This window comes from Phaeobacter sp. CECT 5382 (assembly GCF_001457775.1).
Taxonomy (GTDB): Bacteria; Pseudomonadota; Alphaproteobacteria; order Rhodobacterales; family Rhodobacteraceae; genus Pseudophaeobacter.
The window spans coordinates 226,844-283,024 of the sequence record NZ_CYSG01000001.1 but is presented as its reverse complement, the minus strand read 5'-3'; the positions used below and the strand labels follow the sequence as shown (position 1 = coordinate 283,024).

At 57.7% G+C, this 56,181-nt stretch carries 56 protein-coding genes (2 of these 56 only partly in view); 27 read left to right on the top strand and 29 right to left on the bottom strand.

All coding sequences use genetic code 11. The annotated features are described in order from the left end of the window. From nuoF to PH5382_RS01265, 16 genes are all read left to right on the top strand, one after another. Positions 1-601 carry the 3' end of an NADH-quinone oxidoreductase subunit NuoF gene (gene nuoF / locus PH5382_RS01340; RefSeq protein ID WP_058332534.1) on the top strand. The gene continues 698 nt to the left of window position 1, outside the view, so only the last 601 of its 1,299 coding nucleotides appear in the window; its start codon lies off the left edge, out of view; the stop codon is at positions 599-601. A gap of 20 nt (positions 602-621) precedes the next feature. Then, entirely contained in the window at positions 622-957 is a 336-nt protein-coding gene (locus PH5382_RS01335; RefSeq protein WP_058332533.1) for a hypothetical protein, read from the top strand. Positions 958-1,079: 122 nt separating this feature from the next. Continuing rightward, positions 1,080-1,493: a DUF5333 domain-containing protein gene (locus tag PH5382_RS01330; protein ID WP_058332665.1), complete on the top strand. Its 414-nt coding sequence runs from the start codon at positions 1,080-1,082 to the stop codon at positions 1,491-1,493. Between the two features lie 3 nt (positions 1,494-1,496). Beyond that, the gene (nuoG, locus tag PH5382_RS01325; protein WP_058332532.1) at positions 1,497-3,515 is read left to right on the top strand and encodes an NADH-quinone oxidoreductase subunit NuoG; all 2,019 of its coding nucleotides are present in this window, start codon (positions 1,497-1,499) and stop codon (positions 3,513-3,515) included. After that, a complete protein-coding gene (locus tag PH5382_RS01320) occupies positions 3,512-3,898 on the top strand; it encodes a hypothetical protein (protein WP_058332531.1) in 387 nt (128 codons plus the stop codon). The genes nuoG and PH5382_RS01320 overlap by 4 nt, the downstream gene beginning before the upstream one ends. A gap of 6 nt (positions 3,899-3,904) precedes the next feature. Continuing rightward, positions 3,905-4,942: an NADH-quinone oxidoreductase subunit NuoH gene (nuoH, locus tag PH5382_RS01315; protein ID WP_058332530.1), complete on the top strand. Its 1,038-nt coding sequence runs from the start codon at positions 3,905-3,907 to the stop codon at positions 4,940-4,942. Positions 4,943-4,944: 2 nt separating this feature from the next. After that, positions 4,945-5,442 carry an NADH-quinone oxidoreductase subunit NuoI gene (gene nuoI / locus PH5382_RS01310; protein WP_058332529.1) on the top strand — a complete coding sequence of 166 codons (498 nt, stop codon included), beginning with the start codon at positions 4,945-4,947 and terminating at the stop codon, positions 5,440-5,442. Then, entirely contained in the window at positions 5,439-5,870 is a 432-nt protein-coding gene (locus tag PH5382_RS01305) for a carboxymuconolactone decarboxylase family protein (protein WP_058332528.1), read from the top strand. Before nuoI ends, PH5382_RS01305 begins: the two co-directional genes overlap by 4 nt. Further along, positions 5,867-6,469: an NADH-quinone oxidoreductase subunit J gene (locus tag PH5382_RS01300; protein ID WP_058332527.1), complete on the top strand. Its 603-nt coding sequence runs from the start codon at positions 5,867-5,869 to the stop codon at positions 6,467-6,469. Before PH5382_RS01305 ends, PH5382_RS01300 begins: the two co-directional genes overlap by 4 nt. Positions 6,470-6,471: 2 nt before the next feature. Then, a complete protein-coding gene (nuoK, locus tag PH5382_RS01295) occupies positions 6,472-6,777 on the top strand; it encodes an NADH-quinone oxidoreductase subunit NuoK (protein ID WP_009808916.1) in 306 nt (101 codons plus the stop codon). 6 nt (positions 6,778-6,783) lie between these two features. Further along, the gene (nuoL, locus tag PH5382_RS01290; protein ID WP_058332526.1) at positions 6,784-8,877 is read left to right on the top strand and encodes an NADH-quinone oxidoreductase subunit L; all 2,094 of its coding nucleotides are present in this window, start codon (positions 6,784-6,786) and stop codon (positions 8,875-8,877) included. Next, complete coding sequence (locus tag PH5382_RS01285; protein WP_058332525.1) at positions 8,877-10,424, top strand: NADH-quinone oxidoreductase subunit M; 1,548 nt, start codon at positions 8,877-8,879, stop codon at positions 10,422-10,424. The genes nuoL and PH5382_RS01285 overlap by 1 nt, the downstream gene beginning before the upstream one ends. A 14-nt stretch (positions 10,425-10,438) precedes the next feature. Further along, the gene (nuoN, locus tag PH5382_RS01280) at positions 10,439-11,878 is read left to right on the top strand and encodes an NADH-quinone oxidoreductase subunit NuoN (RefSeq protein WP_058332524.1); all 1,440 of its coding nucleotides are present in this window, start codon (positions 10,439-10,441) and stop codon (positions 11,876-11,878) included. A gap of 70 nt (positions 11,879-11,948) precedes the next feature. Beyond that, positions 11,949-12,698, top strand: a complete 750-nt coding sequence (locus PH5382_RS01275) for a biotin--[acetyl-CoA-carboxylase] ligase (protein WP_058332523.1) — start codon at positions 11,949-11,951, stop codon at positions 12,696-12,698. A 15-nt stretch (positions 12,699-12,713) separates the two neighbouring features. Beyond that, entirely contained in the window at positions 12,714-13,496 is a 783-nt protein-coding gene (locus PH5382_RS01270) for a type III pantothenate kinase (RefSeq protein WP_058332522.1), read from the top strand. After that, complete coding sequence (locus PH5382_RS01265; protein ID WP_058332521.1) at positions 13,493-15,163, top strand: ribonuclease J; 1,671 nt, start codon at positions 13,493-13,495, stop codon at positions 15,161-15,163. The genes PH5382_RS01270 and PH5382_RS01265 overlap by 4 nt, the downstream gene beginning before the upstream one ends. A gap of 137 nt (positions 15,164-15,300) precedes the next feature. Here the strand turns inward: PH5382_RS01265 and PH5382_RS19930 are convergent, their stop codons facing one another. The 6 genes from PH5382_RS19930 to PH5382_RS01240 all read right to left on the bottom strand — a co-directional run bounded on the left by PH5382_RS19930 (position 15,301) and on the right by PH5382_RS01240 (position 22,145). Beyond that, positions 15,301-15,474, bottom strand: a complete 174-nt coding sequence (locus PH5382_RS19930) for an RSP_7527 family protein (RefSeq protein ID WP_197409972.1) — start codon at positions 15,472-15,474, stop codon at positions 15,301-15,303. A gap of 245 nt (positions 15,475-15,719) precedes the next feature. Beyond that, a complete protein-coding gene (locus PH5382_RS01260) occupies positions 15,720-17,297 on the bottom strand; it encodes a DEAD/DEAH box helicase (protein WP_058332520.1) in 1,578 nt (525 codons plus the stop codon). 182 nt (positions 17,298-17,479) lie between these two features. After that, positions 17,480-18,427: a glycosyltransferase family 2 protein gene (locus PH5382_RS01255; RefSeq protein ID WP_058332519.1), complete on the bottom strand. Its 948-nt coding sequence runs from the start codon at positions 18,425-18,427 to the stop codon at positions 17,480-17,482. Next, positions 18,424-19,167, bottom strand: coding sequence for a hypothetical protein (locus PH5382_RS01250; protein ID WP_058332518.1), 744 nt, complete (start codon positions 19,165-19,167; stop codon positions 18,424-18,426). The genes PH5382_RS01255 and PH5382_RS01250 overlap by 4 nt, the downstream gene beginning before the upstream one ends. Positions 19,168-19,309: 142 nt before the next feature. Next, the gene (locus PH5382_RS01245; RefSeq protein WP_058332517.1) at positions 19,310-20,917 is read right to left on the bottom strand and encodes a peptide chain release factor 3; all 1,608 of its coding nucleotides are present in this window, start codon (positions 20,915-20,917) and stop codon (positions 19,310-19,312) included. Between the two features lie 217 nt (positions 20,918-21,134). Continuing rightward, the gene (locus PH5382_RS01240; protein WP_058332516.1) at positions 21,135-22,145 is read right to left on the bottom strand and encodes a Hint domain-containing protein; all 1,011 of its coding nucleotides are present in this window, start codon (positions 22,143-22,145) and stop codon (positions 21,135-21,137) included. A 253-nt stretch (positions 22,146-22,398) separates the two neighbouring features. Here PH5382_RS01240 and PH5382_RS01235 point away from each other — a divergent pair, with 253 nt between their 5' ends. From PH5382_RS01235 to PH5382_RS01220, 4 genes are all read left to right on the top strand, one after another. Further along, a complete protein-coding gene (locus PH5382_RS01235; RefSeq protein WP_058332515.1) occupies positions 22,399-23,178 on the top strand; it encodes an SDR family oxidoreductase in 780 nt (259 codons plus the stop codon). 23 nt (positions 23,179-23,201) lie between these two features. Continuing rightward, positions 23,202-24,323, top strand: a complete 1,122-nt coding sequence (locus PH5382_RS01230; protein WP_058332514.1) for a hypothetical protein — start codon at positions 23,202-23,204, stop codon at positions 24,321-24,323. Positions 24,324-24,554: 231 nt separating this feature from the next. Then, complete coding sequence (locus tag PH5382_RS01225; RefSeq protein WP_058332513.1) at positions 24,555-25,604, top strand: methyltransferase domain-containing protein; 1,050 nt, start codon at positions 24,555-24,557, stop codon at positions 25,602-25,604. 133 nt (positions 25,605-25,737) lie between these two features. Further along, the gene (locus PH5382_RS01220; protein ID WP_058332664.1) at positions 25,738-26,838 is read left to right on the top strand and encodes an ABC transporter ATP-binding protein; all 1,101 of its coding nucleotides are present in this window, start codon (positions 25,738-25,740) and stop codon (positions 26,836-26,838) included. Positions 26,839-26,887: 49 nt separating this feature from the next. Here the strand turns inward: PH5382_RS01220 and PH5382_RS01215 are convergent, their stop codons facing one another. Together PH5382_RS01215 and PH5382_RS01210 are read right to left on the bottom strand one after the other, a co-directional pair. After that, on the bottom strand, positions 26,888-27,568 hold the full coding sequence (locus PH5382_RS01215; RefSeq protein WP_058332512.1) for a helix-turn-helix transcriptional regulator: 681 nt from the start codon (positions 27,566-27,568) through the stop codon (positions 26,888-26,890). Between the two features lie 47 nt (positions 27,569-27,615). Further along, positions 27,616-27,960 (bottom strand): hypothetical protein, encoded by a 345-nt coding sequence (locus tag PH5382_RS01210; protein ID WP_058332511.1) that lies wholly within the window; start codon positions 27,958-27,960, stop codon positions 27,616-27,618. Positions 27,961-28,182: 222 nt separating this feature from the next. Between PH5382_RS01210 and PH5382_RS01205 the strand changes: the two genes are divergently transcribed. The 5 genes from PH5382_RS01205 to PH5382_RS01185 all read left to right on the top strand — a co-directional run bounded on the left by PH5382_RS01205 (position 28,183) and on the right by PH5382_RS01185 (position 32,067). After that, the gene (locus PH5382_RS01205; protein WP_058332510.1) at positions 28,183-28,419 is read left to right on the top strand and encodes a twin-arginine translocase TatA/TatE family subunit; all 237 of its coding nucleotides are present in this window, start codon (positions 28,183-28,185) and stop codon (positions 28,417-28,419) included. Positions 28,420-28,425: 6 nt separating this feature from the next. Next, positions 28,426-28,938: a Sec-independent protein translocase protein TatB gene (gene tatB / locus PH5382_RS01200; RefSeq protein WP_058332509.1), complete on the top strand. Its 513-nt coding sequence runs from the start codon at positions 28,426-28,428 to the stop codon at positions 28,936-28,938. Further along, entirely contained in the window at positions 28,935-29,810 is an 876-nt protein-coding gene (gene tatC / locus PH5382_RS01195; RefSeq protein ID WP_058332508.1) for a twin-arginine translocase subunit TatC, read from the top strand. The genes tatB and tatC overlap by 4 nt, the downstream gene beginning before the upstream one ends. A 143-nt stretch (positions 29,811-29,953) precedes the next feature. Further along, complete coding sequence (locus PH5382_RS01190) at positions 29,954-31,057, top strand: acyltransferase family protein (protein WP_156414813.1); 1,104 nt, start codon at positions 29,954-29,956, stop codon at positions 31,055-31,057. A 164-nt stretch (positions 31,058-31,221) separates the two neighbouring features. Continuing rightward, positions 31,222-32,067 carry an ATP-binding protein gene (locus PH5382_RS01185; RefSeq protein ID WP_058332506.1) on the top strand — a complete coding sequence of 282 codons (846 nt, stop codon included), beginning with the start codon at positions 31,222-31,224 and terminating at the stop codon, positions 32,065-32,067. A 172-nt stretch (positions 32,068-32,239) separates the two neighbouring features. Here the strand turns inward: PH5382_RS01185 and PH5382_RS01180 are convergent, their stop codons facing one another. The 21 genes from PH5382_RS01180 to PH5382_RS01075 form a co-directional block, all read right to left on the bottom strand. Then, positions 32,240-33,454 (bottom strand): peptidoglycan DD-metalloendopeptidase family protein, encoded by a 1,215-nt coding sequence (locus PH5382_RS01180; RefSeq protein WP_058332505.1) that lies wholly within the window; start codon positions 33,452-33,454, stop codon positions 32,240-32,242. Positions 33,455-33,608: 154 nt separating this feature from the next. After that, on the bottom strand, positions 33,609-34,256 hold the full coding sequence (locus PH5382_RS01175; protein ID WP_058332504.1) for a protein-L-isoaspartate(D-aspartate) O-methyltransferase: 648 nt from the start codon (positions 34,254-34,256) through the stop codon (positions 33,609-33,611). Then, positions 34,253-35,035, bottom strand: a complete 783-nt coding sequence (gene surE / locus PH5382_RS01170) for a 5'/3'-nucleotidase SurE (RefSeq protein ID WP_058332503.1) — start codon at positions 35,033-35,035, stop codon at positions 34,253-34,255. Before surE ends, PH5382_RS01175 begins: the two co-directional genes overlap by 4 nt. 286 nt (positions 35,036-35,321) lie before the next feature. Then, positions 35,322-35,972, bottom strand: coding sequence for an SDR family NAD(P)-dependent oxidoreductase (locus PH5382_RS01165; protein ID WP_058332502.1), 651 nt, complete (start codon positions 35,970-35,972; stop codon positions 35,322-35,324). A gap of 90 nt (positions 35,973-36,062) precedes the next feature. Continuing rightward, positions 36,063-36,347 carry a hypothetical protein gene (locus tag PH5382_RS01160; protein ID WP_058332501.1) on the bottom strand — a complete coding sequence of 95 codons (285 nt, stop codon included), beginning with the start codon at positions 36,345-36,347 and terminating at the stop codon, positions 36,063-36,065. Between the two features lie 341 nt (positions 36,348-36,688). Then, the gene (locus PH5382_RS01155) at positions 36,689-37,231 is read right to left on the bottom strand and encodes a DUF2199 domain-containing protein (RefSeq protein WP_058332500.1); all 543 of its coding nucleotides are present in this window, start codon (positions 37,229-37,231) and stop codon (positions 36,689-36,691) included. Between the two features lie 180 nt (positions 37,232-37,411). After that, positions 37,412-38,932 carry an amidophosphoribosyltransferase gene (gene purF / locus PH5382_RS01150; protein WP_058332499.1) on the bottom strand — a complete coding sequence of 507 codons (1,521 nt, stop codon included), beginning with the start codon at positions 38,930-38,932 and terminating at the stop codon, positions 37,412-37,414. Between the two features lie 335 nt (positions 38,933-39,267). Beyond that, the gene (locus PH5382_RS01145; protein WP_058332498.1) at positions 39,268-39,945 is read right to left on the bottom strand and encodes a Hint domain-containing protein; all 678 of its coding nucleotides are present in this window, start codon (positions 39,943-39,945) and stop codon (positions 39,268-39,270) included. A 408-nt stretch (positions 39,946-40,353) separates the two neighbouring features. Next, positions 40,354-40,908: a CvpA family protein gene (locus PH5382_RS01140; protein WP_058332497.1), complete on the bottom strand. Its 555-nt coding sequence runs from the start codon at positions 40,906-40,908 to the stop codon at positions 40,354-40,356. Positions 40,909-40,947: 39 nt separating this feature from the next. After that, on the bottom strand, positions 40,948-42,315 hold the full coding sequence (gene radA / locus PH5382_RS01135; RefSeq protein ID WP_058332496.1) for a DNA repair protein RadA: 1,368 nt from the start codon (positions 42,313-42,315) through the stop codon (positions 40,948-40,950). Positions 42,316-42,565: 250 nt separating this feature from the next. Further along, positions 42,566-43,015 (bottom strand): paraquat-inducible protein A, encoded by a 450-nt coding sequence (locus tag PH5382_RS01130; protein ID WP_058332495.1) that lies wholly within the window; start codon positions 43,013-43,015, stop codon positions 42,566-42,568. Between the two features lie 619 nt (positions 43,016-43,634). Further along, positions 43,635-44,381 (bottom strand): ABC transporter ATP-binding protein, encoded by a 747-nt coding sequence (locus tag PH5382_RS01120; RefSeq protein ID WP_058332493.1) that lies wholly within the window; start codon positions 44,379-44,381, stop codon positions 43,635-43,637. Then, positions 44,374-44,886 carry a hypothetical protein gene (locus PH5382_RS01115; RefSeq protein WP_058332492.1) on the bottom strand — a complete coding sequence of 171 codons (513 nt, stop codon included), beginning with the start codon at positions 44,884-44,886 and terminating at the stop codon, positions 44,374-44,376. The genes PH5382_RS01120 and PH5382_RS01115 overlap by 8 nt, the downstream gene beginning before the upstream one ends. Beyond that, a complete protein-coding gene (locus tag PH5382_RS01110; protein ID WP_058332491.1) occupies positions 44,883-45,665 on the bottom strand; it encodes an MlaE family ABC transporter permease in 783 nt (260 codons plus the stop codon). The genes PH5382_RS01115 and PH5382_RS01110 overlap by 4 nt, the downstream gene beginning before the upstream one ends. Next, a complete protein-coding gene (alr, locus tag PH5382_RS01105) occupies positions 45,662-46,699 on the bottom strand; it encodes an alanine racemase (RefSeq protein ID WP_058332490.1) in 1,038 nt (345 codons plus the stop codon). The genes PH5382_RS01110 and alr overlap by 4 nt, the downstream gene beginning before the upstream one ends. Positions 46,700-47,079: 380 nt before the next feature. Then, the gene (locus PH5382_RS01100; protein ID WP_156414812.1) at positions 47,080-47,565 is read right to left on the bottom strand and encodes an Hsp20/alpha crystallin family protein; all 486 of its coding nucleotides are present in this window, start codon (positions 47,563-47,565) and stop codon (positions 47,080-47,082) included. A gap of 216 nt (positions 47,566-47,781) precedes the next feature. Continuing rightward, entirely contained in the window at positions 47,782-49,251 is a 1,470-nt protein-coding gene (locus PH5382_RS01095; RefSeq protein WP_058332663.1) for a replicative DNA helicase, read from the bottom strand. Positions 49,252-49,596: 345 nt separating this feature from the next. Next, a complete protein-coding gene (locus PH5382_RS01090) occupies positions 49,597-50,277 on the bottom strand; it encodes an orotate phosphoribosyltransferase (RefSeq protein WP_058332488.1) in 681 nt (226 codons plus the stop codon). A gap of 116 nt (positions 50,278-50,393) precedes the next feature. Beyond that, entirely contained in the window at positions 50,394-51,446 is a 1,053-nt protein-coding gene (pyrC, locus tag PH5382_RS01085) for a dihydroorotase (RefSeq protein ID WP_058332487.1), read from the bottom strand. Positions 51,447-51,688: 242 nt separating this feature from the next. Next, complete coding sequence (locus PH5382_RS01080; protein ID WP_058332486.1) at positions 51,689-52,669, bottom strand: hypothetical protein; 981 nt, start codon at positions 52,667-52,669, stop codon at positions 51,689-51,691. A gap of 157 nt (positions 52,670-52,826) precedes the next feature. After that, positions 52,827-53,888 (bottom strand): glycosyltransferase family 2 protein, encoded by a 1,062-nt coding sequence (locus PH5382_RS01075; protein ID WP_058332662.1) that lies wholly within the window; start codon positions 53,886-53,888, stop codon positions 52,827-52,829. Positions 53,889-54,093: 205 nt separating this feature from the next. Between PH5382_RS01075 and PH5382_RS01070 the strand changes: the two genes are divergently transcribed. After that, positions 54,094-55,032: an AAA family ATPase gene (locus tag PH5382_RS01070; protein ID WP_058332485.1), complete on the top strand. Its 939-nt coding sequence runs from the start codon at positions 54,094-54,096 to the stop codon at positions 55,030-55,032. After that, on the top strand, positions 55,032-56,181 hold the 5' portion of the coding sequence (locus PH5382_RS01065) for a vWA domain-containing protein (protein WP_058332484.1). It continues 134 nt past the right edge of the window; only the first 1,150 of its 1,284 coding nucleotides appear in the window; the start codon lies at positions 55,032-55,034; its stop codon lies beyond the right edge, outside the window. The genes PH5382_RS01070 and PH5382_RS01065 overlap by 1 nt, the downstream gene beginning before the upstream one ends.

The window sequence follows — 56,181 nt, the reverse complement described above, 5'->3', positions numbered from 1 at the left end:
TCGACCAAATAATGCGGGTACCAAACTGTTTGCGATCTCCGGGCACGTCAACAACCCCTGCGTCGTCGAAGAGGCGATGAGCATTTCCTTTGAAGAGCTGATTGAAAAGCACTGCGGCGGTATTCGCGGCGGCTGGGACAATCTCTTGGCGGTGATCCCGGGCGGCTCGTCGGTGCCTTGCGTGCGCGGTGAAAACATGCGTGATGCGATCATGGATTTTGACTATCTGCGTGGTGAACTTGGCTCGGGCCTGGGCACGGCGGCGGTCATCGTCATGGACAAGCAGACCGATATCATCAAGGCGATCTGGCGCTTGGCGAAATTCTACAAGCACGAAAGCTGTGGTCAGTGTACCCCCTGCCGTGAAGGCACCGGCTGGATGATGCGGGTGATGGACCGTCTGGTCAAAGGCGAGGCTGATCTGGAAGAGATCGATATGCTGTGGGATGTGACCAAACAGGTCGAAGGCCACACAATCTGCGCCTTGGGCGATGCAGCAGCCTGGCCGATCCAAGGCCTGATCCGCAACTTCCGCGGCGAGATCGAAGACCGTATCAAATCGCAGAAAACCGGTCGCAGCAGCGCCATGGCGGCCAAATGAGCCTGTTTGGAGATCATAAAATGAAAACTCTGACCTTGGCCCTGGCTTGCGCCGGCGTTCTGGCGGGCTGCAGTGAAAGCCGCAAGAACCTGCCGGTTTTTGACGGAGTGGCATTTCGCACCTCTGCGGCGGCTGTCGACAAGAAAGTCTCGCGGGCAGTTTTTGAGGCGCAGGTTCGCAATGCCCCGGCTTCGCTTGAGGGCGCGCGCGAAGCGGGTCGTTTTGCCGGTACCCGGTATTGTATTGAAAACTACGGTACGTCCAAGATCGACTGGGCCATCGATATTGATGACCCGGCGACGCCGCTGCCGCTTGATGGCGACATCTTGGTGCTACAGGGGACCTGCAACCCGTGAGCGGAATTCTGGCATATCCCGGCCAATCGGCGCGGTCGCTATTGAATAGCGGTCAGCCTTTTGCAGGTCATGGTTTTTCCAAACAAGAGGAAAAACCAATGAAAGATCCAATGCGACCTTCAATGCGACCAGTATGGATTGCTTCTATTTTTGCTTTGGCTTCGGCGGTTGTCCCAGCCTCGGCGGAGGCCTCGAAACCTTCGTTGCGTGATGTGTCTGAAATCGAACAGCCGCTGTTTGCGGTGGCTATGGCCAAAGAAGTTGCGGATCACTGCGACAGTCTTGGCGCGCGGTTTCTCAAGGGGCTGGGTGAGCTGCGCCGTCTTCGGGCCCGCGCCAATGAGCTCGGCTATGCTGACGGCGAAATTCGCGACTACATCGAGTCGGATGTTGAAAAGGCCCGGATGCGGGCCAAGGGCGAAAAACTGCTCTCACAGAGCGGTGTTTCCTATCAAAATCCAGAAACATTCTGCGCGTTCGGTCGTGCGGAGATCAAGAAAAACAGCGCGATCGGCGCGTTACTGAGGGCGAAATAGACCATGTCTGACCTCCGCAAGATCAACATCGACGGAACCGAGGTAGAGGTTGATGGGGCAATGACCCTGATCCAGGCCTGCGAAGAGGCCGGGGTGGAAATTCCACGTTTTTGCTACCACGAGCGCCTGTCGATTGCCGGCAACTGCCGCATGTGCCTGGTTGAGGTCGTCGGCGGCCCGCCTAAGCCTGCCGCGTCTTGTGCAATGCAGGTGCGCGATCTGCGCCCGGGTCCTGAAGGTCAGGCGCCAGTGGTGAAAACCAACTCACCCATGGTCAAGAAGGCCCGTGAGGGTGTGATGGAATTCATGCTGATCAACCACCCGCTGGATTGCCCGATCTGCGATCAGGGCGGTGAATGCGATCTGCAGGATCAGGCCGTGGCCTATGGTGTTGATTTCTCGCGCTTTCGCGAACCCAAACGTGCGGTTGATGATCTGGATCTTGGCCCACTTGTGTCCACAGCCATGACCCGCTGTATCAGCTGTACACGCTGTGTACGTTTCACCTCGGAGGTGGCTGGCATCACCCAGATGGGTCAAACCGGACGTGGTGAAGATGCCGAAATCACCTCCTATCTGGGCGAAACGCTCGATTCGAACCTGCAGGGCAATATCATCGACCTGTGCCCAGTTGGCGCACTGACCTCTAAGCCCTACGCCTTTAGTGCGCGTCCCTGGGAGCTCACCAAAACCGAGACCATCGATGTGATGGACGCGCTCGGTGCCAATATCCGGGTGGATACCAAGGGTCGCGAAGTGATGCGGATCCTGCCGCGCAACAACGATGGCGTGAACGAGGAATGGATTTCCGATAAAACCCGTTTCGTCTGGGATGGTCTGCGCCGTCAGCGACTGGATCGCCCCTATGTGCGCGTCAATGGCAAGTTGAAGCCAGCCACTTGGCCTGAGGCGCTGAACGCCGCCGCAACTGCCATGAAGGGCAAGAAACTTGCCGGTCTCATCGGAGACCTGGTCCCGGTTGAGGCCGCATTTGCACTGAAACAACTGATCGAGGGGCAGGGCGGCAAAGTCGAATGCCGCACCGATAATGCCCGTCTGCCGCTTGGAAACCGGGCTGGCTATGTCGGCACGGCCGCGATTGAAGATATCGACAGCGCCAAGGCGATCATGCTGATCGGCACGGATCCCCGCAGTGAATCTCCGGTGCTGAACGCCCGTCTGCGTCGGGCTTGGATCAACGGGGCAATCATCGGTCTCATTGGCCAGCCAGTTGACCTAACCTACGACTACAAGCACCTCGGCACGGATCGCGCTGCGCTGGAAGCCCTGCACAATGGCGACCACTCCGGTGCCGAAGGCAAGGACACACTGGTTATCGTCGGTCAGGGCGCGTTGCGTGAGGCTGATGGCCTTGCGGTTCTGGCGCATGCGCAGAAGTTCGCAGCTGACACCGGCTCGAAACTGATGGTGCTGCACACGGCAGCATCGCGCGTTGGTGCCATGGATATTGGTGCCGCCACCGAAGGCGGCATGGCGGCGGCCATCGATGGGGCAGAGGTGATCTATAACCTCGGCGCTGATGAGGTCGAGATCGAGGCGGGAGCCTTTGTGATCTATCAGGGCAGCCATGGCGATCGTGGCGCACACCGCGCCGACGTGATCCTGCCCGGGGCGGCCTATACCGAAGAAAACGGTCTGTTCGTGAATACCGAAGGGCGTCCACAGCTGGCACTGCGTGCGGGTTTTGCGCCCGGCGAGGCCAAGGAAAACTGGGCCATCCTGCGGGCCCTCAGCGCCGAGCTGGATGCCAAACTGGGTTATGGCTCGCTGGCGCAGCTGCGTCAGGCCCTGGTGGCTGCGGCGCCGCATCTGGCGCAGATCGACCAGGTTGTCGCCAACGAAGGCGAGGCGCTGGAGCTGGGCCCGCTGGGCAAAGCGGCCTTCCTGCCTGCTGTGAAAGATTTCTATCTGACCAACCCGGTTGCACGGGCGTCCGAGCTGATGGCGGAGCTTTCGGCAAATGCCAAGGCCCGGTCAGGGCAGAAGGTGGCTGCCGAGTGACCCGCATGGCACTCATATCCTCGTTGATGCTGGCGGCCTGTGCGCAGGTTCCTGGCCAGTCGGCAGAAGGGTTCACCCCAACATACAATGGGGTGAAAACCAGTCTGCTGGAGGGGGATTTGGTGCAATTTCACGTGGCCATGTCAGGTGCCCGCACGGGTGCAGATGTGGATGACTATGCCGAATGTGCAGCGGCACAATATGCGCTGATCCGCGGTTACGGGTTCGCGCGTCATGTGCGCACAAAAATGAAACAAGAGGGTGGCAATCAGATGGCCGATGCTGTCTACACGATCTCGCCCTCCCTACCGCGCGGTCTGCGCACCATCGACGCCGAAGTCGTGGTCGCAAATTGCGAGGCAAACGGAATACCCACGGTGTGAGGACCTATGGCTGACTTCTTTAACACCCCAGGCGGCATTGCTGTACTGATATTGGCGCAAGTACTTGCAGTTGTTGCCTTTGTGATGATTTCCCTTCTGTTCCTCGTCTATGGGGACCGGAAGATCTGGGCGGCTGTGCAGATGCGCCGCGGCCCCAATGTAGTGGGCGTCTTTGGTCTACTTCAATCCGTTGCGGATGCGCTGAAATATGTGGTCAAAGAGGTGGTGATCCCGGCCGGTGCCGATCGCACCGTCTTCATCATGGCGCCACTGACCTCCTTTGTGCTCGCCATGGTGGCCTGGGCCGTGATCCCGTTCAACGATGGCTGGGTGCTGTCAAACATCAACGTGGCGATCCTCTACGTTTTTGCCGTTTCCTCGCTTGAGGTTTACGGCGTGATCATGGGAGGCTGGGCTTCAAACTCAAAGTATCCCTTCCTGGGCGCGCTGCGCTCTGCAGCACAGATGATCTCCTATGAGGTCTCGATTGGTCTGATCATCGTTGGGGTGATCATCTCGACTGGATCGATGAACTTTGGCGATATCGTGCGGGCACAGGATGGCAATTTGGGGCTGTTGAACTGGTACTGGATCCCGCATTTCCCGATGGTGTTCTTGTTCTTCATCTCTTGCCTGGCGGAAACCAACCGCCCACCGTTCGATTTGCCCGAAGCGGAGTCCGAACTGGTGGCAGGCTATCAGGTGGAATACTCGGCAACACCCTTCCTGCTGTTCATGGCCGGTGAATACATCTCGATCTTCCTGATGTGTGCGCTGACCTCGCTGCTGTTCTTTGGTGGCTGGCTGTCGCCAATCCCCGGTCTGCCTGATGGCGTGCTGTGGATGGTTGGTAAAATGGCCTTCTTCTTCTTCCTCTTTGCAATGGTAAAAGCCATCACCCCGCGCTACCGCTATGACCAGCTGATGCGCCTCGGCTGGAAGGTCTTTCTGCCCTTCTCGCTTTTCTGGGTGGTTTTTGTTGCCTTTGCTGCAAAATTTGACTGGTTCTGGGGCATTTTTGCTCGCTGGACCGTGGGAGGCTGATCATGACAAATCAGATCGATTACACCCGCGCCGCCAAATATTTCCTGCTGCAGGATTTCTGGGTCGGTTTCAAATTGGGGCTCAAATACTTTTTTGCCCCCAAGGCGACGATCAATTATCCGCATGAAAAGGGGCCACTGTCGCCACGCTTTCGCGGGGAGCACGCGCTGCGTCGCTATCCCAACGGCGAAGAGCGCTGCATTGCGTGTAAGCTGTGCGAGGCGGTCTGCCCGGCGCAGGCCATCACCATTGACGCGGAGCCACGCGTAGATGGTAGCCGCCGTACCACGCGCTATGACATCGACATGACCAAATGCATCTACTGTGGTTTCTGCCAGGAAGCGTGCCCGGTGGATGCCATCGTTGAGGGACCGAACTTTGAGTTCGCTACCGAAACCCGTGAAGAGCTGTTTTACGATAAGGACAAACTCTTGTCGAACGGTGACCGTTGGGAAGCAGAGATTGCCCGTAACCTCGAAATGGATGCGCCCTACCGATGAGCCAGCCAAAGAACCCCTTTGAGGCCATGATGGCCCAGGCCCAGGAACAGTACCGGGATATGGCGAAAGCTATGAACCCGAACCTGGCCGCGAGCCTGGACCCCATGACCATGAAAGGGTTCGAGGCCCTGTGGCCCACTATGCCGAAAGAGGTCATGGAAATGATGTTCGGCAAGACCATCAACAAGGATGGTCTGGATGCCAAGACCCGGCTTTTGCTGACGCTTGCCGGTCTGACGTGCCAGGGCGCACAGGCGGATACCGCCCTGCGTCAAACCGTACGCCACGCCGTCGAGGCGGGTGCAAAGAAACAAGAGATCGTTGAAACGATCGGACAGATGTCGGTCTTTGCCGGCATTCCGGCCATGAACCGGGCGCTTGAATTGGCGCAAGAGGTCATGGCCGACAAAAGGGACGATGAGACATGAGCGTTTTTGCCTTCTACCTCTTCGCCATCAGCGCCATCACCGGCGGGCTGTTCACTGTGATCAGCCGCCAGCCGGTGCATTCGGTTCTGTGGCTGATCCTGGCCTTTATCTCTTCGGCCGGGTTGTTTGTGCTGCTGGGGGCGGAATTCGTCGCCATGCTGCTGGTCATCGTCTATGTGGGGGCGGTCGCCGTGTTGTTCCTGTTCGTGGTGATGATGCTGGATGTGGATTTTGCCGAGCTCAAGGCTGAGATGGCGCAGTATATGCCGCTGGCCTTGCTGATCGGTCTGGTCATCCTGATGCAATTCGTAATGGCTTACGGGTCTTGGGAAAGTGCACATGGCGCGAGCGCTCAATTGGCGCAGCCGATCCCGACAGACAAACACAACACCGAGGCCCTGGGCCTTATCATCTATGACCAATATTTCCTTCTGTTCCAGCTTTCAGGTCTGATCCTGCTGGTTGCCATGATCGGCGCCATCACCTTGACCCTGCGCCATCGCAAAGATGTCAAACGCCAGGACGTGATGCTGCAAATGTCGCGCGACCCGGCCAAGGCCATGGAACTGAAAGACGTGAAACCGGGGCAGGGGCTATAAACATGATTGGTATTGAACATTACCTCACCGTTGCGGCGACCTTGTTCGTCATCGGCATCTTCGGGCTTTTCCTAAACCGCAAGAACGTGATCATCCTGCTGATGAGCATCGAATTGATGCTCTTGGCAGTGAATATCAACCTTGTGGCCTTCTCCAGCTTCCTTGGGGATCTGGTGGGGCAGGTCTTTACCCTGTTCGTGCTGACCGTGGCCGCCGCCGAGGCCGCCATTGGTCTGGCGATCCTGGTCTGTTTCTTCCGTAACCGCGGCACCATTGCCGTGGAAGACATCAATATGATGAAGGGCTAAAGCATCATGGAAACCATCCTCCTTTTTGCCCCTCTCGTGGGTGCGCTGATTTGCGGCTTTGGCCACAAGTTTATCGGCGAAAAAGCCGCCATGGTGACGGCGACGGGCCTGTTGTTCCTGTCGGCCCTGCTGTCCTGGATCACTTTCCTTGGTTTTGATGGTGTCACTCGTCAGATCGAGCTGATGACCTGGATCGAAAGCGGTAGCCTGAATACGTCCTGGGGCATTCGCTTGGATCGCCTGACGGCGCTGATGCTGATCGTTGTGACCTCGGTCTCCAGTCTCGTGCATCTCTATAGCTTTGGCTACATGGCCGATGATCCGCAGTGGAAAGAGGGCGAAAGCTACAAGCCGCGCTTCTTTGCCTATCTGTCGTTCTTTACCTTCGCCATGCTGATGCTGGTGACCTCGGACAATCTGGTGCAGATGTTCTTTGGCTGGGAAGGCGTGGGCGTTGCCTCATACCTTCTGATCGGCTTTTACTACCGCAAGCCAAGCGCCAATGCGGCGGCGATGAAGGCTTTCATCGTCAATCGAGTTGGGGATTTTGGTTTTGCGCTGGGGATCTTTGGTCTGTTCCTGCTGACAGACAGCATCAACTTTGACGAGATCTTTGCGGCCACCCCAGAGATTGCTGAAACGCAGTTGAGCTTCCTGTGGGGCGAATGGAACGCGGCCAACCTGCTGGCGGTTTTGCTGTTCATTGGCGCCATGGGGAAATCGGCGCAGTTGATTTTGCACACCTGGCTGCCAGATGCGATGGAAGGCCCGACACCTGTTTCGGCGCTGATTCACGCCGCCACCATGGTTACTGCCGGTGTTTTCCTGGTCTGCCGTATGTCGCCATTGATGGAAGTGGCGCCCGAGGCGACAATGTTCATCACTGTACTTGGTGCAGCCACTGCCTTCTTTGCTGCCACCGTGGGTCTGGTTCAGACCGACATCAAACGCGTCATCGCCTATTCAACCTGTTCGCAGCTGGGCTACATGTTTGTGGCCGCTGGCGTCGGAATGTATTCGGCGGCAATGTTCCACCTGTTCACGCATGCCTTCTTTAAGGCGATGCTGTTTCTGGGTGCCGGCTCGGTGATCCACGCGATGCACCACGAGCAGGACATGAATAACTACGGCGGCCTGCGCAAAAAGATCCCCTACACCTACTGGGCGATGATGATTGGCACGCTTGCGATCACCGGTGTTGGCATTCCGCTGACCCATATTGGTTTTGCAGGCTTCCTGTCCAAGGATGCCATTATCGAAAGTGCCTATGCAGGCGGGTCGATGTTCGGCTTCTGGGCGCTGGTGGTTGCTGCCTTCATGACCTCTTTCTATAGCTGGCGTCTGATGTTCCTGACTTTCTTTGGTAAGGCACGCGGCGACAAGCACACCCATGACCACGCTCATGAAAGCCCCTTGACCATGCTGATCCCGCTTGGCGTTCTGGCGCTGGGTGCGGTCTTTTCGGGCATGATCTGGTACGGCAGCTTCTTTGGCCACGCCGATCAAGTTGGCAAATTCTACGGCATTCCTGTTGCGGAAGCTTCGGCTGATGCCCATGGCGAAGCCACGGATGAGCACGGCGAAGAGGCTGGCCACGGTGACGCTGCCGCCAAAGCAGAGCATCACTATGTCTTTGCTGGCAAACCGGGCGAGGGGGCACTTTACTTTGCACCTGACAACCATGTGTTGGACGACGCCCATGCCGCGCCGAATTGGGTCAAGGTCTCTCCCTTTATTGCCATGTCCCTGGGACTTGTGTTGGCGATCTGGTTCTACATCGTGAACCCGAGCCTGCCCAAGCGCCTGGCCGACAACTTTCAGCCGCTCTATCTGTTCCTCAAGAACAAGTGGTACTTTGACGAGCTTTATGACGCGATCTTTGTCAAACCCGCTCTGGCACTTGGCCGCTTCCTGTGGAAGCGCGGCGATGGCAAGACCATCGATGGCTTCCTCAATGGTGTGGCCATGGGCATTGTTCCCTTCTTCACCCGTCTCGCAGGCCGGGCCCAGTCCGGTTTCATCTTTACCTATGCCTTTTGGATGGTGCTGGGCGTTGCAGCCCTGATCACCTGGATGTCGATCGGCGGAGGAGCCCACTGATGGACAACCTTCTTTCTATTGTCACTTTCATCCCTGCTGCGGCGGCTGCCATCATGGCGCTGCTCATGCGTGGCGAGGATGCGGCGGCGCAACGCAATGCGAAATGGCTGGCGCTTCTGGCCACCTCGATCACCTTTCTGGTGTCATTGGGGATTTATGCGCAGTTTGATCCCGCCAATACCGGCTTTCAGTTTCTGGAAGAGCGCGACTGGGTCTTTGGCCTGAAATACAAGATGGGCGTCGACGGCATCTCGGTGCTGTTTGTGATGCTGACCACATTCGTGATGCCGCTGACCATTCTGGCGAGTTGGGGTGTCACGACCCGCGTCAAAGAATACATGATCGCCTTCTTGCTGCTGGAGACCCTGATGTTGGGTGTCTTCATGGCGCTGGATCTGGTGCTGTTTTATATGTTCTTTGAGGCTGGCTTGATCCCGATGTTCCTGATCATCGGCATCTGGGGTGGCAAAGAGCGCATCTATGCCTCTTTCAAGTTTTTCCTCTACACGTTGCTTGGGTCGGTGTTGATGCTGGTGGCGATGGTGGCGATGTATGCCGATGCCGGCACCACTGATATCGAGACCCTGCTGAGCCATAGTTTCTCGGCCGCTAGCTTTGATGTGCTAGGCATTCATGTGGTAGGCGGTATGCAAACCCTGATGTTCCTGGCCTTCTTTGCGTCTTTTGCAGTGAAGATGCCGATGTGGCCGGTCCACACCTGGCTGCCCGATGCGCACGTGCAGGCGCCAACAGCTGGGTCTGTAGTACTTGCTGCGATCCTGCTCAAAATGGGCGGCTACGGCTTCTTGCGCTTCTCACTGCCGATGTTCCCAGTTGGGACGGAGGTGATGACAGATGTGATCCTTTGGATGTCTGCGATTGCCGTGGTCTATACCTCGCTGGTGGCGATGGTGCAGGAAGATATGAAAAAGCTCATCGCCTATTCTTCGGTCGCGCATATGGGTTTTGTCACCATGGGGATCTTTTCGGCCAACCAGCAGGGTATTGACGGTGCGATCTTTCAGATGCTGAGCCACGGCTTCATCTCGGCGGCGCTGTTCTTGTGTGTCGGGGTGATCTACGATCGGATGCACACCCGAGAGATCGACGCCTATGGCGGTCTGGTCATTCGGATGCCAGCCTTTGCACTGATCTTCATGTTCTTCACCATGGGCAACGTAGGCCTTCCAGGCACGTCCGGCTTTGTGGGTGAATTCCTCACCCTGATGGGGGCGTTCCAGAAAAATACCTGGGTTGCGGCAGTTGCTGCGTCCGGTGTGATCTTCTCGGCCTGTTATGCGCTTTGGCTGTATCGTCGGGTGGTCTTTGGCGATCTGATCAAGGGCAGCCTGAAGACAATTCAGGATATGGATACGCGGGAACGGTTCATCTTTGCGCCGCTGGTGGTGATGACCATTCTTCTTGGTGTTTATCCTTCGCTGATCACCGATATCATCAGTCCGTCGACTGAAGCGCTGATCGCCAATTTCAACCAGTCTCTGGCAGCCGCGGATACCTCTGCAGCCACCCAGATTGCGTCGCACTAAGGGGGCCTGGACAGATGATCCAAGCTGATCTCTCCGTAATTCTGCCAGAGATTATCCTGGCACTTTACGCCATGGCCGCCCTGCTGGGCGCAGTCTACACCGGCAAGGACAACCTGGCCTCCACGCTGGTCTGGTCCACGTCCGGGCTGATGGCTGCGCTAGCGCTCTGGATTGGTACCAGTGGAGAAGGCACGCATGAGGCCTTTGGCGGCATGTTCATCGATGATGGCTTTGCCCGTTTTGCCAAGGTTGCGATCCTGCTGTCGGCCTCTGCTGTTTTGATCATGGGGCAGGAGTACATGTCACGCCGTGGCATGCTGCGCTTTGAGTACCCGATTCTGGTCGCGCTCAGCGCGGTCGGCATGATGATGATGGTCTCTGCTGGCGATCTGATGTCGCTCTACATGGGGCTCGAGCTGCAGTCTCTGGCGCTCTATGTGGTCGCCTCGATGCGCCGCGACAGTGCAAAATCAACCGAGGCGGGGCTCAAGTATTTTGTACTGGGTGCGCTGTCCTCCGGTCTGCTGCTTTATGGCGCCTCACTGGTCTACGGCTTTGCCGGAACCACCAAGTTTTCCGGCATCATCGAAGTTGCACAGCACGGCGAGATTTCTGTCGGGATGCTGTTCGGCATCGTCTTGCTGATTTCTGGCCTCGGCTTCAAGGTTTCTGCCGTGCCTTTCCACATGTGGACACCCGATGTCTACGAGGGCGCGCCGACGCCGGTGACGGCTTTCTTTGCTTCAGCGCCCAAGGTTGCTGCCATGGGCCTGTTCGCACGGGTCATGCATGATGCCTTTGGTCACGCAGTCAGCGACTGGAGCCAAGTGGTTGCAGTGCTGTCGCTGCTGTCGATGTTTGTTGGTGCTGTGGCTGCGATCGGTCAGCGCGACATCAAACGCCTGATGGCCTATTCGTCGATTGCCCATATGGGCTATGCGCTCATGGGTCTTGCGGCCGGCACCCAAATGGGTGTCGAGGCGATGCTGGTCTATATGGCGATCTACGTTTCGATGAATATCGGCACCTTTGCCTTTATCTTGATGCTACAAAAAGACGGCCAGCCCGTGACCGACATCCAGGCTCTGAACCAGTATTCCCGTCGCGAGCCGGGCAAGGCGCTGGCGGTGCTGGTGCTGTTGTTCAGTCTGGCTGGTGTGCCGCCGATGCTGGGGTTCTTTGGTAAACTTTATGTCCTGCGTGCAGCCTATGAAGCTGGGTTGGCCTGGCTGGCCATTGCCGGTGTCGTAGCCTCTGTCATTGGTGCCTTTTATTACCTGCGCATCGTTTACTACATGTATTTCGGTGAAGAGAGCGAAGATCTTGATCGCTCCACCTCGCCGGTGCTCTGGGTTTTCCTGATGGGCTCTGCTGCGGTGATGGTGCTTGGGATCATCAACATGTTTGGTGTCGACGGCGCAGCGGCTGCTGCGGCAGCGACCCTGGTCAACTGACCTCTATGACATCTCTGGAAAAGGGCCTGATCCGATGGATCGGGCCTTTTTGCCTTGAAGGGAGAGCACAATGACAGATTGGCCTGAAGGCTACGGCAAGCGGATCCTCGAAGAAGTCGACAGCACCCTGGATGAGGCGGCGCGGATCGCACCGGACCTCGCGGGGCCGGAGTGGATACTGGCGCGACGCCAGACCAAGGGACGCGGGCGACGTGGGCGCGACTGGAAAGACCCACAGGGCAATTTTGCGGCCACACTGGTGCTGCGCCCGACGGAAGCACCAAATGAGGTGGCACTGCGCAGCTTTGTTGCCGCTCTCGCAGTCTATGATGCCTGCGAAGCGCTAACGGGGCGCACAGCAGGGTTGGCGCTGAAATGGCCGAATGATGTGCTGCTCAACGGCGGCAAACTGTCAGGAATTTTGCTCGAAAGCGCCGGACAGGGCAGCGGTGTCACCCATCTGGCGATTGGCATTGGCGTCAATCTGGTGGAAACCCCGATGAAGGAATGGCTCGACCCTGGTGCGGTCTGGCCGGTCTCATTGCTGTCCGAAACCGGGGTTCAGGTGACGCCAGAGGACTTCCTCACAGCACTGGCAGCCGCCTATGCCCGCTATGAACTGCAGTTCACCACCTATGGGTTTGGTCCCATCCGCACCGCCTGGCTGGCCCGTGCGGCCAAACTGGGGGAGGTTATAACGGCACGTACTGCCACTTCAGAGACCGAAGGAACCTTTGAGACGGTGGACGAGGAGGGCAACCTTGTCCTAAACAGCGCCAAAGGTCGGGTGAGTATCCCCGCGGCCGATATCTTTTTCTGACTGTGAGGGCAGGCGATGCTTCTGGCTGTTGATTGTGGCAATACCAATACCGTCTTCTCAATCTGGGATGGCGAACAGTTCGTGGGCACCTGGCGCACCGCCACCGATTGGCGGCGCACGGCGGATCAGTATTTTGTCTGGCTCAACACACTTATTGAATTGCAGGGCATCAAGACCGATATCACCGATGTGATCATCTCGTCGACGGTGCCGCGCGTGGTGTTCAATCTGCGGGTTCTGGCAGATCGCTATTACAACACGCGCCCTCTGGTGGTTGGAAAATCCGACTGCCTTTTGCCTGTTGCAGTCCGGGTGGACGAGGGCACGGCCGTGGGGCCGGATCGTCTGGTCAATACGGTTGCGGGCTTTGATCACTATGGCGGCAATCTGATCATGGTCGATTTTGGCACCGCCACGACCTTTGATGTGGTTGCCGAGGATGGCGCCTATGTCGGAGGTGTGATAGCGCCGGGGGTGAACCTCAGCCTGGAGGCGCTGCATCAGGCAGCCGCAGCCCTGCCGCATGTGGACATCTCCAAACCGGAGAATGTCATCGGCAAGAACACCGTGGCCTGCATGCAGTCTGGCGTCTTTTGGGGATATATCGGTCTGGTGCGCGAGATCTGCGCGCAGATCAAAGCGGAGCGTGAAGTTCCGATGAAAGTGATTTCAACAGGCGGGCTGGCGCCTCTATTCCAGCAAGCAGCTGATCTGTTTGACGCATATGAGGATGATCTCACCATGCATGGGCTCCAGATCATCCATAAATACAACAAGGATAATGGTACTCCTGTATGAGCACTAAAGAACGACTGATCTATCTGCCCCTTGGCGGGGCAGGTGAAATTGGCATGAATGCCTATGTCTACGGCTACGGCAAACCCGGAAAAGAGCGTCTGATCCTGGTAGATCTGGGCGTCGCCTTCCCGGATATGGACAGCACCCCTGGCGTTGATCTGATCATGCCCGACATCACCTGGCTGCGTGAACGCGTCGACCAGTTGGAAGCGATCTTCATCACCCACGGCCACGAGGACCATATCGGGGCGGTGTCGCATCTCTATAGCCAGCTGAACGTGCCGATCTATGCGCGCGCGTTTACTGCCAATCTCGCTCGGCGCAAAATGGAAGAGCGCGGCCATGACCCGCTGGTTGTCAAGACTGTTGGCGCCTGGCCCGAAGTGATCAAGCTTGGCCCCTTTACCGTCGGTGTTGCGCCGATGGCGCATTCGATCCCTGAAAGCGGCGGTCTGGTTATCGACAGCCCTGCGGGCCGTGTCGTGCATACCGGTGACTTCAAACTGGACCGCACGCCGCTGGTTGGCGAAGCTTTTGACCCCGAAATGTGGTCCGAGATCGCAAAGCCCGGCATCAAAGCGCTGATTTGTGATTCTACAAATGTGTTTTCCAAAACTCCAGGCCGGTCTGAATCCGATCTGCCCGAAGAGATCACCCGCCTGATCGGCGAGGCGAATGGCATGGTGGCCGCCACCACTTTTGCGTCCAACGTCGCACGGGTGAAAACCCTGGCAGAGGCGGGCACCCGCGCCGGGCGTTCGGTCGTACTTCTTGGCCGCGCGATGCTGCGTATGGTCGAGGCTGCAACACAGACCGGAGTGCTTACGGATTTCCCCAATGTCTTCTCTCCCGAAGAAGCCAAGGATATGCCGCGCAACAATCTGATGCTGATCACCACCGGCAGCCAGGGCGAACGCCGCGCAGCGTCAGCACAGATGGCACGTGGCAAGTATCGCGGGCTGGAGCTGAAAGAGGGCGACCTCTTCCTGTTTTCCTCGAAAACCATTCCGGGCAATGAGCGCGGTGTGATCCGCATCATCAACCAGTTCTCGGAAAAAGGCGTTGATGTCGTTGACGACAGCTCTGGCCTCTATCACGTTTCAGGCCATGCCAACGGTCCCGATCTCGAAGCGCTGCATGATCTGTTGAAACCGGACATGCTGGTACCGATGCACGGCGAACACCGCCATCTGCGCCAGCACGCGCGTCTTGGCGAAGCCAAGGGCATTCCGAGCATTGTCGCGGTCAATGGTATGATGCTGGATCTCAGCGGCAAACGTCCTTCCGTTGTGGAATACATCGACACCGGGCGCACCTATCTTGATGGGTCCGTCAAGATAGGCGCTATGGATGGCGTGGTGCGTGATCGTATCCGCATGGCGCTGAATGGCCATCTGGTGGTGACGCTGATTCTGGACGAAGAGGATGAACCACTTGGTGAGCCCTGGTGCGATATCAAAGGTCTGACGGATAATGGCAGCTCTAACACCGCGCTGACAGAAGTACTGGAGGAAGACCTGAACCAGTTTCTGATGCGGGCCGGGGCCAAAACTTTGAAAGATGACGACAAGCTCGAAGGTGAGTTGCGCCGCATTGCACGTCAGACCACCCATAATGAGATCGGTAAAAAGCCTGAGGTCACAGTGGTGATCAGCCGGATGCGCTGACCAGTAATTTGTCAGCAACGGATCCTAAATGACGAAAAAAAGCCTCGGCAGGATATGCCGAGGCTTTTTCGTGAGTGGTGACGTCAGTGAAAACGTCGGGCAGAAGATCCTAGATTGGCAAAATAACTGCCTAGATCTTAGGCGTGACGGGGACGGAAAAACATCCCGGTGAATTTAAGAGCCAGCGCGCGCAGGCCACGACCAAGGCTGCGCATGGCGTCGGCCAAGGCCTCGGCGCGCATCTCATGGGCACGGGCTTCGATGGCGTGAATGTCGGCGATGGAGAGGGTCGGGGCTTCGATCTGTTTCATATGCTTGTGTCTCTAGCTTCAGAGTGCGGATATCGTGTTGCTCAGGAGATAGAGATCTTTTGGCGCGATTACATTGACCAATTTGACATTGCCGTCATGCTGCACCTGCAAAGGTCGCAGGGCTGGGCGATGTGCCACTCGACAAAACACCCCTGATTAAAACAAAACGGCCGCCCCCAAAAAGAGCGGCCGTCATGAAATTGAAATACTCGATAGCTGCCGTTCGGGCTGGCTATCTGGCCCGACTATCCGGCCCGACGTTGGTCGAAGGAAAGAGCGATAAAGCTGGGCATGTGATCACCCATACCAACGACAGTACGATCATCGCGACGCCCGCCATTCTGCTTCCCACCGCGACCGCGTTGGTTTTGGGTCTTGGGGGCAGGAGCGGGTGCTTCCTCTGCTGCTTTGGCAGGAGCTGGGGCTTGGGCAGGGGCTTTGCGTGACCGAGTGTTGGACTTGCCTTCGGATTTTCCGCCAGCCTGTCCGCGACGCGATTCAGACTTGCCTGCACCAGATGTATCGGTCGTGGCTTTGCCTGCTTCTGCCGCCGCGTCGCTGGCAGATGTTTCAACGGATGAGCTTTGCGCGACGGGTTTGTCAGCGGCGGTAGCATCCTTGACAGGTTTTTCCGCAGCTTTGCGCGTAGAGCTGCGCTTGGCAGGCTCAGCCTTTTTCACCGGGTTCTCCAACCGAGCGATTTCCTTTTGAAGCAGCGCTTCAACAGCCGCGAGCGCTTTTTCATCGCGGGCAGAGCAGATGGTGATCGCCTTACCTTCGCGTCCGGCCCGCCCGGTGCGACCAATCCGGTGCACGTAGTCTTCGGGATGGCCGGGAACATCAAAGTTGAACACATGGCTGACACTGGGCACATCAAGTCCCCGTGCAGCTACGTCCGAGGCTACCAGAATGCGCAGATTGCCTTCGCGGAACCCTTCCAGGGTTTTGGTGCGCTGGCTTTGATCAAGGTCGCCATGAATGGGAGCCGCATCATAGCCATATTTTTTCAGAGATTTGGCAACGATATCCACGTCCGACTTGCGGTTGCAGAAAACGATCCCGTTGGAAAGCTTGTCACCTTCCTGATCAATCAATGCGCGCAAAACGGTCCGTTTTTCGCTGGCTTCGCGATCTTTACGCGAGGCTTTGAAGACAACCACGTTCTGCTCGATCGTCTCAGAGGCGGACGCCTGACGGGCCACTTCGATTCGTTCCGGCGCAGAGAGGAAGGTATTGGTGATCCGCTCGATCTCGGGCGCCATGGTGGCCGAAAAGAACAGCGTCTGGCGGGTAAAGGGCGTCAGCGAGAAGATGCGTTCGATATCAGGGATGAAGCCCATGTCCAGCATCCGGTCGGCTTCGTCCACCACCATGATCTGAACGCCGGTGAGCAGCAGCTTGCCGCGTTCGAAATGGTCCAGCAGGCGGCCGGGGGTGGCGATCAGAACATCAACGCCTTTGTCGATCAGCTGGTCTTGTTCCTTGAAGCTGACACCGCCGATAAGCAGCGCCTTGGTGAGCTTCAAGTGCTTGGTATAAGTGTCAAAATTCTCAGCCACCTGGGCTGCCAATTCACGTGTCGGGCACAAAACCAGGCTGCGTGGCATCCGGGCACGGGCGCGGCCACGCGCCAGTAAGGTGATCATCGGAAGGGTGAAAGAGGCGGTCTTACCAGTGCCGGTTTGGGCAATACCAAGAACATCGCGTCCTTCAAGGGCGGGCGGAATAGCGCCTGCCTGAATAGGTGTTGGGGATTCATACCCGGCCTCATCGATGGCTTTGAGGACCTTGGCATTCAAGTTCAGATCGGAAAATTTTGTCATATGCGTCCGTTTATGCGGACACTGACCTGGCCCGCGCGTGTTAACAGAAAGCCGGTTCCGCAGGGTCATGCGGTGTGACAGCATCCAGCTTTTGGCGGGACATAGCAAAATCTGGCTTGGGGGTCAATTATTGGCTGGTTTGATATGGGTTTCAAACTTTAAACAGCGCTCCGCAGAACAGTTCAGCCAAACTTCGGGAAATGTTTCTGGCGCGCCTCTTCGATGCGCAAATCACGTAGCCGCAATAGTCCTTCGGCCTCCAGTTTTCGACGCAATTTTGGACTATCCTTGCAGACCTCGTCAAAAAATGCGCGCAGCCCGGACGTCCCCTCGGACGCTTCGATTTCGCTGAGCAGCTCATGCTTGGTGATGCCACCCGTCTCGCGTGACCAGGCAGGTTCCAGTTCGGCCCGGTAAGAGCCTTGTTTAAGGCGATAGCGATACTGCGACAGCCATTGATCCCAGTTGTGAGCATGAAAGTGACAGAGGTCGACCTCAGGAAGTTCCTGGCCACCTGGGTTTTCGTCCTTGCCTTGATAGATATTGTGAATGCGGAAGCTGAGGTCGGGCAGGCCGGTGCGCACAAAAATCTTGCCCTGAACATGGCTCAGAAATCCGCCCTTTAGATACTCTCCATATTGAGGGTAGACACGGCCAACGATGTTTTTACGCTCTGACCCGCTGATAAACCCTTTGAAGGCCGAGCCCGCTCCGGCGAGAGCTTCGATTGGCCGGGCCCTGGCGTTGAGGGTGGTTTGCGGGAGCTCTGCAAGAATTTGTGCGATAGACTTGTCAGCCCATAGGAACTCATCAACGTCGATATGGGTCAGCCATTCGAGATCATCGCTTTGGCGCCGGTAGGCTCGTGTGGCGTTAAGGGTCTGCCGCTGTTGGTGTTTCGCCGGTTTCCCCCCTTTTCGGCGTTGCTGCCACGAGGGGTCATCACAATCGACGACGCGAATTTTGGGATGCGCTTTCAACAGATGGCGCACCTCAGGGCAGGGGGCATCCAGATAGATGAACAGGCGATGGGCACCGGCTTCTAGGTGATAGGCGGCGAAATTCAGGATCTGAGCCCCGGGCGCCTTGATCGTACTGACAATTCCCCATCTATCCGCAGGCTTTGTCATAGTGATTTCGGACGTTTTTTGTAGCGTTGAATACGGCCAAAGACCGTGCGTGGCTCGCGCAGAAGATCTCCCAGCATGCGTCGACATAACGGAGCGATGACCTGGTCGTTTTCGCCATGCCGCCACAGGCGGGCCAAAAGGTTCTTGTCCATATCGCCCGTTGGCAAGGAATAACCATTCAGGTCAAAGGCTAGTTTGTCCCTAGGTCGATCCTTGAGACGAGGAAAACCCAGGCCGTTGGATCGACCGGACAGACTTCGTTCGCTGTCGTGAAGCTTTATCAAATCAAAGAGCAGTGCCAGACCCTGTCCTCCCAGGCGTTGGTCAATGGTTGCCCCATGGTCGGCAAAGGTTGTGGCGGCTGAAATCAACCAGCGTGGCTCCAGCACCTTGGCCAGTTTCTCCCCTTCTTCTGTCCAGAGACGTAAAAACAGCTGTCTGGCGGGGGGGCAGGTTGGGCGGCGGCGTAAGATTGCAATTAGAAAGGCGTGCAGGGCAAAGATTTCGGGCTCGCCGCGCAACTGGTACCGCAACTGTGCCTGCTTGTGTTGCGGGTCATACCTATAGGTTACTTCGGGATTTTCTAGATCTTCGGGGATCTGCTGCTGCCAAAAGGAAGCGAAATCCACATCAGCAGCTGGAAGGCACTGTTCAGGATTTTGAAACGGGCGTTCCTTTTTCTCTAGCCGTTTCATCAGGCTATAGAACCCTCCGGGGTATAACTCGCTGTCAAATTCCATTCGCGAACCACCGCTTGATCCAAAACCGCTCAAAGCAATTTAGCCGAGAAAATCAATATCTCGCAAGGTTAGGCGCGAGTTGAGGCCCAAATGAGGCCAAGGCGAGGAGGCGGTTAACGCCCCCTCACCGAAAATGGCAGGATTAAACCATCATTTCCTTGGTCGCAGTCAGTTTCAGCTCGGGGTAGTCGCGTTCAACGCGATCAATGTCCCATTGCAGTCGCGTCAGATAGACGACGTCACCGTCGTGATCATAGGCAATATGCTGCTTGTTGCTATCGACGAACTTTTCGACGGCTTGTTTTTCGCCTGTGACCCAACGCGCCGAAGTAAACTGCGAGGTGTCAAACCGCACGGGCAGCCCATATTCCATCTCGATCCGGCTGGCGAGCACTTCGAATTGCAAAGCCCCCACGACCCCAACAATAAAGCCCGAACCGATCGACGGTTTGAAGACCTTGGCAGCGCCTTCTTCGGCGAATTGCATCAGCGCCTTTTCCAAGTGCTTGGCCTTCATCGGGTCGCCCGCGCGCACGCCTTGCAGCAATTCTGGCGCGAAAGAGGGAATACCCGCGACGCGCAGCGCCTCGCCTTCGGTCAGGGTGTCGCCAATGCGCAGCTGGCCGTGGTTGGGAATGCCAATAATATCACCGGCCCAGGCCTCTTCGGCCAATTCGCGATCCGAGGCCAGGAACAGCACCGGATTGGAAATCGCCATGGGTTTCTTGGTGCGCACATGTGTCAGTTTCATGCCGCGTTTAAAATGCCCTGACGCCATACGCACAAAGGCCACCCGATCCCGGTGCTTTGGATCCATATTGGCCTGCACCTTGAAGACAAAGCCGCTGACTTTTTTCTCTTCGGGGGCAATGTCGCGGGGCAGCGCTTTTTGCACTTGGGGTTCGGGGCCATAGGCGCCAATCCCATCCATCAGTTCCTTGACACCAAAGGAGTTGATGGCAGAGCCGAACCAGATCGGGGTCATATGCCCTTCAAGCACGGCCTGCGGGTCAAGCGCGGGCAGCAACTCACGGGCCATTTCAACTTCTTCGAGCAGCTTTTCCAGCAAATGTTCCGGCACATGCTCGGCCAGTTTGGGGTCATCCAGGCCTTCGATGGCAATGCTTTCAGCTACCTTGTTACGGTCGGCACGGTCCATCAGCTCCAGCCGGTCGCGCAGCATGTCATAACAGCCGATAAAATCACGCCCAACACCGATGGGCCAGGCCGCTGGTGTTACGTCAATGGCCAGGTTTTCCTGAATTTCGTCGATGATCTCAAAGGTATCGCGGCTTTCGCGGTCCATCTTGTTACAGAAGGTAAGGATCGGCAGGTCCCGCAGGCGGCAGACCTCAAACAGTTTCTGCGTCTGGCTTTCAACACCTTTGGCACCATCAATGACCATGACGGCTGCATCCACGGCCGTCAGGGTACGATAGGTATCTTCTGAAAAGTCGGAGTGGCCGGGCGTGTCAACCAGATTGAAACGAAAGCCGCTGAAATCAAAAGACATTGCCGAGGCCGAGACTGAGATGCCGCGGTCTTTTTCCATTTGCATAAAGTCAGATCGGGTGCGCCGGGCCTCGCCCTTGGCGCGCACTTGCCCCGCCATCTGAATCGCACCACCATAAAGCAGGAACTTTTCAGTCAGCGTGGTTTTGCCCGCATCCGGGTGCGAAATGATCGCAAAGGTGCGGCGCCGCGCGATTTCAGGCGGCAGTTCGGGGCGGTTTGGGGCACTATCCAACATGAGCGCGCGTATAGGTTGGATTGCAGGGTGAGGCAAGATGAACGACCTCTTTTGCCAGTGCCGTCACATCGGTCTCGAAATTCGGCCCAGACTTTCATGCGCCTGTGATTGGCCTGTGATTGGCCTGTGATTGGATTGTCGCTGACCAGTTTCCGACCTATCAAGAACTCCCTAAGCGCTGCTTGAACACCTTTGGATCAGTCGTTTTCGACGATCATCAGCTGAGTGAGGCGCGCCGCAGCAGCCCAACTGCGTCAGGATGGTCTAGCAAGGCTTTTTGCACCTCAAACCCATGGCTGTCGCGTCGTTGCAGGGGCAGGCGATGGGGAGTGATCACAGAAAGCAGCTCATCCGGCAAAGCAGGCTGGGTCAGCGGGTCCAGATAGAGAGATTCCGCAGCGATCCCTTCGGCATAGACGATGTGATGGCGATCAAACAGCAGCTGGAAATAGTCGACAAACCCGCCCGCAGACATCACGACACTGTCGCCGTTGACCAGATCGCGGGCCCGTACCAGTAGTTCTGAACAGCCGGTGCCCAGCCTGTCACGGCGTTGATAAACCATCAGGCGATGATCCGGGCTGACCAGCAGGTCGCCCGCATTGTTCAGTGCGCCGGCCCGGATCAAGACTGGCGCCATGCGTCCAGTCGCGCGTGAGGTGCTGTGGCCGATCCAGCGCAGCTCCTGCACGCCCGCGTCGCGGGTCAGAATCCGGTCACCCGGTTGCAGGTTTTCGATCGGCATCTGCGCGCCCGTTGACAAGGTGATGCGGGTGCCGCGGGTGAAAGAAACACAGGACATCTGCGCCAGTTTGCGCCGCACCTGGTCTTGTTCGGCCCGGACCAGAGAATAGGCTACACCACGGTCGAGTGGTGCCAGGGGCAATAGGTAGATGCCTGCGATCATGCCCTCTGGATCAACCTCGACCAGGACCACTGCTTCGACGCTGCCTCCGGCCTGAGGGATCAGAGTCAGGGTGCAATCCAGATGCAGGCGGGCACCAGGAGTGCCTAACTCGGTATCCTTGGCGATATAAAACGCGCCACCGGGATTGCTGGCCAGACCAAGACGGCGAGGGCGAGCTCTGGGGTCGAGCTGATAGATGTCATCCAGCATGAGATCATCCAGAACACCCAGGGCGTCACCCATATTTGCACCGATCTCGACCCGGAATTGCTCTGCCGGATAGACGGGGACCGATTGGATGGCTTGATGGGATGAAGTCACGTGAATCCTCTTGTGTCGACGGTTGCACGCGCAGATCCGGATGCGCTGCTGCATGAGGCAGGCCTATCCGGGAAATAAGGCAGGATGCAGACAATTACTGGCAGAAATCCTGACACCTGGTTAATTTTGCGTCAGTGCGCGTCGCAATTGCGGTGGGCCTCCAAGAATTTGCGGGCTGGTCTTCGGCGACAGGGCTGTGCAATCTGCTGCAGCAGATAAGACATGTACAAGACACGCGCAGAGGAGATGGGTGATGGATCTGGGAATTGCAGGAAAGCGGGCACTGGTCTGTGCCAGCAGCAAGGGGCTGGGACTGGGCTGCGCCGAAGCACTGGCCGCGGCGGGGGTGAACCTGGTGATGAACGCCCGTGGCGAAGAGGCTCTGCTGGCCGCAGCGGATGCGATTCGCGCTGAACATGGCGTGCAGGTTGAAACTGTTGTGGCGGATGTGACCACGGCGGAAGGCCAGCAGAAACTACTCGCAGCGGCTGAAGACGTGGATATTTTGGTCAATAACGCCGGTGGACCGCCTCCGGGCATGTGGTCCGACTGGGAGCGTGAAGATTTCATCAAGGCGCTGGATGCGAATATGCTGGCACCGATTGCGTTGATGAAAGCACTGTTGCCGGGCATGATGGAACGTGGCTGGGGGCGGGTGGTCAATATCACCTCGCAATCGGTCAAAGCCCCTATCGCGGTTTTGGGCCTGTCTAATTCGGCCCGCGCCGGGTTGACCGGCTATGTTGCGGGAACCTCGCGTCAGGTTGCGGGCAGTGGCGTTGCGATCAACAATCTGTTGCCGGGCATTCATGCCACTGACCGTGCGGTCTCGCTTGATAGCGGTGTTTCGGCGCAGCAGGGGATCAGCATGGAAGAGGCCAAGGCACAGCGCGCCGCCACCATTCCTGCAGGACGCTACGGCACACGGGCCGAATTTGGGGCTGCCTGTGCCTTTTTGTGCTCAAAACACGCAGGCTTCATCATCGGTCAGAACATTCTGCTGGATGGCGGTGCCACTAATATGACGCTCTGACGCGCCAGAAACGGAGAACACAGATGGCCAGCGGGTATTCCCTGAAGGACCAATTGTTTAACCTGGAAAAGACCCGCTATCTGGCGGGTCTTTTTGCCGCCGCCGACCCCGGATTTGACGCCGTAGGGTTTGAGGCCGACGTGATGTCACGCCTGTTGCAGCTGGAGCTGAAGGCCCGTCTGCATTGGATCGCCGAGGTCCTGGGGCAGCACCTGACCGGGGACCTTACAAAAGTGGCGCCAGTCTTGCTAAATGCACTGCCGCCGCCGCTCGATCCGTCCAAATCGGATGATGACTTTGGCGATTTCATCTTTGCTCCGCTGGGAGAATTCGTCGTGGCGCGCGGGCTGCCGGACCATCTGGATCTGTCGCTGGATCTGATAGAGGCACTGACCCAGAGGTTCTCAATGGAGTGGGCGATCCGCCCGTTTCTGAATGCGCACCCGCATGAGACTCTGGCGCGGATGCAGGTCTGGACGCAGCATTCCAGTTATCATGTGCGCCGCTTGGTGAGCGAAGGAACCCGGCCGCGTCTGCCCTGGGGGCAGGGGGTGGCACTGGAGCTGAAGGATCCGGTGCATCTGCTGGATCAATTGCAGGCGGATCCGACCCGCTATGTCACGCGATCGGTGGCCAATCACTTGAATGACATCGCCAAGAAAGACCCGGAACTGGTGCTCGCTTGCCTGCGGCGCTGGCGGGCGCAGGACGGCGGGGACGCCAAGGAATTGGACTGGTTGATGCGCCACGCCTGTCGTGGATTGGTCAAATCTGGCCATGCCGAGGCACTGAGTTTGTTGGGGTTTGATCCGGAGGTCCGCGTGGAGGTTGATCTGTGCCTCCAATCGAAAAATGTTCGTATTGGATCGGGATTGGAGTTCAGTGTCGAGCTGATATCAGATCGGGAATGCCCTGTTCTGGTGGATTATATTATCCATTTTCATAGGCCTAAAGGGAAGTCTTCACAAAAGGTTTTTAAAATCAAGCAAGCGGTTTGTTCGTCGAATATGTTGAGAATTGACAAGGTTCACAAGCTGAAAGGCGACGCAACCACCTTCAAGCTGGTGCCCGGATTGCACCGATTGGAGATTTTGGTAAACGGCAAAATCCGCGCCGGGGCAGATTTTGATTTGCTACCGCAGTGATCTCTGACTGCCAGGTGGACAGGTCGGCAAGCAGCAGGTGGGCCACAAGTGGATTGCCTACGATCGTTCACACGGCACTCTCACGCTTGCGTTAGTGAACCCGGTTGTCGCTTGCGAAGGGACCATTCACGGTCTAGCCAGATTCAGACTTAAGCAAAAATCCAGCGCTCAACCGCGTCGCTCGCCCACGGCACTCTGCGGTGGGCGAGGGCCAATCCGGAGATCTCCCAGATGAAACATGAAGCAGTACAAAACTACTACGGGGAGGTGCTTCAGGGCAGCGAGGATCTGCAGACCAATGCTTGCTGTACCCCCGATGATATGCCCGATTACGTCAAGACCGTGCTGTCGCAGATCCATGATGAGGTGCTGATGCGCTATTATGGCTGCGGGCTGATCGCCCCGGAAGCGCTGGAGGGCGCGCGCATTCTTGATCTGGGATGCGGGGCTGGGCGTGATGTCTACGCATTGTCAGCGCTGGTGGGGCCCAAAGGGCGGGTCGTGGGCGTTGACATGACACCAGCACAGCTGGAGGTGGCGCGCCGTCATCAGGATTTTCATGCCGAAGCCTTTGGCCATCCTGAAAGCAACGTGGAATTCCATCATGGCTATATTGAAAAGCTGGAAGATTTGGGGCTGGAGCCGGGATCTTTTGACATCATTGTCTCCAACTGCGTCATCAACCTGGCAACCGACAAGGGAGCAGTGCTGCGCGGGGCGCACCATCTTCTAAAAGAAGGCGGCGAGATGTATTTCTCTGATGTCTATGCAGATCGGCGGGTGCCGGAAGACATGGCCAAGGATGAGGTGCTGTATGGGGAATGCCTGTCGGGGGCGCTCTATTGGAACGATTTTCTCACGCTGTCCAAGGAGGCCGGTTTCAAAGATCCTCGGATGGTGACAGCGCGCCCATTGACGATCGAAAATCCCAAGCTCGAAGCCCGCGTCGCCCCGCTGAAATTTCTGTCGGCCACCTATCGTTTGTTCAAACTGCCAGAACTGGAAAGCGCTTGTGAAGACTACGGTCAGGCGGTGATCTACAAAGGCAGTATTGCCCATGCGCCGCATGCACTGCGCCTAGATGATCACCATGTCATCGAGACGGGCAAGGTCTTTCCGGTCTGTGGCAATACCTGGATGATGCTGCAAGACACGCGTCTGGCTCCGCATTTTGATTTTATCGGCGATTTTTCCAACCATTATGGCATCTTTGTCGGCTGTGGTGGCAATTCACCTTTCAACGGGCTGGAATTGGACGGCGCGGTGCCGGGCTGCTGCTGAAGGCTTGCGCGGCGGCGACGGGGTTGGTATTTGCCGCTGAAACCGATTTGCAGGATCGGACAGCTTGCGAGGCCGAATGAGCACAGCATCCCCCCAGCGCCAGCCAGACCAGCAGTCCCAGTCCGGGTTGCATATGCAATCGTCAGTTCAACCTGGGTTGCCGGTACCACGGCTGGAAATCCGCCATATCTATCGCTATTTTGATGGCCGTGCAGTGGTGGATGATGTGTCGTTGCAGATCCAGGCGGGGCAGGTGACCTGCTTGCTGGGGCCTTCGGGCTGCGGAAAATCCACCACATTGCGGATGATTGCCGGCGTGGAAATGCAGGATAGTGGCGAGATCTACGTCGATGGCAAATTGATTTGCGACACGGTCTTTCGTGTCCCGCCAGAGCGGCGCGAGATTGGCCTGATGTTTCAGGATTTTGCCCTGTTTCCGCACCTGAGCGTGGCAGACAACGTCGCCTTTGGTCTCAACAAAGGCAGCAAGGCCGAAAAACGCGCCCGGGTCGAAGAACTGTTGGAAAAGGTCTCGCTGAAGCGGTTCATTGATGACTTTCCGCACCAGCTGTCAGGTGGCGAGCAGCAGCGTGTCGCGCTGGCGCGGGCGTTGGCACCCAAGCCACGTATCATGCTGATGGATGAGCCTTTTTCTGGACTTGATAACCGGCTGCGTGACGGCATCCGGGATGAGACACTGACTCTGCTGAAAGAAGAGGACGCAGCCGTTCTGCTGGTGACGCATGAACCCGAAGAGGCCATGCGCATGGCCGATGAAATCGCGCTGATGCGCGGCGGCAAAATCGTCCAGCAAGGTGCGCCCTACAACGTCTATACCCGCCCGATTGACAAAGCGGCAGTGGCGTTTTTCAGTGATATCAACGTGTTGAAGTCACAAGTGAATGGTGCCTTGGCAGATACACCTTTCGGCCAGTTCCTAGCACCGGGTATTGCGGATCGCACCGATGTGGAAATCGTTTTTCGCCCACAACATGTGCGCATTGATTTTGACCGCAGTGGCAAAGGGCCCCTGCCCACTGCCACCGATGGAGTGCCCGCCCGCGCCGTGGTAAAGCGGGCACGCTATCTGGGCCACGAAAGCCTGGTGGAGTTTCAGATGGACTATGATGACTCTATCCTGAAAGTGACCGTTCCGCGCGTGTTTCTGCCTGAGGTCGGGCGGGTGATGTGGCTGACAGTTCCGCGCAACCGCTGTTTCGTGTTTCCGGCTTAAGAGCTTCTCTGCCTAAGTCAGAACCGCCTGATATCTGGTCCGCAGGTTTTCAGCCCTTTGAGCGGTGTGGGTCATAGTCGGACAATTGCTTGCCCGGCTCGTCGACGAATAGCTCGGGCAGGGCGGTGACCTCTTCGATCAGATCAACGCGGAAGACACGGAAATCGCCACGCGTTTCGCACCAGGCGGTCAGGGTCCAGATTCGCCCCCAGTATTCCATGTGTAGCGGGCGGATGATGCGCTTTGTCAAAGTGCCATCTATGCGACGATAGCGCAGTGACAGTTTTTGACGCGATTTGATCGCCGCACGCAGGGTCGGCATATGGGCAAAGCCCCGTGCGGCATCGGCAAAAGGATAGACCGCAAATTTCCAGGCATCTGCCTGGGCGATGGTTTCTTCTGGCAAAACCGCGTCTACCTTGGCTGCAAGCGACTGCGCCGCTGCCTTTAGATCTGCATCAGCGGCCTCTGCGACGATGGCCATACCAAGGTTCAGAGCTTCCAACTCTTCCGGGGTCAGCGTGAGCGGTGGCAGGGTGATCTGCTCGCGCACCATATAGCCGATACCGCGTTCGCCTTCGACCGGCACACCTGAAGCCACAAGCGTGTCCATATCGCGGTAAATGGTACGGGTCGAAACCTCGAGCCGGGCCGCAATATCCATTGCGCGATGGAGCTTTCCATCGCGCAGGATCTGGATGATTTCAAAAAGGCGGTCGGTACGGCGCATGGAACTACCCTTGGCTCAGGTACCGATGCCGCGTCAAGATGGCCACGCTATGATGGTGCCAACGTCCAGTGAATGGTCTCGTGACGGATTTGAACACTGTCTGGCTTGATAGCCGCCATCAGGGCAGGGGCAAAATCCTGTTTGCCAAAGCTTTCAGCGACTTCAAGTGCGGTTTCCATGTCCTTCCAGATCACCGTATCTGTCCAGCTGCCATCCTCGCCTGCGCTGAGACGGCGAAAGACAAAGCCGGGATTGGCGCGAACAAAATCTGTGCTTTGCTTGCTCAGCGCAATGAACTGGGCTGCTGTGACGTCAGTGTTCAGCCGAAAGGTCACGGTTTCGGCAACGGCATCTGCGACGGTCTCGGCGGCGGCTGTATCTGTCTGTGTCATATCAAACTCCTTATGTTGATGGCCAGGACATAGCGGGTAGCAACTGACACAAACCTGTCAGTTGTGTTTCGGACTGGGCGAAAAAAGAGAATTTTGGGCCATCCGGCAGGTGCTGAACGCAGCCCTGGCCTTTGCTCCTGTGCTGCAGGGGCGTAGAACCTGAAGCCAGACAAGAATGTGCCGGTACAGGTTCGTGCTGGCAAAAGTGTAGGAGAGATTCACATGCTCAATAATATCGGCCTTCCCGGCCTGCTTCTCATCGCTGTTGTGGTTCTGGTGCTGTTTGGTCGCGGCAAGATCAGCTCGCTCATGGGCGAAGTCGGCAAAGGCATTACCTCGTTCAAGAAGGGCGTCAACGAAGGTGCCGCCGAGCTGGAACAGGATGCAGCTGACGTTGCAGACGAGGCCAAGGACGTGACACCAGCCGCAGATACGGCGACCGAAAAAGACAAGGCGTAAGCGCCGATGTTTGATCTTGGGTGGACCGAACTCTTGGTCATTGGCGTGGTCGCGCTGATCGTCGTCGGCCCCAAGGACCTGCCGGTGCTGTTTCGCAGCGTTGGCCGTTTCGTGGGCAAGGCCAAAGGCATGGCGCGCGAGTTCAGCCAGGCGATGAATGACGCCGCTGATGAAAGCGGCGTGCGCGATGTTGCCAAGGGGCTGAAGGCGGCGACCAATCCGATGAACACCGCAATGGACGGGGTCAAAGAGGCGGCACAGGATATGGCCAAATCTATCGATCCGACCAAATCCATCGACCCAACCTCGTTCAAGCCAGGGACGGAGACGGGCAAAATGGCAGTGGAGCGGGCACTGGAAGCCAAGAAAATTCAGGCATCCACCGCACGTGCAGCCGCCGAGCGAAAAGCGCGCGAGGCTGCTGAGGCGATGGAGCACGCTCAAGCCGCCGAGGCGGCGCTGGATGCAGCGCCAGCTGAAAGCGAGGCTCCCTCAGAAGGAAGTGAGGCCAAAACATGAGCCAGACAGAAGAGGTCGAAGATTCGACCGCGCCATTGATCGAACATCTGGCCGAGCTGCGCACGCGGCTCATCCATTCGGTTGTGGCCTTTCTGGTGGGCATGATCATCTGTTTCACCGTGGCGACGCCGATCTTCAACTTTCTCACGGCACCTTTGTGTCAGGTGCTGTCGGAGCGTGGCCAGGATTGTGATCTGATCTTCATCTCGCCGCAGGAAGGCTTTTTTGTTGCGATCAAGGTCTCGCTGCTGGGCGGTCTGATCCTTAGCTTTCCCTATATCGCGATGCAGATGTGGCGGTTTGTGGCGCCGGGGCTCTACAAGAACGAAAAGGGAGCCTTTTTGCCCTTCCTGGTAGCTTCGCCTTTCATGTTCCTGCTTGGCGCCAGCTTTGCCTTTTTCGTGGTGACACCTCTGGCCTATGATTTCTTCCTTGGGTTCCAACAGTTTGGTACCGAAGGCGAAGCCGTGGCGGAAACCGGTGCGGCCCCGCTGAGCGTGGTATTTCAAGGCTCCGCACAGGAGTATCTGAACCTTACGATCAAGTTCATCGTGGCCTTTGGCATGTGTTTCCAGCTGCCGGTTCTGCTGACACTGATGGGCAAGGCTGGTTTGGTCAGTGCGGATGGTTTGGGGGCTGTGCGTAAATATGCGGTGGTCGCCATTCTGGTTCTGGCCGCATTGGTCACGCCACCGGATGTTATCACCCAGGTCATTCTGTTTGTGGTGGTCTACGGGCTCTACGAGATCTCGATCTTCCTGGTGCGCCGGGTTGAGACCAAGCGCGAAGAAAAGCTGCGGGCGGAAGGCTACTATGATGATGAAGACGAAGATCCTCTGATGGCCGAATTCGACGAGGATGACGACAAGTAATCCGATTGAAAAGAGTGACTAGACTGCGCGCCGCAACAGGCGCGCAGTCTTTTGTTTTAGGGGGCTAGCCAAGCCTTCGGCGGCACCAGGCTTTGGGCGTTTCGGCCTCTAGCAGAGCAGAATTACAATTGAGGACCATAGCTTTGTCTGATGCGCCGCGAATTCTCCGGTTTTATGGAGACACTGATTTCATTACCGGGCTACGGGCGCTGGCAGCGACAATGGTTGTCATGATCCATACCGGAGCATTGGTCAATTTTGGCGCGCTTGGGCAGGCAATCACCAGTGCCGGGAAATACGGCGTCGACATCTTTTTTGTGATCTCCGGCTATACCATTGCCAGAACTTTCACCGAGGCCAAAAACTATCAGAGCTACCTGACTCGCCGGATCCTGCGCATCGTGCCGCTGTATTGGCTGGCGATTGCCGTCGCCATCCTGCTGTGGCGGACAGGGGCCTTTGCCTTGCCGTATTGGATGCAGGAGTTGGGGTCTCAGCCGGATCTCTATAATTTCCTCATGCATCTAAGTATGTTGAGCTATCTGGATTATCGCGTGGCAAATTCCCTTCTTGGCGTGGAATGGACCATCCCGATCGAAGTATTTTGGTACGTCTGTCTGCCTCTGCTGCTGCATTTTACCAAAAGCATTCCCAAAGCGGTCGGCGGTATTCTGGTGCTGCTGGTTCTGACCGGGGGGCTGTCTTATGCATCAAAACAGCTGTTTGGCACCTCGCAGCCCATCAAATGGTCGCCAATCGCGCATGGGCATTTGTTTGTTGTTGGCGCAGCGGCATTCTATCTGCGCGAGCGTTTTGCCGAGGGGGGCTCTGGTCGGGCCGCGTTCTGGATTGGGGGCGCGGTGCTGGTGTTTCTGACGGCGCTTTTGTTGGATTTCGGCGGACGTTCTGAACTTCTGGCGCTGTCCACAGCCGCAATGATCGTCTGGGCAACACCGCAACGCGTGGCCTGGCTGACCCGGCCCCTGACACTGCCGCCGATGCTGTTTCTGGGATCGATCAGCTACAGTATCTATTTGCTCCACATGCTGGTTTTGCAAGTGATGCAGGGGTTTGCACTGTTACCGCAGGCCGGGCTGGCGCAGTTCCTTGTGGTCTATAGCGTGACCGTCGCGCTTTCGACCGGCACCTATCTTTTGGTTGAAAAGCCAACAAACCGCATGGGGCGCCGATTGGCAGAGGCAGGGCAGCTGGCCGGTTCGACGGTTTTGCCCAAGGTTGAGAATTAGCAGGGTAGCAATCTGAGGATTTGATGAGATCTTGCTGCGGCAATCTGCAGTGCCGTCGCGAACATAAACTTCCGATCCCGCTCGAATGGCCGGTCTTCCTGCTCAGAGGCTTGTTGCTCAGCTTCAGACATGCTTTGTCCGACCGGTAAACGACGGAGACACCCATGGACCAGACCACATTGACCCGCATAGCCGAAGCACTTGAGCGCATGGCGCCGGCACCGCTTGCGGCCCCTGATTTTGAGGCAGCTTCGGCGTTTGTCTGGCATGTTGAGCCCGATCGACTGGAGCCGGTTGCCAAGATCAACCGCGTCGATTTGGATCTCTTGGTCGGGATCAACCGCTCTCGCGATACGCTGCTTGAAAATACACGAAGGTTTGCCCGCGGCGACGCAGCCAACAATGCCCTGTTGTGGGGCGCACGTGGCATGGGCAAGTCGAGCCTGGTCAAGGCTATCCACGGTGCCTTGCTGGCGGATGATCATAGGGAGCTCAAACTGGTGGAGCTGCAGCGGGAAGATCTGCCCTCGGTGGCGCGATTGCTGAACCATCTGCGCAAGGCACCGCATCGCTTTATCCTGTTTTGTGATGATCTGTCGTTTAGCCATGATGATCAGCACTACAAAAGCCTGAAGGCGGTACTGGATGGCGGTATCAAAGGTCGTCCCGAAAATGTGGTGTTCTACGCTACATCCAACCGCCGACACCTGATGCCGCGCGACATGATCGAGAACGAGCGATCCAGCGCCATCAACCCCTCCGAGGCGGTCGAAGAAAAGGTCTCTCTCAGTGACCGATTTGGCTTGTGGCTGGGCTTCCACCCTTGCGATCAGGATGAATATCTCGAAATGATTTCAGGCTATTGCCTTGCCCACGGCGTTGATGTGGATCGCGAAGTGATGATTGCGGAAGCGATAGAATGGCAGGCAACACGCGGCGCGCGATCGGGCCGTGTTGCTTGGCAGTTTTTTACCGATCTGGCCGGGCGACACGGGATCGCTTTGGGCTAGGCGGCTACAGGCAGAGCCGCCAAATCTCCCGGCTCTGCCAGTCCAAACTCGGGCGCTCGGGTGCCAGAATCCGACAAAATCCGGATGTTATCAGAGCAGTGCAAGATTGAAACTCTGCCTGATTGAGACTCTGCCCAGTGGTATTCTGTCCGCCGATGCTCAGGGTGCACGGTCAGTTCAGATAGAGCAGGGGATCCTGGCTGTCGAAACCGTCTCGGACTTCGAAATGCAACAATGCCTGTGGTGAGTCATGCAGCGTGGCGATGGTTTGTCCGCGCTTGACCTGATCGCCTTCGGTGACTGAAATCTTGTCGACGTTGAAATAGATCGTCGAAAGCTTTGGGTCATGGCGAATGACAATCAGCGGGATATTGTCGGAATCCTTGGTAATCACCGCCACGGTGCCGCTTTCAGCCGCTTTGACCGACGCGCCTGCAGCTGCCGCGATATCAATGCCGTCGCTGCGCCCTTTGGCGTAGGTTTTCACGATTTTACCCTGCACCGGATAGGCCATGGCGGCCGTGCTCGGGCGGCTGGGTTCTGGTACATCCACCGTGGGCAGGGTTTCAGCGGCAACATCGGCAGGAGCAATGTTTTCTTCCGGCAAAGGCTTGGTGGCGCTGGGAGGTGTCGGTGTAGCCGACCCTTCGCCCGGGGCTGTGGTGGAGGTGGCGGCAGCAGGGGTGCGGGCCGGGCTCTGGTCCTTGAGTGGGATCATCAGGTGCTGGCCTTCGCGGATGGCGAAATCACTGCCCAGACCGTTCCATTCTGCCAGGGATTTGACCGGCACCTGATAGAGGCGCGAAATGGTATAGGCGGTTTCACCGCGTACCACCTTGTGGCGGACAGGCTCTGGTCCGGCCTGCACTTTTACCGGCTTTACCTGCGGTTTTGGCTGGATTTCGGTTGTGGTCACCGAGCCGGGGTTCGGTGAGGTAGCAGGTGCGCTGTCGATGGCAGTGCCAGCCAGGGCGGCGATATCGACAGCACCGGGATTGGCTTTGCCAGCGGCACTGTTGGCGGCCGTAGGCGCGCGACGCGGCAGGGCCAGGACTTCGCCTTTGCGCAGCGGGTCGCTGGGTTGCATGCCGTTGAATTTGGCAATTTCCCCTGCCGGTAGGCCGATACGGGCGGCCAGATCGCTAACCTTGTCGCCCCGCTGGGCAACCGCAACCTGATAAGAGGGGTAGGTGATCAGACCACGTGCATCCGGCGTCGGCCGGTTCGAGGTGGCACTCTGCGCCGCCTGAGTGGTGTTGAACCCGCCGATCTGGCCGCGCAGATCATAGTCCAACGGGTTCTCGCAGCCCGCCAGCACAGCTAGCAATGGAAGGGTCACCAGCGCCATCCGGACCGGTGCGGAGCGAAGTTTTGGGCTGCCTGTCATAGTACTGTCCTCAATTTCTGTCCGGGCGATCCTGGCAAGGCAATCCCAGCAAGGCTTTGTGCCTCTTGTGCCTGCGGGCTCGCTGCCGTCAATGGTCTTTTACGGTGAGCTGCATAATCGGCGCGCCTTTGCCGCAATTTAAGGCGCCTTTGCCTCAGCCCTCTTTGCCCAGACCTTCGAGCAAGGGCACAAAGCGCACCGGGCGCAGCTCATCATAGTCCAGCCCATCATCGGTTTTGCGCACGCGGATCAGGGTCTGCACCGTGTCGGACTGGCCCACGGGCACAACCATGATGCCACCGGGTTTCAGCTGTGCCAGCAAAGGGCCGGGCGGGTCTTCGGCGGCGGCGGTCACGATGATGCGGTCAAAAGGTGCCTGATCTGGCAGGCCGAAACTGCCATCCCCCACAAGCGAGGTGATATTGGCCAGCTGCATGCCTTCAAAGATCATCCGGGCCTCGCGCACCAAGCGGGCGTGCCGGTCAATAGTGTAGACACGCCGTGCAAGTTTGGCGAGAATTGCGGCCTGATAGCCGGAGCCGGTACCAACCTCCAGCACCGTGTCGCGGGGAGAGACCTGCAAGGCCTGGGTCATCAATCCGACCACCGAGGGCTGCGAGATCGTCTGACCACAGGCAATTGGCAGCGGCGTGTCCTCATAGGCGCGGTCGGAAAAGATCCCACGCACGAAGGGGCCGCGGTCGATCTGCTCCATCGCCTCGAGCACTTTGGAATCTGTCACCCCGCGAGAGCGCAGGGCAAACAGAAACTGCATCTTTGTTTCCGGGTTGGGGCCGCTCATTCGATGCCCTTGAACCTGTCGAGCGCATCATCTGCCGTCAGGTCGGCGCGCATGGGCGTCACTGATATGTAGCCGTCCAGATTGACGCTTGCATCGGTGTCAGGTGCTGTGTGTACCTGCTGATCGCCGCCGCGGATCCAGAGATAACGCCGCCCGTTGGGCGAGATCTGCTCTTCGGCGGAGAAATGGCTTCCACGCCGAAAGCCCTGACGCACCACGCGGGTGCCTTTGACGGCATCGGCGGGCACCGGGGGGAAGTTAATGTTGTAAAACAGGCGGTAGTCCTGGTCTTCGTCCGGGGCAGCTGCCAGAATTTTGCGAATGAGGTCTGCGCCATGCTGGGCTGAAGCCTCAAACGGGTTTTCCAGATCCCGGTTGTGCGGGCCGAAATACTGCGACAGAGCCATGGCGGGAATGCCCTGCAACGCCGCTTCCATTGCACCACCCAGAGTGCCCGAATAAAGGGCATTCTCGGCGGAATTGTTGCCGCGGTTGATGCCTGACAGAACCAGATCGGGGCGCGTGTCTTTCATGGCAACGTGAATGCCGCCCAGCACGCAGTCCGCAGGCGAGCCTTCGGCGGCAAAGCGGCGCGGGGCCAGCTCACCCAGCATCGAAGGGCGTGTATAGCTGATACAATGCGCGACGCCGGACTGCTCAAAGGCGGGGGCTACGGTCCAGACTTCACCGTCGGGACCGGCGAGATCATGGGCGATTGCCTCGAGAACCGCAAGGCCCGGAGCGTTGATACCGTCGTCATTGGTGATGAGAATGCGCATAAGGCCCCCTGACAGTTGTTTTGAACTGAATAGGCTTTGGGCGAAAAGGGGGCAAGCCTTTCGACAGGCTAGTTGCCTGCAAGAGCACAGAGAACGGGTAGACGTGCCACAGGTTGCGTGATGGAGCGGAGCCGAAGGGGGATCGCACCAGGGGATGGCAACACTAGGCCCGAGCCCTCATGGTGCGTGCCTCGATATTGATGAGAGCCCTCGCTGGAGGGGAGCTGGGAGCCTAGGCCGTATGGGAAACCAGACCCTGTGAGGAGCCGTGAGGTTCCGTCTGGTATTAATCCTCGGCGAGGATCTCTGGCAGAAGACGGGCGGCTTCGCTGTGAATATCGGTCAGCGGGCTGCGGTCTTCACCTGGAAAGAACCGCGCGCGAATGGCGGTTGGCATTGGCTGTGGCGACAGGATTTTAACCTGTGGTCCGGTTTTCACCGTTTCTGCCTGCCAGCTGCGCGCGAGCGCGATCTGCGCGGCCTTGCTGGCACCATAGGCGCCAAAGAATTTCTCACCGGCGCGCGGATCATCAAAGAACACGGCCCGCCCATGCTGCCCGAGTAGGGGCGCGATATAGGGGATGAGAACCGAAGGCGCAGTGGCATTCACTGCGATGGATTTGGTCCAGTCCTTGACAGCCACCGACGACGCGGGGCTAAGGGGGGCTGCATGAATGGCGCTGTGCAGCCACAGATCAAGCTGTCCCCAGCGGTCATGGATGCCCCGGCAAAGGGTAGCCATGGCTTCGGGCACGGTGATATCCATGGGCGCCAGGGTGGCAGAGCCGCCAGCCACCTTGATCCGGTCGTCGAGCTCTTCTAGGGCACCAGTGGTCCGGGCCACGGCGACAATGTGATGGGTCGGGGCGAGGGCTTCGGCGAGGGCTGCACCCAGCCCGCGTGATGCACCGGTAATAAGAGCGAGTTTCTGTGTCATAACCAGCCTTTTGATCCGCTTGCGTCGAGGGGTCAAGCCTCCATCTTGGCGCAGCAGCAGCTGTGACTGTTCAGGGCAGCTGGCATGCGGCTAGCTGCCGGGGATCGCGATGCGCTGGCTCTTGCCGGACTTTTCGAGGATCATCCCTTCAGCATCAATCCCCAGAACCGTGCTGCGCGAAATGCGGCTACCGGTCTTGACCGTCTTGAGCCGTCCATTGGGCAAACGCACCAGCGCCTGAAGATCATCCTTGGGCCCAAAGAGCCCCAGTAGGTTGAGGCTCTTGCGATCCAGAGCACTGGTCTGCGTGGCCTGGCCTGCAACATTTCCGGGAGTTCTGACATCACGTGTCTGGGCAGCGGTTCTGTTTGTCATCGTTTTCTTGCTTTATGAGCCTGGCACAAAAGGCGACAGGAACAGGGTTAAAGGGGCAAGGTCCCTGAGCTTGCGCCGGGCTGACCCTTGATGCCGCTGGCAGCTATCAGTCCGGACGAGCAGGCGCCAGAGCACCCATGGATCGCGCCACATGCCTCTGCTTTGCATCGGCAATGCTTTGCGTGATCCGTGCTGAAATTGGCAAGGGTTCGCCGATGTCAGGCAGGGATTACTCCCAGAGGGTGAGGCCCAATCTGGGCTTCCCTCCCGACGTGCGATGAGAGCCCTTTGAAAGGAAGATGTCGGTTCTGATTTTGGGCTTTAGACTCTTGGAACTGTGATCAGGAATCATAAACCAGAGAGGCAAGATCATGCCCATAGGCATGCAGCAGCTCTAACAGCTCTTCGAGCTGCGCCCCGGCATGTTGCAGCGTCGACAGCGGATGATTGGGTTCGGAAACCTGCAGTTCCGGGTATTGCCCTTCGGGACGCATGTGCAACATGCAGGCGACCGGCGTGCTGTTGTCAGGTGGGATAGCATTGGCGAGCCAGGCCGGCCGGCTGCCGAGGCTTTCGGTTTCCTGCATGTCGAGCAGGTCAAGATAGGCGTCAAAATCCTCGGTGCCGAGATTGGCCCAGGTGCCAAGGATAAACTCCTCGCCGCCGCTATCTGCCAGGGGGATCGCCAGAACCGCGCGGACGAAGCGCAGATCGCCCAAGCGGCAGAAATCATCCGTCAACACATCACCGGATTGTCCCAGAATGGCCGAGTTGTCCTGCACAACCAGATCCTCTGAGCAGAGGTCGGGGCGATCGCAGCTGAGGCTGAGAAGCTGAGCAAAGGTCGCACCACAACAGCGGCATTGGCGCGAGGAAGTCAGCATACGGGCAAGAAGAGCGTCCAAGGATGGGATCTTTCAAGTGGCCCGGACCCCGGGCAGCAAAAACAAAGGAAAGGCGCCGATCTTGTGGATCAGCGCCTCTCCCGAATGACGTTGGCGGCTCTCATAGCCTGCTTTGGCAGTGATATCAAACCCCAGCCTCAAACAGGCAAACGGATGGGCTCAGGTCGCCAGTTTCATGCTGTTCCAGGATTCGCCCTGTGCAGGCATGTCCTTGATTTTAGCACTGACACGGCCGCTGGTTTCGAGCGAATTCAGATAATCCTCGCTGACGCTGCCGGTAACATATTTGCCGTCGAAACAGGAGCAGTCAAAGGTGCTGATCTCCTTGTTGCCTTCATGGGCGGCCCAGATCAGGTCCTCAAGCCGCTGATAAATCAGCGCATCAGCCCCCAGCTCTTCGCGAATTTCTTCGGTGGTGCGCCCATCTGCGATCAACTCGTGTTTGGTAGGCATGTCGATGCCATAGACATTGGGGTATTTAACCGGCGGCGAGGCGGATGCGATATAGACCTTCTTGGCGCCAGCATCGCGGCACATCTGAACGATCTTCTGGATAGTGTTGCCGCGGACGATGGAATCATCGATCAGCAGAATATTGAGACCCTTCATTTCCAGGGGAATGGCGTTCAGCTTGCGGCGCACCGATTTCTGCCGTTCTGCTTGACCCGGCATAATGAAGGTCCGACCGATATAGCGATTCTTCACCAGGCCCTCGCGGTAACGGATGCCGAGGGAGTTCGCCACTTCCAGTGCAACGGGGCGGGCGGAATCGGGCACTGGAATAATGCTATCGATCTCAAGGTCGGCCTCAATGATCTGCTGGGCCAATGTCTGCCCCATGCGCAGCTGGGTCTTGTAGACAGAAATCCCATCGAGCATCGAATCGGGACGGGCCAGATAGACATATTCAAAAATACAGGGGCTCAGCTTGCCCTCGACCGCCTGGAAGCTGTGCATATTGCCCTCCAGGTCGATCAGAATCGCCTCGCCGGGGTTCACATCGCGCAGTTTTTCAAAACCGTTGATGCCAAAGGCGACGTCTTCCGAGGCAAAGGCATAGTCGTCGCCTTTGCCCTCAACCGCGCGCTTGGCGATGGAAAGTGGGCGAATGCCATGGGGGTCACGAAAGGCCAGCATGCCGACACCCGCCACCAGACAGATCACCGAATAGGCACCCTGAATACGCTCCATGGTCATCTTCACCCCGGTAAAGAGGTTACGGATCGGGTCCATGGTGCCGTTGACCTTTATGCTGTCCGAGACCTTGTCGGCCAGCACGTTCAACAGGATTTCTGAATCCGATGTGGTGCGCAGGTGACGGCTGTATTTGGCGGTAACTTTTTCGCGCTGCTCGGCCGTATTTGTGATATTTCCGTTATGGACCAAATAGATACCATAGGGTGCGTTGACGAAAAACGGCTGAGCTTCAGACGCGCTGAGTGAGCCTGCGGTTGGATAGCGCACATGGCCGATCCCAACCTTGCCGGTCAGGGTTTCTGCATCCGAGGCCCCAAAGACATCCTTGACCAGGCCATTGGCCTTGCGTTCGCGAAAGAATTCGCCGGTATAGGTCACGATGCCAGATGCATCTTGGCCGCGATGTTGCAGCATCAGCAACCCGTCATAAAGTTCCGCAAAGACCTCGTCTTGTCGGCTTGCGATCCCCAAAATCCCGCACATTGAATGGCTCCAATTTCACTGTAGCGTTGCTCATCGGTTGCTGTCGTGTCAGCGGACACCCTGCAGCCCTGCACGCGCTTCCTAGCTTGGTTGGGCGTTGGAATACAGAAGAAAGCGGCGTTTTTTCTGCGTCATTTGGTGCATTGCACCTGTATCAATGCAGCGCACGCCGTATCAGAGCGGATTTCACACCGGGTTTTGGCGATGAGGCTGGGCTTTTGGTCCGCCATTCAAAAAAAGCGCCGCTTTTTGACAGGCGGCGCAAGTGGGGATTGGGGAGTTCGAGGTCCCGGGAGAGGGTCTCGCTGACGAGAGCCCATAGACCGGATATGGCATTACGCGGCTTTGGGGCCCGACAGCAGTTCCTGCAACAGATCGGGGTAACGGGCATCTTCCTCTTCGATGCCGGTCATGGCCAGGGCGCGACCTTCTTCGCTGGCAAGGATTTGGCGGGTTTCGGACAGGGACAGCACTTTGAACGCGCCTTCATCACCGCCTTCACCAGCCTGCATCAGCATGCCGCTTTCAGCCCAGATCAGCTCTTCTTCGGCACATTCGATATGGATACGACCAAGGCGTTCCGGGGCCACAGCCTTGATACCATTGTATCCGGCCAGCGAGATCAATTTGACCAGAACAAGCGGCAGACCAAACAGACGTTCTACCGCATCGATTTCCAGTGCTACCATCTGGTCAGCGGGCAGGCTCAGGTCACAATCGTTGCCAAGGGCGCCGGCGGGAACATGCATCAGGGTGGTCATACGTGGAACCGCGTGGCGCAGGCTGACAACTTCCTGGCTGCCACCGTCAAAAGTGTAGACCATGTCACCGGGCTTTACGTCGCGGGCCTGCAAAAAGCCGCGGTCGGTTTCGACCAGCGTATCCGGCAGGAAACCACCGGTGCGGCTACGAGCAGGGGCCTTTGGCGCGGGCTCTGGCTGCACCAAGGGAAAATCCAACAGAAGGCCCGCCGGCTGAAAATCGGCGAAAGAGTTGAAGTGATCCAGAAACATGGTGTCGTCCCTTCTGAGCGCAAATGCCATTTTGGCGGTGTTGAGCCTATGTGGCCCCCGAATTGGGACGGAAATGGGGCAGGGGTGCGGCCAATTTCGATCTTGGGGTGTTTTTTGGCGACAAAACCTCGTTTTTCTGGGTGATTGTTAACCTTTGGCGCCGGTCAGGTGAGGAATTGTTAAGAATCAGAGGCCCTGCGGGAGGCAGAGCCAAAATCAGAAACGTCTTTGATTCTCTCTGGTTAACAAAGTCTTAATCGTTAACGGAGCGCGTTAACCTGTTGGAGCTAAGGTCGCAGAGAATGTGGTGGTCACGTGGAGAAGCCATTGTCCGACCATGAAAAAAGGGCGCCAATATGGCGCCCTGATGGATCTGTCTTTGATGTGTTTTGGTAAACAGATGATGGCTTAGCTGCCGCAGGAACCGATCAGCGCCTCATATTGCTGTGTGACCCAGCCAAGTGCCTGTTCGGGATTGCGGTCTTCGATTTTGCCAATCATCCGCTCAAACACCACCGCAGAGCGGCTTTCGTCAACAATTGTGAAGCTCTGCCCAGTCATCACAACATTATAGAGGAAGAACGCTATCGCCACGAGCAGGATACCCCGCAAGACGCCGAAGAAGAAGCCGGCCCCCTGATCAAGCCCACCCAGGGCCGAACGCTGGACCAGCGATGAAAACAGAGGCGTGAAGAACGACACCACAATCAGCGCCACCGCAAAGACGGCAGCAAAGGCGGCAATGATCGACAATTCGCAACTGTCAGCAATGAATTCGCCAATCACCGGAATCTCCGCCATCAGCGGCTCCACTTGTGGGGCAAACATAAAGGCAAGAACGCCGGCTGCGATCCAGCCTGCAATGGCCATGGCCTCGCGGACGAAACCGCGCGAATAGGCCAGAAGTGCCGATAATACGATGACCAGGGCTACGACCCCGTCAATAATGGTGAAACCGTCCATATCCCTCGCCCGTTAGCCTTCAACAAAATTTCGGCAACTCTAGCCGGCTCCAAAGAATTCGCCAACAAATCCGGTCAAATCCGAGGCCTGGCGCAGGCCAAGACCCTTGATCGAAACAGATTTGCCACCACTTGGAGCAATTGCAGAGGTGAAACCAAGTTTTTGCGCTTCTTTCAACCGGTTTTCTGTCTGTGGTGCCGGACGAAGCGCCCCTGACAGCGATATTTCTCCAAAAACGGCCGTATTGGCTGGAAGGGTGACGTCCTCGCGCGCACTAAGAAGCGCGGCGGCCACGGCAAGATCTGCGGCGGGTTCGGTGATTTTCATGCCGCCGGCCACGTTGAGATAGACATCAAGCCCGGCAAAAGGAATGCCGCAGCGCGCCTCCAGCACCGCGAGAATCATCGCCAGACGCGAACTGTCCCAACCCACAACGGCGCGGCGCGGTTGCGAATGTGGCGAGGGGGCGACCAGTGCCTGCATCTCGACCAGCACCGGGCGGGTGCCTTCGATGCCTGCGAAAACCACCGAGCCGGGCGAGGGCTCACCACGATCGGACAAAAACAGCGCCGAAGGATTTGTCACCTCTGAGAGGCCCGCTCCGGTCATTTCAAAGACGCCGATTTCATCTGCCGGGCCAAAGCGGTTTTTCACCGCGCGCAGGATCCGGAATTGGTGGCCGCGCTCGCCTTCAAAGTAGAGCACGGTATCGACCATATGTTCGACCACACGGGGGCCAGCAATCTGGCCGTCCTTGGTGACATGGCCGACCATGATGATCGAAATGCCTTGGCTTTTGGCAAAGGTGGTAAGTTCATGTGCTGCGGCGCGCACCTGACTGACAGACCCCGGCGCGCTGTCCACGTGATCGGCCCACATGGTCTGAATGGAATCGATGATGGCCAGCTGCGGCTTTTCGGCCTCCAGCGTGGTGAGAATATTGCGCAGGTTGGTTTCGGCCGCCAGCTGCACCGGTGCCTGCGCCAGCCCCAGGCGCTGTGCCCGCATGCGCACCTGCGCCGAGGCTTCCTCGCCCGAGACATAGATGGTTTTCACTCCTGCCTGAGCAAAGCGGGCAGCGGCCTGCAACAGCAGGGTTGATTTGCCAATCCCAGGGTCGCCACCGACCAGAATGGCAGATGCCGCAACCAGCCCGCCGCCAAGAACGCGATCAAGTTCGCCAACACCGCAGGTGGCGCGTGGTGGTGGGGCCTCTTCGGTCGACAGATCAGACAAAGGAATGGTCTTGCCACGCCGCATGCCAAGCGATTTCTTGGCGGGCCCACCAGAAGAGAGGCCCTTGTCTTCGACGATGGTGTTCCATTCGCCGCAGCCTTCGCAGCGACCGGACCATTTGGAAAAGCTCGCGCCACAGGCCGAACAGGAGAAGGATTTTGTTTTTGCCATGGGGATGTTCTGCCTGATGTTCCGTATTTGTTCAAGTGTGGTTTTGCTTTAGCAGCCGCGCGCTCCCGCCCGTCGTTGGATCATTCCAGATGATCCGCTCCTGTTGGGCCGAGCGCCGCTGACGCGGCGCAAAAGAAGGATCTGCTGAGAGGCGCTTCAGGGGCAGATCTGCCCCGAAGGCGCCAGTTCGAGGTTATAGCCGCTCTTTGCCGCCTCAATGATTTTCAACCCTGCCAAAGGCAGGGCGTCGTCATTGACCTGCCAAAGACCGCAAGTGGCGTTCGGTCAGCAGGCCGAGCACGAGGGAGGCAACAATGCAGGCGGTAAACATGTAAAGGCCCCAGGCGATTTCGATCGTGGCGTAGCCGATGCCTTTGGCGAGGGTGATGTAAAGTGCAATCAGAAATATGTCAGCCATGGCGAGCTTGCCAAGCACATGCAGCACCGGTTGCGCGCGTGGATCCAGCAGGCCCCATTGAACCAGGGCTAGGCCGATGGTTTTGAGGTATGGGGCGAAGATCGCAAAGAAAGTGACGATCAGAGCCAAAGCCGCGTCGCTGGTCCAGAGCGATTGCAGGCCGGTGATGACAGAGATTTCGCTGAGGCCAAAGATTGGCAACAGCCCTGCGCGCATCAGAGGCGCAAACCAGGCGATGGGATAGAGGAGAAGGAGAGTAAGGGTTAGGAGGCGAAGGGTCATTTTGTGGAACCGGAAATCTGAGAATAAGCCTTAGTCTCTAAGGCAGTCTAAGCAAGGCAACAAGATTTCCAACCTAACTGGCTTATAGGTTAGCGAAACGTCCGGGTCACGTGTCCGGTAGGTGGGGCGGTTTTCATCAAGGAACGAGAAGTAATTCTCGTTGAGTGCTAATAGCTGCCAATCGAAACGAAGCGAGTCACTCGCTTGTTCCAACGTTAGCCCTTGAAACTCGTTTCTGTTGTCTCGGAAGAAGGTTTCCGCGTGTCTCAGGAGTGTACTCTCCACCACTGAGGCAAGGTCATAGTGGTTTTGTAGCTCTTCACGAAGTTTCCAGAGATCATGGCCAAATTTCTTTGGTTTGCGAAGCTCGGATTCGGAAACCCCTTTGTGAAGTCGGATTCGGAAACCCCTTTGTGAAGTAAGAGTGACTTTGCGATTAGCTCGAAAGCTTGGCCAGATAACTGAAAAATGGGTCCGATCTTGAAGACCTCGTTAAGGTCATTCTTTTTCAAGACTAGAATATTGGCTGCGGATAAATAGGCGTCTCCGTAAGCAAGGAAGCTTGCTGGCGTTTCCTTCAGATTGAGAAGCTGACTCTTATTTGTGTCAATACCTTCACTCACCGAACCGCCTCGATCGGTCCCTCCGCGCGGCCGTGAATGAACTGGTCGAGGTAAGGATCCCCGCTGTCGTCCATCTCGGCCACCGGACCGGTCCATTTGATCACGCCGTCATGCAGCATGGCGACATTGTCGGCGATGGCGCGGACCGATGTCATATCGTGAGTGATGGTCATGGCGGTGGCGCCCATTTCGACCACGATCTCGCGGATCAGATCATTAATGACACCGGACATGATCGGGTCCAGCCCGGTGGTGGGCTCGTCAAAGAAGATGATCTCGGGCTCCGCGGCGATGGCGCGGGCAAGGCCGACGCGTTTTTGCATTCCCCCCGACAGCTCAGCGGGCAGGCGGTCGGCCACATCGGGTTTCAGTCCCACCCGGCGCAGTTTTTCGATGGCGATGGCGCGGGCTTCCTCAACCGGGCGCTTTAGTTGTCCGCGCAGCAGGCGAAAGGCGACATTCTGCCAGACCGGCAGCGAGTCAAACAGGGCGCCCCCCTGAAACAACATACCAAACCGCGCCAGAAAGGCATCCCGGTCACCCGCGCCGGCGGGCTTGCCATCGACGAAAATCTCACCGCTGTCGGGTGTGATCAGGCCAAGCACGCATTTCAGCGCGACCGATTTTCCGGTGCCGGAGCCGCCGATGATCACCATCGAGCTGCCCTTTGGGATCTCAAGGTTGAGGCCCTGCAACACGCGGTTGTCTCCAAAAGCCTTGTGGACATTGTCCATCTTAATCATGTGTCACCTCAAGATCGGAGGGGCGGGGGCTGCGATACCATGGCACCTGGCCGCTGCGGAAAACGGCGTCGGCGTAGATGTCGCCTGGCTCCATGATCACGTCGCTGACCAGGGAAAGGGAGTAACTTTGTACCGAGGTCCTGCGATCAGAAAACACCCGGTCATCCGCAGTCGAGGCGCCAAAGATTGCCTCTGCCGCGCCCAGCTTTTTCTGACTGGAATGGACACAGGTCACGCCCTGGCATTGGAAGCCATCAGACTGGAGAAAGGACAGCGCGTCCGACCGCGACATCCCCTGCAGATGTTCGAAGGCTACGGCCTGCAGTCTTTCGTCAGGGGTTTCGTATCTGGTTTCACCACGCGGATCATCTGTCGCGTGATTTGGGCTTTGATTTGATGATCTGTCAGAGGCGGCGCGGTCATGATAGGCACCAATGACTTCATAGGATGGCCCGGCGCAGGCGGAGAGTCCAGCCAGACATGCTATAATCCCGGCGCGTCTCATAGCGAGAAGAATACTCCGGTCAGTACAAAGTTGGTGGCCAGAATCAAAACAGCTGCCGCCTCGACCGAGGATTTTGTAGCGCGTCCCACGCCCTGCGCGCCGCGACCCGATTGCATGCCGTAATAGCAGCCCATGGTGGCCGCGATGGTGCCAAAGAAAGCGCCCTTGACCAGCGAGGAGATCACATCCAGGGGCTCAAGAAAATCAACGGTGTTTTTCAGATAGGCGGCGGCGTTGAAATCGAGGTTATGCACCGCAACTGTATAGCCGCCTGCAATGCCGATGATGTCACCGATGCCAACCAGAACCGGGACTGTCACAAGGGCTGCCAGAACCCGCGGGGCGACCAGATACTGCATAGGATTGGTTGACAGGGTCACCAGCGCATCAATCTGCTCGGTTACCTTCATCGTGGCGATCTCGGCCGCGATCGAGGATGTGACGCGGGCGGCAATCATCAGCCCCACCAACACTGGACCCAATTCGCGCACCATGCCGATGGCAACAATCTGCGGCACCACGGCCTCGGCGTTGAAGCGGGCCCCACCAGCGTAGATCTGCAATGCCAGTGCGCCACCAGTAAATACGGCGGTGAGGGCGACGACGGGCAGCGACAGCCAGCCGATCTGCAACAGTGACAGAGCAAACTCACGCGGATAGTAGGGCGGGCGCAGCATATTGGTGAAGGTGCTGATTGCAAACAGCGCCACCCGGCCTATGGAGGCAAGGGCTGCGAGCGCCATCCGTCCGAGGCGCGCCAAAAGATCCAGTGGGTTCATCCCTGATAGGTCCGTGCGTAACGATGGCCGAGCGAGGTGAGGATCTCATAGCCGATGGTGCCTGCGGCATCGGCGAGATGGTCCACGGTCTGCGCTTCATTCAGGAGGGTCAGATGGCTGGGCACCTCTTCAAGTGCCGTGACATCGACTGTGATCAGGTCCATCGAGATACGCCCAACCACGGGGCAGGGGGTTTCACCGGCATAGGTTGTGACACCTGTGTTCATCATGGCGCGGTGCAACCCATCGGCATAGCCCGCAGCGACAGTGGCAATACGCGTGGGGGCCTTCGCCACCCAGGTGTTGCCATAGCCGACGCTTTCGCCGGGATCGAGGTCGCGGACCTGGATCACTGGCAGGTCAAGCTGTACCACCGGCACAGCATCACCATAGGGGGCACCTCCATAAAGGCCGATACCCGGACGGCAGAGATCAAAATGATAGTCGCGCCCCAGCAGCATGCCACCTGTCGCCGCGAGTGAGCGGGGCACTTCGAAACCATTGGTCATATCAACGAATGTGCGCAGCTGTTGCGCGTTCATGGCGTGGCCGGGCTCATCAGAGCAGGCAAGGTGAGACATCAGCAGAACCGGGCTCTGCCCCAATGCGATGTCGCGCACGGCAGCCCATTCGGCAGGCTCCATGCCAAGCCGGTTCATGCCGCTGTCGAGCTGTACGCCAAAGGCATGGCCGGGCAGGGCCTCAAAGTGGCGCAGCATCTGATCCAGCGAGTTCAGCATCGGCGTCAGCTGGAACTCCTTCAGCAGCTTGGTGTCGCCCTCCATATGGCCGGAAAACACCGAAATGCCAGGGCCGGGTCCCAAAGCGCGGCGCAGGGCCACGCCTTCTTCGGCGGCTGCCACAAAGAAATTGCGTGCGCCTGCCGTGGCCAGTGCCTTGGCCACGCGACCCGCATCCAGGCCATAGCCATTTGCCTTGACCACTGCGGCGGTCTCGCAGTTGGTCATTGCGTTCAGATTCCGCCAGTTGGTCACCAGCGCATCGAGATTGATTGTCAGTCTTGCCGTGCTCATGCCCCGTTCTTGACATGCGCGCGGCAGGGGTCAAGTGAAATTCGCGGGGAATTCTGCGTGTTGTGGCAAGGATCGGCTGCTTCTGGCCCGTTTCGCAAATTTGGAAGTCTATCGGGGGCAACCACCTATAATTATGCTGTGTCTTCAGCTCTTCTATTATAGGTGGTTGCGAAAGGCCGACATGCGGACTTGGCCGCCCTTTGCCGCAAGCGCGAAGAAGGCGCGGCTCCAAGGATTTTTCCCGCAATAGGGCCGACAGTTGCAAACAGGCCTTATGGCCCATGCGCAGTGCTTAGAGGGTTTGATCGCTCCGCTCCCAGTCGCAAGGCTCAAGCCGTCGGGAACGCCTGCCCGACTTCACTTCTCCCAATTCTGCAACCTTAATCGCCGGATTTGATTTCGACCTTTTTGGCCTTAGTCACAGCCTCTGGCGGCTTGGGGATTGTGACGGTCAAAACGCCCGCTTTCACCGAAGCGTCGACTTTGTCGGGGTCAATGTCAAAGGGGAGCGCCATGGAGCGGTGGAACGAACCAGAGCGGCGTTCAATGCGGTGAAATTCGCGGCCCTCTTCTTCGCCCTTCTCTTCGTTTTCTGACTTTTTCTCGCCCTTAATGGAAATGCGGTTGCCGGTGATTTCGACGTCGATGTCTTTCATTTCGATGCCTGGCAGTTCAGCGGTGATGCAGATTTCCTTGTCGGTTTCGCTAAAGTTCGAACGCACAGCAAAGCCGTCAGTTTTCGACAACATGCCAGTGTCAAAATCATCAATCAGCGAGTCGATCTGTTTGCGAAGCGCGCCAAAAGGACCATCGGCATCGGCCTGTTTGCCGAACCATGCTGCAGGTAGCCAATCATTGTTTGTCATTTCCACAACTCCATTTTTGATGCGTTATTCGCTGGAGTTTCCATGAAGATTAGAGCTCTGGCACTGACATAGGTCATTTTCTCGGAGGATTGGAGGCAAAAACATCTGCAAGGTAAGCTCACGACGTCGGTATTGGGTTCAAAGCCAACACTGTTTTAGGTTTGCCGTGGCTTGAAATGTGCCTCCGCTGCGACCACGCGGCGGAGGCAAAAATGTTTAGTATTCGTCTTCGCGCGGACCGTTTTGCCATTCCTTGGCGAGGTTTCCGAACCTGGTGAACTGGGCGATAAAGGCGAGCTCTACCGTGCCGATGGGGCCGTGACGCTGCTTGCCGACGATGACCTCAGCCTTGGCATGCAGCCGGTCCATTGCCTGTTTCCACTCTTCCATTTTGTCCAGCTCGTGATCGCCGGGCTTTTCGCGTTCCTTGTAGTATTCTTCACGGAACACGAACATCACCACGTCGGCATCCTGTTCGATCGAGCCTGATTCTCGCAGATCCGACAGCTGTGGCCGTTTGTCGTCGCGGTTTTCCACCTGACGCGACAGCTGTGACAGCGCAATTACCGGAATTTGCAGCTCTTTGGCGATGGCCTTCATCCCCATCGAGATTTCAGCGATCTCGTTCACCCGGTTTTCGGCCATACCACGACAAAGCTGCAGATAGTCGATCACCAAGAGGTCCAAACCATGGGTACGCTTCAGGCGACGTGCCCGCGCGGCCAGCTGCGAAATCGGCAGGGCAGGCGTGTCATCGATGAACAGCGGGCAGCTTTCCAGATCCTTGGCGGCCTGCACAAAGCGGCGGAATTCGCCTTCGGTCATATCGCCCTGACGGATCTTGTGAGAGCTGATTTCCGAAGCTTCGGCCAAGATCCGGCCCGCCAGCTGTTCGGCTGACATCTCAAGACTGAAGAAGCCGACAACACCGCCGTCCAGCGCGCCCTCGCTGCCGTCCGGTTTGGTGCCTTTCTTGTAGGCTTTGGCGACGTTAAAGGCGATGTTGGTCGCGAGCGAGGTTTTCCCCATCGAGGGTCGTCCGGCGAGGATCAGCAAATCCGACGGGTGCAGGCCACCTAGCTGTTTGTCCAGATCAGCAAGCCCGGTTGAAATACCAGCCATGCCGCCGCCACGCTGGTAGGCCTCGTTGGTGACATTGACCGCTTCGGTGACGGCTTTCAGGAATGATTTGAAACCGCTTTCAGTCTGGCCCTGTTCTGCCAGCTGATACAGCGACTGCTCTGCCTCGACGATCTGTTCCTTTGGCTCAGAGGCGACATCGACGCGACGCGCCTTGTCGGCGATGCTTTGACCCAGGGCAATTAGCTCGCGCCGGATCGCCAGATCATAGATCATCTGCGCATAGTCGCGCACCGCAAAGGCCGAGATAGACGAGCCTGCAAGTTTTGCCAGATAGGCAGGGCCACCAAGTTCCCTCAGCCCTTCGTCATCTTCCATGAAGGCCTTGAGTGTGACCGGAGAGGCCAGCGCGTTTTTGGAAATCCGGGCGGCGGCAATTTCGTAGATCCGGGTATGTACCGGGTCATAGAAATGGGTGGAATTAATGATCGATGCTATGCGGTCATAGACATCGTTATTGGTTAGAATCGCGCCCAACAGCTGTTGTTCGGCCTCTACCGAATGGGGCAGCTCGATTGGTTCGGACGCAGCTTTGGCAACGGTCATTCCGGTGTTGGCAGATCCCGTGGTCTGAACACTACTGTCTTGCGCCAAAGCGGGCAGTTGATCGGGGATCGCACCATCCATCTCATCCGGCATTTCGCTGGAGATGTGGTCTGGCATTTCATCCGGCAGGGGCGCGCTGGGAGGAATATCGTTCATTGCTGCTCTCTTTGGTTTGAGCGGTAGTAGTAAAGTGGTTTGCCCCGATTTGGTATCGGGAAATTCTGTGGATAAGCTGAGGGTTCCTGTGGGCGCTTTGCACGCGAATGACGCAAGCAGTTGAGCCGTCACGCAAAAGGTCGCCCCGTGGTGGGGCGACCTTAAAAGCGATCAGCGATTTTTTGCAGCTCAGCTCTTTTTGTTGGCGTCTTGCCAGGCGCGCGGATCCTTAAGGAAGCTCTCAACCTCAGACAGGGTTTCTTCGTCAAAGCTCTTTTGCGCCTTGGCTTCTGCCAGAACGTCCCACCAGGTGCACAGGTAGTGCAGCTCAACCCCGTGATCGCCAAGGCGTTTGGTGGTCTCGGGGAAGATGTCATAGTAGAAGATTACCGCAGTGTGACCGCAAGATGCGCCGGTCTCGCGGATGGCATCGACAAAGGAAAGCTTGGAGCCACCGTCGGTGGTCATGTCTTCAACCAAAAGCACCCGTTGGTTCTCGCTCATCACGCCTTCGATGCGAGCGTTGCGACCGTAGCCCTTGGGTTTTTTGCGCACATAGGTCATGGGCAGCGCCATGCGTTCGGCAACCAGGGCGCCAAAAGGAATACCAGCGGTTTCGCCACCGGCGATATTGTCGAAGGCCTCGAAACCGGCGTTGCGCATCACGGTGACAGTGAGGAAATCCATCAAGGTGGTGCGGATGCGGGGGAAGGAGATCAGCTTGCGGCAGTCGACGTAGCTGGGCGAGGGCAGACCGGAGGCCAGAGTGTAGGGTTCGCGTGCGTTAAAGTTCACCGCGCCGATTTCAAGCAGCATCCGGGCCGAAAGGCGGGCGATTTCTTCGCGGGTGGGATATGACGTCGGGATCATGGCGTATCCTTCGAGAGCAGGGGCGCGCAAGGCGCAGTCGGAAGCCTCCGGCGGAGGTATTTTGAGCAAGGTGAAATCAGGCCAGTTTGTTCAGGCCTCTTTTCAGGTCAGCAAAATCAGGCGACAGACCAGTAGACAGGAAAGCCGGGGTCAAACACCGTGACGGGGCCTTCGCCGCTGTCGATCTTTGTCGGGAAGCGGGTGGGCTGATCCGATTTTACCAGTGTGAGATTGGCACGGTTCTCCGGCAGGCCATAAAAAGCCGGGCCGTTTTTGCTGGCAAACCCTTCAAGCCTGTCCAAAGCGCCTTCTTCTTCAAAGACATGCGCAAGCAGCGCCATGGTATTGGTGGCGGTGAAGCAGCCAGCACAGCCGCAGGCGCTTTCCTTGTTGGGGTCTGTATGCGGAGCACTGTCGGTCCCAAGGAAAAAACGTGCATCACCCGAGGTGGCGGCTGCGCGCAGCGCCAGACGGTGTTCTTCGCGTTTGGCTACGGGCAGGCAGTAGTAGTGCGGCTTGATGCCGCCAACCAGAATATGGTTGCGGTTGATGATGAGGTGATGCGTGGTGATCGTCGCGCCAAGGTCGGTAGCGTTTGATTTCACATAGTCGACGCCGTCACGGGTGGTGATATGTTCCATTACTACTTTTAGGCCGGGTGTTGCCTTGCGGATCGGGTCCAGGACGCGGTCAATGAACACGGCTTCGCGGTCGAAGATGTCGATGTCGGCATCCGTGACTTCGCCATGGACGCACAGCGGCAGGCCAATTTCAGCCATTTTTTCCAGAACGCCACGGACCTTGTCGAAATCGCTGACACCGCTGCTGGAATTCGTCGTGGCCCCCGCAGGGTACAGCTTGACCGCCTTGATCAGGCCAGACGCATGGGCTGCGGCAACATCTGCCGGGTCTGTGTCTTCGGTCAGATAGAGCGTCATCAGCGGCGCGAAATCGGCCCCCTCGGGCAGAGCGGCCAGAATGCGGTCGCGGTAGGCTGCGGCCTGCGCTCCGGTTACCACTGGCGGCACCAGATTGGGCATGATGATGGCACGGCCAAAATCACGGGCAGTTTCTGGCAACACAGCCTGCAGCATGGCGCCATCGCGCAGGTGCAGGTGCCAGTCATCGGGGCGGGTGAGGGTCAGCGTCTGGGAAGTGTTTTGGGTCATGCGGTCGCGTTAGCACAGGTCATGCAAAAGGGGAAGCCGCAGGCAGGGCCGTGCAGGGGTTTTATGCTGCGTCTCTCTGCCGCTCTGGCGAAGGTCAACTGGCGGCGATCTGCTGGTTCTGCGGTGGCGGTCTGAGTGCTTCGGACGGGGAGCGGCGACATTGTTAAGTCGAAAAGAACTGGAGCGAATAGTGCTTGGAAGGGAGGAGGCGGCTTGGCGCTACCAGACCGCAAGAGCCTAGGTCAGGCTGATTGTTCCGTCTGATCGCCGGATGCCTGTGGCAGTTTGAACTCACCCGTCTCGGCGCGCTTTTCCAATGCATGCAGATGTTTGCGAAACCGAGGACCATGCATGCGAGACAGCACATTTTGGCACAGCAGCGCCTGCAAAAATGGGCGTTTTTTCTGCTCCAGCTGGCTCAGAAGCGCCCTGAGGTAGGGGCCATTGTTGCGCCGTGCGCGCAGCAATCGGGCAAAGTTCACCTCGGTCAGTTGCTCTTCTTCAACCATCGACAGCAGGGGAAACAGCGCTTTCATCTCGAGCAGGCGGGTTTGCACCGCGCCGCCCAGGTTCGGCACCCGCAACCGGCTAACGTTTTTGCGGTTGAAGAGCGCGGCATGCATGGCATCCAGCTGTTCATAGGGATCATAGAGGATAAAGGCCTGATTGGCGGCATCCAGCATGTCTGGTGCGTAGCCATAACGGTCGGTAAAGGAGATACGACGCATGTCGCTGAACCGGTCGTCCCATTCTGTCATGCGCGGGTCCAGTGTGGCCTGTGGCTGGATGGCCACCACCGTGGCTCCGGGGGCTGCAACCGAAAAGGCCGCAGCTGAATAGCCACAGGGGCCTGCGCCATAAAAGATGACTTTCTCGAATTCGTCAAAAAAGCCGTCATCTATCAACTGGTCAAAAAAGCCAAAGACGCGGTCGTCGCGGAACCAGGTGTCGCCACTGGAGATCAGGCACAGATGCGACCAGCCTTCGCTGCGCACCATTTCAAATCCCAGCGGCTGCGCCCGTTTCGACAGGTTGTGAATGCCCTGAACGGTTTCAAAACTGACCAGCAGAGTATCGCCCTGATCAACAAAGGTGGCGCAGTGCTTTGGCCCCAGAGGCTGGAACATGCCCAGCTCTTCGGTCACGGCGGTCAGGCGGGTTTGCCACTCGGCGGGTTTCAGACCGGAGAGGTCTTCGTCCAAGATATTGTGACTCTCTTGCATGCTCTGCGTTCCTTGCCCTGACGGTCTTGTGCCATTGTTATCCTAACATTTAGGTAGGGAATGCGGCCAAAATAGGAAAATCTCATGCCAGTTTGCGGACCTTGAGGCCGAAAATCGCGACCCGCTTGCCTTCTTTCTATCTTGTAAGGGGCAGTTTTTATTCAGCTTCTTTCTCTCGGGTAACACGGCCCAGATTGGCAAAGGTCGCAAGGGTCTGCGCCGTAACCGCGTTGATCGGACGAGAGGGCGGCGTCATCAGCAGCCGGGAAAACAACGCCAGTGATGGCTCTGTGCGCATCAGCTCCTGAAATCTTTGGTGTCGCCAGGCCACCGCTTTGCCATGCAGTGTGGCCAAGGTCTTATCCTGCATCAGCCGCTCAAGCGCTGCGGTGCGTGCTGGGCGGTAGCGATCTATGGAGGTATCTGTGGCCGTATTGAAATTACGTTCGACCCAATAATCCAACCCCAAGGGCTCGCCTGATCGGTTGGCCCGGCCACGGTCGGCTTTCAGAATGTAGCTTTCCATACTGCCCAGCGGGTAATGGTTGAGCTGTGCCAACCCGTAATTTTCCCGACCGTAGTCAGAAAATAGCCGCTTGGTCTTGAAGATGTTAGACAGCGCCCGCCCCTCGCAGTCAAACCAGTGAAACTGCTCGAGACGGGTGTCGTCTTTGACACTGCGCGGGCGATGGATCCCGGTTTTGCGATAGGTGCCATCATTGCGGTACAGGGTTTTGAACATCGAGGCGCGCCAGGGCCAATGCATGATTTCAGGAGCGCAGCGACGGAAGGTCTCGGTCACTGGCGCATCTTTGTAGCGCAGCACGTCGGCGTTGCCAAAAAGTCGCCAGGTCAGGGTAATGGCATCAGCCTGAGGCAGCGCCGTGAGCAGATCGCTCAGCTGGCCCTCCCCGGTTTTTATGTTCACGAATTCATCCACATCCAGCACCATGACCCAGTCGGCCTGCTGCATCAGCGGATGTTTGTCGGCCTGTTTCAGGGCGGTGAACTGGATGCCCGCTTTGTCGTAGGGGCCATCGTTGCGGACATGGCTGATCTCTCCAAGGGCTTCAAGCCGATCCAGCATCGCATCGGTGCCATCCTGGCAGTCGTTTGAGAAAACGAGGAAATCCGTGAAACCCAGAGCCTGATGATGCGCCAGCCATTCCAGCAGAAAGGCGGCTTCGTTGCGCAGGGTGAGAATGGCTAGAAATCGCATCTTGTACCCATCAGATCGACCAGTGTTGATCTTTTCATAAGCGGGCATTGGCGAAAATGCTAGCCTGCCACCACTCAAGAGAGGCCATCGCGTTTTCTTGTGGAAACGGGGGGAGACGCAACGGCAGTTGCGCACCGCTTGACCCGGCAGCCCTGCCATGGCCTGTTGGACGCGGAATAAACCAAGGCTTCAAAGGAGGCGTAGGATGCAGCAGGCGCAATCGATTGATCAGGTCCAGGAGATGCTTGCGGAGCAGGGCTATGTCTGTGGCCGGGCGCTGGCGACCGTGGTGTTTTTGTCGCTGAAGCTGGGGCGTCCACTGTTTCTCGAGGGGGAGGCCGGTGTCGGCAAGACAGAGATCGCCAAGGCCTTGGCGCTGGCGCTTGGGCGTCGCCTGATCCGGCTGCAATGCTATGAGGGGCTTGATGCGGCCTCTGCTGTTTATGAATGGAATTTTGCTGCCCAGATGGTGGCTATTCGCACCGCCGAAGCGGCAGGCGGGGCCGATCGCGCCAGCCTGCAGGCGGAGATGTTTTCGGATGAATTCCTGATCGAACGCCCGCTGCTGGAAGCGATGCGCCCCGATGAAAACGGCCCGCCTGTGCTACTGATCGATGAGCTTGATCGCACGGACGAGCCTTTTGAGGCCTTTCTGCTGGAGGCCCTTTCGGATTTTCAGGTCACTATTCCCGAGCTGGGCACCATCAAAGCGCCAGAACCGCCGATTGTGGTTCTTACCTCCAACCGCACCCGCGAAGTGCATGACGCACTGAAACGGCGCTGCCTGTATCACTGGGTCGATTATCCGGATTTTGCCCGCGAGGTCGAAATTCTGAAATCCCGCGCGCCCGAAGCCTCTGATCAGCTCAGCCGCGAGTTGGTGGCCTTTGTGCAAAGGCTGCGCACCGAGGATCTGTTCAAGAAGCCCGGCGTCGCTGAAACCATTGACTGGGCAAATTGCCTGCTGGCGCTGGATGTCATTGATCTGTCGCCCGAAGTGATCGCGGATACGCTGGGGGCGATCCTGAAGTACCAGGATGACATCACCAAACTGCAGGGATCAGAGGCCAAGCGCATTCTGGATGAGGCAAAGGCCGATCTTGCCGAGCTTGATGCCGGCACCGCGAGCCTGGAACGGGCCTGATGGTTGAACTACCCGCGCTGTCGCTGCCCGATGATCCCAAACTGGCGCAGAACATCACCCACTTCGCCCGCGCCCTGCGCAAGGCGAGCCTGCCGATCGGGCCGGGACGGGTGATTGACGCGGTTGAGGCTGTCGCGGCTGTTGGTTTCACCTCGCGGCAGGATTTTTACTGGGCGCTGCACGCTTGTTTCGTGTCACGCCCAGAACACAGACTGGTCTTTGCCCAGATTTTTCGCCTGTATTGGCGCGATCCGCGGTTTTTGGAACATATGATGGCGATGATGCTGCCCGCGATCCGCGGTGTGCAGGAGGAACACGCCGCCAAACCCGGCGAGAAGCGCGCCGCCGAGGCGCTGCTTGATGGGGCCAACCAGCAGGTGGAACCGCCAGAGGGCAAAGATGAAGACGGCACCGAGATTGAAGTGGATGCCACCCTCACCATGTCATCCGAGGAACGCCTGCGCAGTCTCGACTTTGAACAGATGAGCACCGATGAGGTGGCGCGCGCCAAACGCATTCTGGCACAGATGCGCCTGCCGGTGACGCCGCTGCAATCGCGCCGTCTGATGGCGGCGCGACATGGCACCAGGGCTGACTGGCGCAGGACTTTCCGAGAGGCGGCACGCCGAGGCGGAGATCTGCGCGAAATTGCGCGCGCCAAACGGCGGATCCGTTGGCCGAACCTGGTGGTGCTCTGTGATATTTCAGGCTCCATGAGCCAGTACAGCCGTTTGGTGCTGCATTTTCTGCATAGCGTGGCTAACGCCAAAGGCGCAGGCTGGGCTCAGGTCCATGGCTTTACCTTTGGCACCCGGCTGACCAACATCACCCGTCACCTTGCCAGTCGCGACGTGGATGCAGCGCTGGCCGCGGCTGGGGCCGAAGCACAGGATTGGGAGGGTGGCACCCGGATCGGTGCCTGCCTGCATGACTTCAACCGCGACTGGTCGCGCCGGGTCACAGGGCAGGGGGCAGTGGTATTGCTGATCACAGATGGGCTGGACCGGGATGATCCCACAGAGCTTTCGCACGAAATGCAGCGGCTGCATCTGTCCTGTCGCCGCCTGATTTGGCTCAACCCGCTGCTGCGCTGGGATGGCTTTGCCGCCAAGGCCCAGGGCATTAGGGCTATGCTACCGCATGTAGACA

What these genes read in the sequence shown, in the direction of transcription:
- nuoK (WP_009808916.1), top strand. Translation starts at nt 6,472, where the DNA reads ATGATTGGTATTGAACATTACCTCACCGTTGCGGCGACCTTGTTCGTC.
- PH5382_RS01130 (WP_058332495.1), bottom strand. Translation starts at nt 43,015, where the DNA reads ATGACCCTTCGCCTCCTAACCCTTACTCTCCTTCTCCTCTATCCCATC.
- PH5382_RS01110 (WP_058332491.1), bottom strand. Translation starts at nt 45,665, where the DNA reads ATGAACCCACTGGATCTTTTGGCGCGCCTCGGACGGATGGCGCTCGCA.
- tatB (WP_058332509.1), top strand. Translation starts at nt 28,426, where the DNA reads ATGTTTGATCTTGGGTGGACCGAACTCTTGGTCATTGGCGTGGTCGCG.
- PH5382_RS01255 (WP_058332519.1), bottom strand. Translation starts at nt 18,427, where the DNA reads ATGACAAAGCCTGCGGATAGATGGGGAATTGTCAGTACGATCAAGGCG.
- PH5382_RS01090 (WP_058332488.1), bottom strand. Translation starts at nt 50,277, where the DNA reads ATGATCCCGACGTCATATCCCACCCGCGAAGAAATCGCCCGCCTTTCG.
- PH5382_RS01145 (WP_058332498.1), bottom strand. Translation starts at nt 39,945, where the DNA reads ATGTTTCTGGATCACTTCAACTCTTTCGCCGATTTTCAGCCGGCGGGC.
- PH5382_RS01285 (WP_058332525.1), top strand. Translation starts at nt 8,877, where the DNA reads ATGGACAACCTTCTTTCTATTGTCACTTTCATCCCTGCTGCGGCGGCT.
- nuoI (WP_058332529.1), top strand. Translation starts at nt 4,945, where the DNA reads ATGACAAATCAGATCGATTACACCCGCGCCGCCAAATATTTCCTGCTG.
- PH5382_RS01205 (WP_058332510.1), top strand. Translation starts at nt 28,183, where the DNA reads ATGCTCAATAATATCGGCCTTCCCGGCCTGCTTCTCATCGCTGTTGTG.
- nuoL (WP_058332526.1), top strand. Translation starts at nt 6,784, where the DNA reads ATGGAAACCATCCTCCTTTTTGCCCCTCTCGTGGGTGCGCTGATTTGC.
- PH5382_RS01230 (WP_058332514.1), top strand. Translation starts at nt 23,202, where the DNA reads ATGGCCAGCGGGTATTCCCTGAAGGACCAATTGTTTAACCTGGAAAAG.
- PH5382_RS01260 (WP_058332520.1), bottom strand. Translation starts at nt 17,297, where the DNA reads ATGACAAAATTTTCCGATCTGAACTTGAATGCCAAGGTCCTCAAAGCC.
- PH5382_RS01155 (WP_058332500.1), bottom strand. Translation starts at nt 37,231, where the DNA reads ATGCTGACTTCCTCGCGCCAATGCCGCTGTTGTGGTGCGACCTTTGCT.
- PH5382_RS01075 (WP_058332662.1), bottom strand. Translation starts at nt 53,888, where the DNA reads ATGCGATTTCTAGCCATTCTCACCCTGCGCAACGAAGCCGCCTTTCTG.
- PH5382_RS01265 (WP_058332521.1), top strand. Translation starts at nt 13,493, where the DNA reads ATGAGCACTAAAGAACGACTGATCTATCTGCCCCTTGGCGGGGCAGGT.
- PH5382_RS01120 (WP_058332493.1), bottom strand. Translation starts at nt 44,381, where the DNA reads ATGATTAAGATGGACAATGTCCACAAGGCTTTTGGAGACAACCGCGTG.
- alr (WP_058332490.1), bottom strand. Translation starts at nt 46,699, where the DNA reads ATGAGCACGGCAAGACTGACAATCAATCTCGATGCGCTGGTGACCAAC.
- PH5382_RS01220 (WP_058332664.1), top strand. Translation starts at nt 25,738, where the DNA reads ATGCAATCGTCAGTTCAACCTGGGTTGCCGGTACCACGGCTGGAAATC.
- PH5382_RS01245 (WP_058332517.1), bottom strand. Translation starts at nt 20,917, where the DNA reads ATGTTGGATAGTGCCCCAAACCGCCCCGAACTGCCGCCTGAAATCGCG.
- PH5382_RS01175 (WP_058332504.1), bottom strand. Translation starts at nt 34,256, where the DNA reads ATGAGCGGCCCCAACCCGGAAACAAAGATGCAGTTTCTGTTTGCCCTG.
- PH5382_RS01165 (WP_058332502.1), bottom strand. Translation starts at nt 35,972, where the DNA reads ATGACACAGAAACTCGCTCTTATTACCGGTGCATCACGCGGGCTGGGT.
- PH5382_RS01275 (WP_058332523.1), top strand. Translation starts at nt 11,949, where the DNA reads ATGACAGATTGGCCTGAAGGCTACGGCAAGCGGATCCTCGAAGAAGTC.
- PH5382_RS01210 (WP_058332511.1), bottom strand. Translation starts at nt 27,960, where the DNA reads ATGACACAGACAGATACAGCCGCCGCCGAGACCGTCGCAGATGCCGTT.
- pyrC (WP_058332487.1), bottom strand. Translation starts at nt 51,446, where the DNA reads ATGACCCAAAACACTTCCCAGACGCTGACCCTCACCCGCCCCGATGAC.
- PH5382_RS01115 (WP_058332492.1), bottom strand. Translation starts at nt 44,886, where the DNA reads ATGAGACGCGCCGGGATTATAGCATGTCTGGCTGGACTCTCCGCCTGC.
- PH5382_RS01215 (WP_058332512.1), bottom strand. Translation starts at nt 27,568, where the DNA reads ATGCGCCGTACCGACCGCCTTTTTGAAATCATCCAGATCCTGCGCGAT.
- PH5382_RS01185 (WP_058332506.1), top strand. Translation starts at nt 31,222, where the DNA reads ATGGACCAGACCACATTGACCCGCATAGCCGAAGCACTTGAGCGCATG.
- purF (WP_058332499.1), bottom strand. Translation starts at nt 38,932, where the DNA reads ATGTGCGGGATTTTGGGGATCGCAAGCCGACAAGACGAGGTCTTTGCG.
- radA (WP_058332496.1), bottom strand. Translation starts at nt 42,315, where the DNA reads ATGGCAAAAACAAAATCCTTCTCCTGTTCGGCCTGTGGCGCGAGCTTT.
- PH5382_RS01095 (WP_058332663.1), bottom strand. Translation starts at nt 49,251, where the DNA reads ATGACCGTTGCCAAAGCTGCGTCCGAACCAATCGAGCTGCCCCATTCG.
- PH5382_RS01100 (WP_156414812.1), bottom strand. Translation starts at nt 47,565, where the DNA reads ATGACAAACAATGATTGGCTACCTGCAGCATGGTTCGGCAAACAGGCC.
- PH5382_RS01330 (WP_058332665.1), top strand. Translation starts at nt 1,080, where the DNA reads ATGCGACCAGTATGGATTGCTTCTATTTTTGCTTTGGCTTCGGCGGTT.
- nuoG (WP_058332532.1), top strand. Translation starts at nt 1,497, where the DNA reads ATGTCTGACCTCCGCAAGATCAACATCGACGGAACCGAGGTAGAGGTT.
- PH5382_RS01070 (WP_058332485.1), top strand. Translation starts at nt 54,094, where the DNA reads ATGCAGCAGGCGCAATCGATTGATCAGGTCCAGGAGATGCTTGCGGAG.
- PH5382_RS01180 (WP_058332505.1), bottom strand. Translation starts at nt 33,454, where the DNA reads ATGACAGGCAGCCCAAAACTTCGCTCCGCACCGGTCCGGATGGCGCTG.
- PH5382_RS01080 (WP_058332486.1), bottom strand. Translation starts at nt 52,669, where the DNA reads ATGCAAGAGAGTCACAATATCTTGGACGAAGACCTCTCCGGTCTGAAA.
- PH5382_RS01300 (WP_058332527.1), top strand. Translation starts at nt 5,867, where the DNA reads ATGAGCGTTTTTGCCTTCTACCTCTTCGCCATCAGCGCCATCACCGGC.
- PH5382_RS19930 (WP_197409972.1), bottom strand. Translation starts at nt 15,474, where the DNA reads ATGAAACAGATCGAAGCCCCGACCCTCTCCATCGCCGACATTCACGCC.
- PH5382_RS01305 (WP_058332528.1), top strand. Translation starts at nt 5,439, where the DNA reads ATGAGCCAGCCAAAGAACCCCTTTGAGGCCATGATGGCCCAGGCCCAG.
- PH5382_RS01140 (WP_058332497.1), bottom strand. Translation starts at nt 40,908, where the DNA reads ATGGACGGTTTCACCATTATTGACGGGGTCGTAGCCCTGGTCATCGTA.
- tatC (WP_058332508.1), top strand. Translation starts at nt 28,935, where the DNA reads ATGAGCCAGACAGAAGAGGTCGAAGATTCGACCGCGCCATTGATCGAA.
- PH5382_RS01270 (WP_058332522.1), top strand. Translation starts at nt 12,714, where the DNA reads ATGCTTCTGGCTGTTGATTGTGGCAATACCAATACCGTCTTCTCAATC.
- surE (WP_058332503.1), bottom strand. Translation starts at nt 35,035, where the DNA reads ATGCGCATTCTCATCACCAATGACGACGGTATCAACGCTCCGGGCCTT.
- PH5382_RS01160 (WP_058332501.1), bottom strand. Translation starts at nt 36,347, where the DNA reads ATGACAAACAGAACCGCTGCCCAGACACGTGATGTCAGAACTCCCGGA.
- nuoN (WP_058332524.1), top strand. Translation starts at nt 10,439, where the DNA reads ATGATCCAAGCTGATCTCTCCGTAATTCTGCCAGAGATTATCCTGGCA.
- PH5382_RS01225 (WP_058332513.1), top strand. Translation starts at nt 24,555, where the DNA reads ATGAAACATGAAGCAGTACAAAACTACTACGGGGAGGTGCTTCAGGGC.
- PH5382_RS01235 (WP_058332515.1), top strand. Translation starts at nt 22,399, where the DNA reads ATGGATCTGGGAATTGCAGGAAAGCGGGCACTGGTCTGTGCCAGCAGC.
- PH5382_RS01335 (WP_058332533.1), top strand. Translation starts at nt 622, where the DNA reads ATGAAAACTCTGACCTTGGCCCTGGCTTGCGCCGGCGTTCTGGCGGGC.
- PH5382_RS01250 (WP_058332518.1), bottom strand. Translation starts at nt 19,167, where the DNA reads ATGGAATTTGACAGCGAGTTATACCCCGGAGGGTTCTATAGCCTGATG.
- nuoH (WP_058332530.1), top strand. Translation starts at nt 3,905, where the DNA reads ATGGCTGACTTCTTTAACACCCCAGGCGGCATTGCTGTACTGATATTG.